Origin of the sequence: Streptomyces mesophilus, assembly GCF_040300965.1 — a bacterium.
Lineage (GTDB): Bacteria > Actinomycetota > Actinomycetes > Streptomycetales > Streptomycetaceae > Streptomyces > Streptomyces mesophilus_A.
Map to the genome: position 1 here is coordinate 1 of NZ_JBEPEW010000037.1, position 57,671 is coordinate 57,671.

43 protein-coding genes, 1 tRNA gene and 1 pseudogene (1 of these 45 running past the window's edge) are annotated in these 57,671 nt (G+C 70.5%); 16 read left to right on the forward strand and 29 right to left on the reverse strand.

All coding sequences use genetic code 11. From position 1 onward, the window contains the following. Positions 1-742, forward strand: a 742-nt coding sequence (locus ABT367_RS15945; protein WP_352253650.1) for an ATP-dependent helicase C-terminal domain-containing protein, incomplete at its 5' end; no start/stop codon positions are given. On the opposite strand, the gene ABT367_RS15950 is transcribed toward ABT367_RS15945, so the two are convergent. The 3 genes from ABT367_RS15950 to ABT367_RS15960 form a co-directional block, all read right to left on the reverse strand. Further along, positions 743-1,747 carry a DUF3068 domain-containing protein gene (locus ABT367_RS15950; protein ID WP_352253652.1) on the reverse strand — a complete coding sequence of 335 codons (1,005 nt, stop codon included), beginning with the start codon at positions 1,745-1,747 and terminating at the stop codon, positions 743-745. 14 nt (positions 1,748-1,761) lie between these two features. Then, the gene (locus ABT367_RS15955; RefSeq protein WP_107407016.1) at positions 1,762-1,896 is read right to left on the reverse strand and encodes an SPW_0924 family protein; all 135 of its coding nucleotides are present in this window, start codon (positions 1,894-1,896) and stop codon (positions 1,762-1,764) included. Between the two features lie 168 nt (positions 1,897-2,064). Then, a complete protein-coding gene (locus ABT367_RS15960; protein WP_352253654.1) occupies positions 2,065-3,723 on the reverse strand; it encodes a lytic transglycosylase domain-containing protein in 1,659 nt (552 codons plus the stop codon). A 425-nt stretch (positions 3,724-4,148) separates the two neighbouring features. Here ABT367_RS15960 and ABT367_RS15965 point away from each other — a divergent pair, with 425 nt between their 5' ends. Beyond that, positions 4,149-5,099 carry a DUF4184 family protein gene (locus tag ABT367_RS15965; protein ID WP_352253656.1) on the forward strand — a complete coding sequence of 317 codons (951 nt, stop codon included), beginning with the start codon at positions 4,149-4,151 and terminating at the stop codon, positions 5,097-5,099. Positions 5,100-5,232: 133 nt separating this feature from the next. Here ABT367_RS15965 and ABT367_RS15970 read toward each other — a convergent pair. Continuing rightward, a pseudogene (locus ABT367_RS15970) lies at positions 5,233-6,051 on the reverse strand (serine hydrolase); the annotation flags it as partial. Between the two features lie 2,368 nt (positions 6,052-8,419). Further along, positions 8,420-11,083, reverse strand: coding sequence for a DNA polymerase I (gene polA / locus ABT367_RS15975; protein ID WP_352253726.1), 2,664 nt, complete (start codon positions 11,081-11,083; stop codon positions 8,420-8,422). A 181-nt stretch (positions 11,084-11,264) separates the two neighbouring features. On the opposite strand from polA, the gene ABT367_RS15980 reads away from it, so the two are divergent. Beyond that, complete coding sequence (locus tag ABT367_RS15980) at positions 11,265-13,535, forward strand: FdhF/YdeP family oxidoreductase (RefSeq protein WP_352253658.1); 2,271 nt, start codon at positions 11,265-11,267, stop codon at positions 13,533-13,535. Positions 13,536-13,556: 21 nt separating this feature from the next. On the opposite strand, the gene ABT367_RS15985 is transcribed toward ABT367_RS15980, so the two are convergent. Both ABT367_RS15985 and ABT367_RS15990 read right to left on the reverse strand, forming a co-directional pair. After that, positions 13,557-14,342 (reverse strand): helix-turn-helix domain-containing protein, encoded by a 786-nt coding sequence (locus ABT367_RS15985; protein ID WP_352253660.1) that lies wholly within the window; start codon positions 14,340-14,342, stop codon positions 13,557-13,559. A 79-nt stretch (positions 14,343-14,421) separates the two neighbouring features. Then, positions 14,422-14,507: transfer RNA gene (locus ABT367_RS15990), tRNA-Leu, on the reverse strand. Positions 14,508-14,608: 101 nt separating this feature from the next. Between ABT367_RS15990 and ABT367_RS15995 the strand changes: the two genes are divergently transcribed. Continuing rightward, positions 14,609-15,262, forward strand: a complete 654-nt coding sequence (locus ABT367_RS15995) for an ANTAR domain-containing response regulator (protein ID WP_352253662.1) — start codon at positions 14,609-14,611, stop codon at positions 15,260-15,262. A gap of 70 nt (positions 15,263-15,332) precedes the next feature. Here ABT367_RS15995 and ABT367_RS16000 read toward each other — a convergent pair whose 3' ends face one another. The 10 genes from ABT367_RS16000 to ABT367_RS16045 all read right to left on the reverse strand — a co-directional run bounded on the left by ABT367_RS16000 (position 15,333) and on the right by ABT367_RS16045 (position 25,580). After that, on the reverse strand, positions 15,333-16,049 hold the full coding sequence (locus ABT367_RS16000; protein ID WP_352253664.1) for an ABC transporter ATP-binding protein: 717 nt from the start codon (positions 16,047-16,049) through the stop codon (positions 15,333-15,335). Beyond that, positions 16,046-16,912, reverse strand: coding sequence for an ABC transporter ATP-binding protein (locus ABT367_RS16005; protein ID WP_352253666.1), 867 nt, complete (start codon positions 16,910-16,912; stop codon positions 16,046-16,048). Before ABT367_RS16005 ends, ABT367_RS16000 begins: the two co-directional genes overlap by 4 nt. 4 nt (positions 16,913-16,916) lie before the next feature. Then, positions 16,917-18,740, reverse strand: a complete 1,824-nt coding sequence (locus ABT367_RS16010) for a branched-chain amino acid ABC transporter permease (protein WP_352253668.1) — start codon at positions 18,738-18,740, stop codon at positions 16,917-16,919. 5 nt (positions 18,741-18,745) lie between these two features. Further along, positions 18,746-19,672: a branched-chain amino acid ABC transporter permease gene (locus ABT367_RS16015; protein ID WP_352253670.1), complete on the reverse strand. Its 927-nt coding sequence runs from the start codon at positions 19,670-19,672 to the stop codon at positions 18,746-18,748. A gap of 96 nt (positions 19,673-19,768) precedes the next feature. Then, a complete protein-coding gene (locus ABT367_RS16020; RefSeq protein ID WP_352253728.1) occupies positions 19,769-20,986 on the reverse strand; it encodes a branched-chain amino acid ABC transporter substrate-binding protein in 1,218 nt (405 codons plus the stop codon). Positions 20,987-21,406: 420 nt separating this feature from the next. Continuing rightward, positions 21,407-21,847: a hypothetical protein gene (locus ABT367_RS16025; RefSeq protein WP_352253672.1), complete on the reverse strand. Its 441-nt coding sequence runs from the start codon at positions 21,845-21,847 to the stop codon at positions 21,407-21,409. Between the two features lie 146 nt (positions 21,848-21,993). Beyond that, positions 21,994-22,476, reverse strand: a complete 483-nt coding sequence (locus ABT367_RS16030) for a hotdog fold thioesterase (protein ID WP_352253674.1) — start codon at positions 22,474-22,476, stop codon at positions 21,994-21,996. A 157-nt stretch (positions 22,477-22,633) separates the two neighbouring features. After that, positions 22,634-24,070, reverse strand: coding sequence for a pyruvate kinase (pyk, locus tag ABT367_RS16035; protein ID WP_352253676.1), 1,437 nt, complete (start codon positions 24,068-24,070; stop codon positions 22,634-22,636). A 207-nt stretch (positions 24,071-24,277) separates the two neighbouring features. Continuing rightward, positions 24,278-24,787 carry a cupin domain-containing protein gene (locus tag ABT367_RS16040; protein WP_352253678.1) on the reverse strand — a complete coding sequence of 170 codons (510 nt, stop codon included), beginning with the start codon at positions 24,785-24,787 and terminating at the stop codon, positions 24,278-24,280. Between the two features lie 88 nt (positions 24,788-24,875). Further along, positions 24,876-25,580 carry an SIMPL domain-containing protein gene (locus ABT367_RS16045; protein ID WP_352253680.1) on the reverse strand — a complete coding sequence of 235 codons (705 nt, stop codon included), beginning with the start codon at positions 25,578-25,580 and terminating at the stop codon, positions 24,876-24,878. A gap of 204 nt (positions 25,581-25,784) precedes the next feature. Between ABT367_RS16045 and ABT367_RS16050 the strand changes: the two genes are divergently transcribed. Further along, positions 25,785-27,590, forward strand: coding sequence for a bifunctional metallophosphatase/5'-nucleotidase (locus ABT367_RS16050; protein WP_352253682.1), 1,806 nt, complete (start codon positions 25,785-25,787; stop codon positions 27,588-27,590). A 91-nt stretch (positions 27,591-27,681) separates the two neighbouring features. Here ABT367_RS16050 and ABT367_RS16055 read toward each other — a convergent pair whose 3' ends face one another. From ABT367_RS16055 to pepN, 4 genes are all read right to left on the reverse strand, one after another. Then, a complete protein-coding gene (locus ABT367_RS16055) occupies positions 27,682-29,097 on the reverse strand; it encodes a lysine N(6)-hydroxylase/L-ornithine N(5)-oxygenase family protein (protein WP_352253684.1) in 1,416 nt (471 codons plus the stop codon). Further along, complete coding sequence (locus tag ABT367_RS16060) at positions 29,094-30,485, reverse strand: pyridoxal phosphate-dependent decarboxylase family protein (protein ID WP_352253686.1); 1,392 nt, start codon at positions 30,483-30,485, stop codon at positions 29,094-29,096. Before ABT367_RS16060 ends, ABT367_RS16055 begins: the two co-directional genes overlap by 4 nt. Next, positions 30,482-31,879: an RNA-guided endonuclease InsQ/TnpB family protein gene (locus ABT367_RS16065; RefSeq protein WP_352253688.1), complete on the reverse strand. Its 1,398-nt coding sequence runs from the start codon at positions 31,877-31,879 to the stop codon at positions 30,482-30,484. The genes ABT367_RS16060 and ABT367_RS16065 overlap by 4 nt, the downstream gene beginning before the upstream one ends. 191 nt (positions 31,880-32,070) lie before the next feature. Beyond that, on the reverse strand, positions 32,071-34,569 hold the full coding sequence (gene pepN, locus ABT367_RS16070) for an aminopeptidase N (protein WP_352253689.1): 2,499 nt from the start codon (positions 34,567-34,569) through the stop codon (positions 32,071-32,073). Positions 34,570-34,733: 164 nt separating this feature from the next. On the opposite strand from pepN, the gene ABT367_RS16075 reads away from it, so the two are divergent. After that, positions 34,734-35,057 (forward strand): chorismate mutase, encoded by a 324-nt coding sequence (locus ABT367_RS16075; protein WP_165334321.1) that lies wholly within the window; start codon positions 34,734-34,736, stop codon positions 35,055-35,057. A 23-nt stretch (positions 35,058-35,080) separates the two neighbouring features. On the opposite strand, the gene ABT367_RS16080 is transcribed toward ABT367_RS16075, so the two are convergent. Then, a complete protein-coding gene (locus ABT367_RS16080; RefSeq protein WP_352253691.1) occupies positions 35,081-36,001 on the reverse strand; it encodes a helix-turn-helix domain-containing protein in 921 nt (306 codons plus the stop codon). 132 nt (positions 36,002-36,133) lie between these two features. Between ABT367_RS16080 and ABT367_RS16085 the strand changes: the two genes are divergently transcribed. Further along, positions 36,134-37,909 carry a glycoside hydrolase family 35 protein gene (locus ABT367_RS16085; RefSeq protein ID WP_352253693.1) on the forward strand — a complete coding sequence of 592 codons (1,776 nt, stop codon included), beginning with the start codon at positions 36,134-36,136 and terminating at the stop codon, positions 37,907-37,909. 55 nt (positions 37,910-37,964) lie between these two features. Here the strand turns inward: ABT367_RS16085 and ABT367_RS16090 are convergent, their stop codons facing one another. The 3 genes from ABT367_RS16090 to ABT367_RS16100 form a co-directional block, all read right to left on the reverse strand. After that, entirely contained in the window at positions 37,965-41,063 is a 3,099-nt protein-coding gene (locus tag ABT367_RS16090; RefSeq protein ID WP_352253695.1) for an endo-alpha-N-acetylgalactosaminidase family protein, read from the reverse strand. A 161-nt stretch (positions 41,064-41,224) separates the two neighbouring features. Beyond that, the gene (locus ABT367_RS16095) at positions 41,225-42,427 is read right to left on the reverse strand and encodes a sensor histidine kinase (protein ID WP_352253697.1); all 1,203 of its coding nucleotides are present in this window, start codon (positions 42,425-42,427) and stop codon (positions 41,225-41,227) included. Then, positions 42,388-43,047, reverse strand: a complete 660-nt coding sequence (locus ABT367_RS16100) for a response regulator transcription factor (RefSeq protein WP_352253698.1) — start codon at positions 43,045-43,047, stop codon at positions 42,388-42,390. The genes ABT367_RS16095 and ABT367_RS16100 overlap by 40 nt, the downstream gene beginning before the upstream one ends. Before the next feature lie 269 nt (positions 43,048-43,316). Between ABT367_RS16100 and ABT367_RS16105 the strand changes: the two genes are divergently transcribed. The 4 genes from ABT367_RS16105 to ABT367_RS16120 all read left to right on the forward strand — a co-directional run bounded on the left by ABT367_RS16105 (position 43,317) and on the right by ABT367_RS16120 (position 47,872). Further along, positions 43,317-44,204 carry a hypothetical protein gene (locus tag ABT367_RS16105; RefSeq protein ID WP_352253700.1) on the forward strand — a complete coding sequence of 296 codons (888 nt, stop codon included), beginning with the start codon at positions 43,317-43,319 and terminating at the stop codon, positions 44,202-44,204. Between the two features lie 93 nt (positions 44,205-44,297). Next, positions 44,298-45,869: an ankyrin repeat domain-containing protein gene (locus tag ABT367_RS16110; RefSeq protein WP_352253702.1), complete on the forward strand. Its 1,572-nt coding sequence runs from the start codon at positions 44,298-44,300 to the stop codon at positions 45,867-45,869. A 35-nt stretch (positions 45,870-45,904) separates the two neighbouring features. After that, positions 45,905-46,240, forward strand: a complete 336-nt coding sequence (locus ABT367_RS16115) for a YnfA family protein (protein ID WP_352253704.1) — start codon at positions 45,905-45,907, stop codon at positions 46,238-46,240. A 99-nt stretch (positions 46,241-46,339) separates the two neighbouring features. After that, the gene (locus ABT367_RS16120; RefSeq protein WP_352253706.1) at positions 46,340-47,872 is read left to right on the forward strand and encodes a PH domain-containing protein; all 1,533 of its coding nucleotides are present in this window, start codon (positions 46,340-46,342) and stop codon (positions 47,870-47,872) included. Between the two features lie 102 nt (positions 47,873-47,974). Here ABT367_RS16120 and ABT367_RS16125 read toward each other — a convergent pair whose 3' ends face one another. The 4 genes from ABT367_RS16125 to ABT367_RS16140 form a co-directional block, all read right to left on the reverse strand. Then, positions 47,975-49,027 carry a hypothetical protein gene (locus ABT367_RS16125; RefSeq protein WP_352253708.1) on the reverse strand — a complete coding sequence of 351 codons (1,053 nt, stop codon included), beginning with the start codon at positions 49,025-49,027 and terminating at the stop codon, positions 47,975-47,977. 130 nt (positions 49,028-49,157) lie between these two features. Then, the gene (locus tag ABT367_RS16130) at positions 49,158-51,947 is read right to left on the reverse strand and encodes a helix-turn-helix transcriptional regulator (protein WP_352253710.1); all 2,790 of its coding nucleotides are present in this window, start codon (positions 51,945-51,947) and stop codon (positions 49,158-49,160) included. A 167-nt stretch (positions 51,948-52,114) separates the two neighbouring features. Continuing rightward, positions 52,115-53,041: an SDR family oxidoreductase gene (locus ABT367_RS16135; RefSeq protein ID WP_352253712.1), complete on the reverse strand. Its 927-nt coding sequence runs from the start codon at positions 53,039-53,041 to the stop codon at positions 52,115-52,117. Between the two features lies 1 nt (position 53,042). Further along, positions 53,043-53,807: an SDR family oxidoreductase gene (locus ABT367_RS16140; RefSeq protein WP_352253714.1), complete on the reverse strand. Its 765-nt coding sequence runs from the start codon at positions 53,805-53,807 to the stop codon at positions 53,043-53,045. 56 nt (positions 53,808-53,863) lie between these two features. Between ABT367_RS16140 and ABT367_RS16145 the strand changes: the two genes are divergently transcribed. The 5 genes in view from ABT367_RS16145 to ABT367_RS16165 are tightly spaced (at most 28 nt apart) and all read left to right on the forward strand, a layout consistent with a single transcriptional unit that may run on beyond the window. Beyond that, positions 53,864-54,619 (forward strand): enoyl-CoA hydratase family protein, encoded by a 756-nt coding sequence (locus ABT367_RS16145; protein WP_352253716.1) that lies wholly within the window; start codon positions 53,864-53,866, stop codon positions 54,617-54,619. Continuing rightward, the gene (locus ABT367_RS16150; RefSeq protein WP_352253718.1) at positions 54,616-55,464 is read left to right on the forward strand and encodes a CoA transferase subunit A; all 849 of its coding nucleotides are present in this window, start codon (positions 54,616-54,618) and stop codon (positions 55,462-55,464) included. The genes ABT367_RS16145 and ABT367_RS16150 overlap by 4 nt, the downstream gene beginning before the upstream one ends. A 5-nt stretch (positions 55,465-55,469) precedes the next feature. Further along, complete coding sequence (locus ABT367_RS16155; protein WP_352253730.1) at positions 55,470-56,204, forward strand: CoA-transferase subunit beta; 735 nt, start codon at positions 55,470-55,472, stop codon at positions 56,202-56,204. Between the two features lie 14 nt (positions 56,205-56,218). Then, positions 56,219-57,316, forward strand: coding sequence for an NAD(P)H-dependent flavin oxidoreductase (locus tag ABT367_RS16160; RefSeq protein WP_352253731.1), 1,098 nt, complete (start codon positions 56,219-56,221; stop codon positions 57,314-57,316). A gap of 28 nt (positions 57,317-57,344) precedes the next feature. Then, positions 57,345-57,671: the 5' portion of a tyrosine-protein phosphatase gene (locus ABT367_RS16165; protein ID WP_352253720.1), read on the forward strand. Its footprint extends 558 nt past the window's final position; only the first 327 of its 885 coding nucleotides appear in the window; its start codon is at positions 57,345-57,347; its stop codon lies beyond the right edge, outside the window.

Genomic DNA, 57,671 nt, shown 5'->3' on the forward strand with positions numbered 1-57,671 from the left:
GCCGCTCCACAGCAGCGGCGCCGAGGTCGGCTGGGCGGACGGTGACGTGGTCGCCCGGCGGGTGGAGCGGCTCGGCGCGATCGAGCTGCGGGTGCGCCCGCTCGACGCCCCGGACCCCGCCCTCGTGCGGGAGGCGCTGCTCCAAGGGCTGGCCGAGGAGGGCACCGTACTTCTGAAGTGGTCGCAGAAGGCCGGGGAGTTGAGACGGCGGCTGGCCTTTCTGCACCGGCGCCTCGGCGCACCGTGGCCCGGCATGGACGAGGCGGCCCTGCTGGCGCGCGCGGACGAGTGGCTCGAGCCCGAGCTGTCCAAGGCGCGGCGCCGGGCGGACCTCGCCCGGATCGACGCCGGGCAGGCGCTCAACCGGCTGCTGCCCTGGGCGACGGGGGACGCCGCCCGGCTCGACGAGCTGGCGCCCGAGCGGCTGACGGTGCCGAGCGGGTCGTCCGTACGGATCGACTACACGGATCCCGAACAGCCCGTACTGGCGGTGAAGGTGCAGGAGATGTTCGGTCTCGCCGCGACCCCGGAGATCGCGGGTGTGCCGGTGCTCGTGCATCTCCTGTCACCCGCGGGACGGCCCGCCGCCGTGACGGCCGACCTGGCCTCGTTCTGGCGGACCGGCTACCAGGCGGTGCGGACCGAGCTGCGCGGGCGCTACCCCAAGCATCCGTGGCCCGAGGACCCGGCGGGCGCGGAACCGACCCGGTTCACCAACGCCCGCCTGCGCAGGGACCGTTGATCAGACCCCGGCGGGCTCCGGCTCGGGTGCGCGGTCGTCGGTCGCTTCCGGATCGTCGCCGGGGCGGCGGCTGCGGGCCTCGAGCCACAGGGACAGGGAGAGCAGCACGAGGGCGAGGAAGCCGAAGCCCCAAGGGATGTACGTGGTCATCGCGAGCACGAGCTGACGCTGGGACTTGACCAGTTCAACGGTGTCCTTGATGAAGTCCTCGCGCATCTTGACGTGTCCGTCGAAGACGGTGAGCCGGTCCTTGCCCGGGGCGAGGCCCTCCACGAGCGAGCCGCCCCGCATCTCCTCCTTGTGGATCTCCTCGCCGTACACCGGAGCGCCACTGGTGGGGTCGACCCAGAACTTGCGGACCGTGGTGTACCACATCTCGGTACCGGTCCCCTTCATCTGCTCCGGCGGGATACCGCCGGGCATCGTGCTGGGGAAGTCCACCTTCTGCCACGGGATGGTCTGCTCGAAGTAGTAGACGTCGACGCCGCGGAAGTTCTGCTCACCCTTGTAGTGGATGGGGTTGGTCGTGCGGCTGCGTGCGTCGAAGTACTCGTAGTCCCGCTTCTCCGTCAGGAACGGCCACTTGAACTCGATGCCCTCGCGCTTGACCGGCTTCTTGTCGGCCATCTCGCCCGTCGCGTGGACCGGTTCCGAGGAGTGCGCGTCGAAGATGTAACGCTCGGGGATCATCGTGACCATCTTGCCGTCGGAGTCCTGCGCGTAGGACAGGCCGTCCCACACCACGACATCACGGCCGGCCGTCTCCTCGATCTTCTCGGACTCCTCCACATTGCCCTTGAGGGTCTGCACGATCGAGAGGTCGGTCTTCTTCACCCCTTTCCCCATGTCGAAGATCGTCGCGCCCTTCGCCTCGAGCACCATGATCTGGTACTGGTTCGCCGGCACCTTCGCCAGCCGGGGGAACGCGTAGAAACGGATCAGCGGCGAGAGGGCCGCGAAGAAGACGGCGAAGCCGAGAAGTATGAGGCTGGCCTTGCGGCGCATCGCGGCAGCCCTCCCTACGGGTGCTTGGGGACGGTGGTGAGCAGAGGCTTCGGCGAGGTCTTGCCGGGCGGCGCCTCCATCGAGGAAATGGTGAGAACCAGCGCGAGCGCTACGGCGAGACCGATCCCCGCTGCTATCAGAGCGCGCATATCCGGCCCCCTCCCAGGAATCTGATACGGCGTCAGGGTCGGGGCACCGTAGCAACGCGGGGGCGAGATGAGAACACGTCACACCGCCCCTGATCCGGGTTTCGGTCCAGGGGCGGTGCGGTGACGGGTGTGAAGTTGTGTGGTGCCGCTACGAGTTGTCCGCGGGGCTCACGGAGAGGGGCTCGGCGAGGGCGACTCGGCGACCGCGACCTTCAGCTCGATGTCGAGCTTGCCGCCGCCGGGCGCGAGGAGCCGCAGCGTGTACGTACCGGCCGTGTCGTCCGCGTAGATGGCCGGCAGCTTCAGCGTGCCGTCGGCTCCCGTGCTGAGCGTCAGGGTGCGGACGGCCTTGCCGTCGGCGTCCTTGAAGTAGGGGCCGACGTCATTGAGGTCGCCCTCCGGGTTCTTGATCATCTTGGCGGTGACCTCGACACCCGCCGCGGCGGCGCCGTCCAGCGTGGCCTTCACCTCGACGGTCTCGGCGAACTGGGCGCCCGGCGCACCGGTCAGCGCGGCGGTGGCGCTGGTGAGCGCGTCGGCCTGGCGGGCCGTGACGGTCGCGGTGAAGTCGGCGGTGAGGACGCGCAGGCCCACCTTGGTGGTGGCACGGATGCTGAACTCGCCGGTCTTCTCGCCCGCTTGGATCGCGGGGGCGCTCGCCTGGCCGTTGACACCCGTCCTGACCTCGGCGACCTTGCTGCCGCTGAACGACGCATCGGTGTCACCGACGATCTCGAACCGCACGAGAACCTTGCCGACCCCCGTACCGGACGCCGTGGCCGCCTTGACGGTCGGGGTGTCCGCGAAGGCGGTGCCTTCGGTGGCGGTGAAGGTGGTGCTGCCCGACTCGTCGAGCTTCGCCACCGGCTCGGGGGTGGGGTCCGGGTCGGGGTCGGGCGAGGGGGTCGGGTCGGGGGACTCACCGGGGTCGGGGGTCTCGCCGGGCTTGGGAGGCTTGCTGGGGTCGGGGGTGTTGTTCCCGCCCCCGCCGCCTCCCGGCGTCGGGTTGGACGTCGAGCCCGGGGTCGGATCCGGGTCCGGCAGGTCGTCATCGCTGCGGTTGTCCGGCACGTGGCCCGTACCGTCCTCGACCTCGCCCGCGCCCTTGCGGTAGCGCTCCATCCACGACTTGACCGTGTTGTAGTAGTCCGTCGAGCGGTTGTAGCTCAGGATCGCCTGGCGCAGACCGGCGCTCGTGGACAGGTCACGGTTGTTGGCGCAGAGGTACTTGCCGGCCGCGAGCGCCGCGTCGTAGACGTTGTTGGGGTCTTCCTTGCCGTCCCCGTTGCCGTCCTGGCGCCAGGTCTCCCAGGTCTGCGGGATGAACTGCATCGGGCCCACCGCACGGTCGTGCAGGGTGTCCCCGTCGTAGAGACCGCCGTCGGTGTCGGTGATGTTGGCAAAGCCGTTGCCGTTGAGCTGGGGGCCGAGGATCGGCGAGGGCGTGGTGCCGTCGGCACCGACCTTGCCGCCGCGGGCGTGGCCCGACTCGACCTGGCCGATGGCGGCGAGGAGTTCCCAGGGCAGATTGCAGCCGGGATTGTCGGCCTGCAGCGCGTTCGCGGCCCTCTTATAAGCGTCGAGGGGCGTCTTGGGTATGCCGACCTCGTCGCTTTCGGGCGCATCGGGGTCGTTCGGTTCGGGCGTCGCGAGCGGCGGCAGCTCCGTGAAGTACGAGTCGTCACCACTCGCCGAGTCGGGCACCTCGGCCGTGCCGGTGGACTGACGCCCGCCCGACGGGACGTCCGTGACGCCGGGCGCCTGGGAGGCGGACAGCGCGGCGAAGGCCGCCGCGGCCACCGCGGCCGCTGCCGTTGTCTTGCGCATCCGCTTACCGAAGAGCGCTCGCATGCCTACGGTTCCCCTCCCGTGTTCCCACCCGGCGCGCGCTCCCACGCGCCAACGCACGCGACCCTACGACAACTTCCTTTGCGCAGAAACAGGTTCCTGTCCGGTTTGTTGCCGGATGACTACGTGTGCGCACTCGGAAAGTTCGTTCCTACGGTGCCCGAGGTCGCGCTGAGCGGACGCCGAGCGGACACGGTCCGCGGGAACCGGGGGGCGCCGCGGTTCGTCGTCGATCACGATGTAGTCGTATGCCTTCTTGGTCTGCCTTCTTGGTTTGCCTTCTTGGTTTGCCTTCTTGGTCTGCTTTCTTGGTCTGCTTTCTTGGTCTGCTTTCTTGGTCTGCTTTCTTGGTCTGCCTTCCTGGTCTGCTTTCTTGGTCCGCTGTCCCCGTCCTAGGAGCCCCGTTGCCGTTCACGCTCAGCCATGCCGCCGCCGTACTGCCGCTGGTACGCAGGGACGGGACCGGACGCGGGGCGCTGCTGCCGTCGGTGATGATCGCGGGCTCGTTCGCGCCGGACCTCACGTACTTCGCGGCGAGCGGGGTGCCCGGCGGGATGGAGTTCGGCTCCTTCACGCACTCCTGGGCCGGGGTGCTCACCGTGGATGCCGTGCTTGCGGCGCTGCTCGTCGGGGTGTGGCTGCTGCTGCGCGAACCCGTCGTCGCGCTGCTCCCGCGCACCTGGCAGGGACGGATCCTCGGCCTCGTCCGGGGACGCGGATGGCGTGAACGCCCGCGCGGCCCGCTGCTGTTGTGGGGGTACGTCTCCGCGGTGCTGGGTGCGGCGACGCACACGGTGTGGGATGCGTTCACCCACCACGACCGTTGGGGCAGCGAGCTGCTGCCGGTGCTCGACGAGGAGTTCGGCGGCCAGCCGCTCTTCTGGTATCTCCAGTACGGCGGTTCGGCGCTGGCGCTGCTCGCCGTGGCCTGCTTCGTCGTCTCGGCGCTGCGCAGGGGCACCGACACCGGCACAGCCGGCCTGCCCCGGCTCACCCGCCGCGCGCAGATCGGCGGGCTCGCCCTCATCGGCGGGTGCGTACTGCTCGGGGCGGCGCACCGCACGGCGCGCTGGCTGGAGTACTGGGGCGGCTTCCCCGAGAAGCCCTGGGAGATCATCCCGACGCTGTGCTTCGGCGCCGGGGCGGGCCTCGTGGTGGGGCTGCTCGGGTACGCGGCGGTGGTCAGGGCGCGCTCGGGCCAGGGGGATCCGTCCACGGCGGCGAGCCGTCGTTCCGGTCCTGGGTCGGACCATCCGTCCACGGCAGTGAGCCGTCGTTCCGGCCTAGAGTCGGACCTTCCGTCCGGCTCCCCGGATCCGCACCGGGCGGAACAGAACCGTCCGGCCGCTCGCTGATCTCGCTCTGCGGCGTGTAGCCCTGCCCGGCCGCGCGCCCCTTGTTCAGCGCGCGGTGCACCGCGTGGGCGACCCGCTCGATGGTCCGCACGCCGTACGCCATCGTCGGGTTGTCATGGCTGAGCACCACGATGCGATACGTGCGGCCGCTCCCGGTGAACGCTCCGATGCTGTGCACCCGCCACCCATGCGTGCTCCGGGGCAGCCAGCCGTTCTTGAGATGTGCCGTGACGCCCTTGGCCATGCCCGCCGGGACGCCCCAGCGCTGGTCCGCCCTGACCTGCCGCAGCTGCTTCAGTCCGTACGCGCGCGAGCGCAGGAACGAGCGGGCCTCGGTGAGCACACCGAGCAGCCGCATCTGGTCGAGGGCGGTGGTGCGGGTCAGGCCCCACAGACCGTTGGGGCCGGGGGTGGTGGCCGTGGCCCGGGCCTTGGCGAGGAAGCGCTCGACGCGGCTGGGGCCGAGGTCCTGCCAGAGCTGCCAGGCGGAGCCGTTGTCGGAGACCTGGATCATCGGTGGGATACGGCGGGCCTCGAACCGCGTGAGTTTGCGGCGCAGTTGCTCGGCCCGCCACAGCACGGTCTCCATGATCAGCACCTTGGCGACGCTCGCCGAGTCGTAGTGCCGATTCGCGTCGACGGCGCACCACAGGTCGCTCGCGTCGTCGTGCACCGCCACAGAGACGGTGCCCGTCCGGGACGACAAAGCCGCCCGGATGTCCTTGGACATCCGGGCGGCTAGTCCGGGATCACGGGCGGAGCGGCAGGCAGGGGCTATGGCCGCGCCCCGGCGCACGGCGTTGGCATCGGCCGCGGCGGCTATCGGGGCGATCAGCGCGGAGGCCACGGCCGCGGCAACAGCCGGCCGCCAGTGCCGTGCGGCCGCTGCGCTGTGGCGGCGGCGGATGGCCTGGCGAGTGAGGGTGCGGCGGGTGCGTATGTGAAGACCCATGAGGGCCACGATGCCGGGGCGTGCGGGGTGGGGCCTGGTTGCGGGGGCCGTCTGAGTGAGGGCTGTTCGGGGGGTGCTTCGGGGTCCGGTTTCAGGGGTGCCTTGGGGTCCGGTTCGGGAGGGCCTCGAGGGCCGGTTCGGGGGCCCCGAGGTCCCGTTCGGGAGGGCCTGGAGGTCCCGTTCGGGAGGGCCTGGAGGTCCGGTACGGGGTGTCTCGAGGTCCGGTTCGGGAGGGCCCCGAGGGCCGGTTCGGGTGGGCCTGGAGGGCCGGTTCGGGGTGTCTCGAGGTCCGGTTTCGGGGGTGCCTTGATCCGGTTCGGGGGCCCCGAGGTCCCGTTCGGGGTGTCTCGATCCAGTACGTGGGGGTGCCTCGAGGCCCGGTTCTGGGTGTCTCGATCCGGTACGGGGGGTGCCTCAAGGTCCGGCTCCGGGCGCGCCCCAGGGGTGTTGCGGGGGCGTTCGGGGTGGGTTCGGCTGCCGTTGCCGGGGGGTGCCTTGCGGTTCGGCTGCCGTTGCGGGGGGCTTACGGAGGGGGGTGGGGTGGGGTCTCGTTGCTAGGTGCGGGTGCATGGGGGTGCGGGTGGGCGCCTGCGGCGAGCGGACTCCCCTACCCGCCCCTTCCCGAAACCGGGGCTCCGCCCCGGACCCCTTGGGTGGCGGGGGCAGGCGGGGCGGAGGCGGGGTTCGGTGGGCGCTCCATCGGGGGACCTGGTGTTCGCGCCGCGGGCGCTTTTGTCCGGTATGCGGTGAACATTTGGTCCCCCGATGGGGGTTGGGGGGCTTGGCGGCGTTGGGGGGTGCGGGTGCGTAAGGGGTGCGGTTGGGACGTATGAAGGGTGGCTGGGGTGCGTGGGTGGTTGCGCGGACCTCGCGCGGGTTCGTTGTCGGCTGTCCCTCCATCGGACTTCCTTTCACCTATTGCTGTGAGAGATGGGGGATGGCAGTTGCCGTGAGAGGTGGGAAGTGACCGTTGCCGTGAGGGGTGAGGAGTGGCCGTTGCCGTGAGGGGGTGGGGGTGGCCGTTGTCGTGCGGGGTGAGGGATGGCCGTTGCTGTGAGGGGTGGGAAGTGGCCGTTGCCGTGAGGAATGAGGGATGGCCGTTGCCCTGGGAAGTAGGGGGATTGTCGTTGCCGTGAGCGGTGGGGGGTGACGGGTACCGCGGGAGTTGGGGGTGTCTTACGGGGCGGGCCGTAGGGCCTCTTTAGCCCCGAAGGTCAGGGGGCGGCGGCCGAGACGGCTCCCCTCGAACGCAATCGCCGGTCTTTGTGATCCCTGAGAGCAATAGGGGAAAGGAAGTCCGACGGCGGGTTGGCCGACGACGGCGCCGCGCGAGGTCCGCGCAACCACCCACGAACCCCAGCCACCCTTCATACGTCCCGACCCCAGGCACGACGATGGCGCGGCCGCCGACGCAGCCAAGGGGGCATACGCCGCCAGGCATCCATGGACGCAGCCGAGGAGGCACACGCCGCCAAGCACCCATGGACGCAGCCGAGGAGGCACACGCCGCCAAGCACCCATGGACGCAGCCGAGGAGGCAGAACCGGGCCGGACCGGACCGGGGCTTCGCCCCTCACCCGCACCGGCGGCAGCGCCCAGAACCCCGTGGGTGGGCACCCGGCGGGGGGGCGCCCCCCTGCACTCCTGGGGCTTCGCCGCTCACCCCCACCGGCGGCAGCGCTCAGAACCCCGTGGGTGGGCACCCGGCGGGGGGTTCGCCCCCTGCACTCCTGGGGCTTCGCCGCTCACCCCCACCGGCGGCAGCGCTCAGGCCCCCATGAGTGGGCACTCCCGCGGGGCTCCGCCGCCTGCACCCCCTGGGGCCGCCTTGCCCTTCACCCCCACCAGGGCTCCCCCGGACCCCAGAGACCCCCGGCACGGGCCCCGACATGAACCCGGCCCCCGCAGACAGCCTCAAACGGCCCCCGAGGGCTCCGGCGCGGCACCCCGTAGGCGGGCGCTCCGGCGAGGGCTCCGCCGCAACACCCCACAGGCAGGCACTCCGGCGAGGGCTCCACCGCAGCACCTCACAAGCAGGCACCCCCCGAGGGCTCCGCCCCCTGCGCCCCACACCCCCGAGGCTCCGCTCCCTGCGCCCCACACCCCCCGAGGCTCCGCTCCCTGCGCCCCAGGCAGGCACCCCCCGAGGCTCCGCCGCAACACCCCCCCAGGCAGGCGCCCGGCGGGGCTTCGCCCCCTGCACCCCCCTTGGGGCTCCGCCCCTCACCCCCACCGGGGGCTCCACCCGGACCCCAGCACCCTCGGACCCCGGGCGCCCCCGGCCCAAGCCCCGGCCGGACCGGCCCCGAGCAAACACCAGCCGGGCCGAGGATGCTCCGTCCACCCCCGACCCGGCCGTCCCATGTACTCAGTGCGCCGCCGACTCCCAGTCAGCCCCCACGCCCACCGACACATCCAGCGGCGCCCGCAAGCTCACCGCCGAGGACATCTCGCGGCGGACCAGGTTCTCGACGCGGTCGCGCTCGCCGGGGGCGATTTCCAGGACGACTTCGTCGTGGACCTGGAGGAGGAGGCGGGACGTGAGCTGCTCCGCCTGGAGGGCCTTGTCGACGTTGAGCATCGCGATCTTGACGATGTCCGCCGCCGTGCCCTGGATCGGCGCGTTCAGCGCCATCCGCTCCGCGGCCTCGCGGCGCTGGCGGTTGTCGCTGTTGAGGTCCGGGAGGTAGCGGCGGCGGCCGAGCATCGTGGCCGTGTAACCCGTCGCGCGGGCCTCGTCGACAGCGCGGCGCAGATAGTCCCGTACGCCGCCGAACCGCTCGAAGTAGGTGTCCATCAGGGCCCGGGCCTCGCCCGCCTCGATGTTCAGCTGCTGCGAGAGCCCGAACGCCGACAGGCCATAGGCCAGGCCGTACGACATCGCCTTGATCTTGCGGCGCATCTCGGCGTCGACATCCGCCTTGGCCACGGAGAAGACCTGCGAGGCCACCGTGGTGTGCAGGTCCTCGCCCGAGGTGAAGGCCTCGATCAGACCCTCGTCCTCGGACAGATGGGCCATCACGCGCAGCTCGATCTGGCTGTAGTCGGCCGTCATCAGCGACTCATAGCCCTCACCGACGACAAAGCCCCGGCGGATGGCCCGGCCCTCGTCGGTACGCACCGGCACGTTCTGCAGGTTCGGGTCCGTGGACGAGAGACGGCCGGTCGCGGCGACCGTCTGGCTGAACGAGGTGTGGATCCGGCCGTCGCCCGCGATCGTCTTGATCAGGCCCTCGACCGTGACCCGCAGCTTCGCCTGCTCGCGGTGGCGGAGCATGATGACCGGCAGCTCGTTGTCGGTCTGGGCGGCGAGCCAGGCGAGCGCGTCGGCGTCCGTCGTATAGCCCGTCTTGGTCTTCTTCGTCTTGGGCAGACCGAGCTCGGCGAAGAGGACTTCCTGAAGCTGCTTGGGCGAGCCCAGGTTGAACTCGTGCCCCGCGGCCTCGTGCGCTTCCTTGACCGCCTGCTGCACGGCGCCCGCGAACTGCTGCTCCATCGCCTCGAGATGGGGCCGGTCGGCGGCGATGCCGGACCGCTCCATCCGGGCCAGGAGGATCGACGTCGGCAGCTCGACATCGGTGAGGAGCTCGGCCGCGCCGACCTCCTTGAGCTTCTCGGTGAACGTCGTGCCCAGGTCGAGGATCGTGCGCGCCTGGTGCATCAGGGCATCGGCCTCGGCGCTGTCCTCCGCGCCGAACGCCAGCTGGCCCTCGGCCGCCGAGGCGGGGGCGAGCTCACGTCCCAGGTACTCGAGGGAGAGCGCGTCGAGCGCGAAGGACCGGCGGCCCGGCTTCACGAGATACGCGGCCAGCGCGCTGTCCATCGTGATGCCCTCGATCACCCAGCCGTGCTCGGCGAAGACACGGATCGCGTTCTTCGCGTTGTGCAGGACCTTCGGCTTCTCGGCGTCCGCGAGCCACGCGGCGAAGGCCTTCTCGTCGGCCTCGTCCAGCTCGGACGGATCGAACCAGGCCGCCGCACCATCGGCGGACGCGAGCGCAACCTCCGCGACCGAACCCGTGCCCAGCGCCCACGCGTCGACGCTCGCCAGACCCAGGACCTGCTCGCCGTGCTCATCGAGCCACGGCTTCAGCTCACCCGTGGACAGGACCTGTCCGTCGACCTCCACACCGGGCGCCACCGGCGTCTCATCGGCCTCCTCGGAACCCGGGTCCACGGCAAGCAGCCGCTCACGCAGCGACGGGTTACGGATCTCCAGCGTGTCGAGAATCATCGCAAGCGCCTTGCGGTCGTACGGCCGGCGCTCCAACTCCGTGGCGGACTTGGGCAGTTCGACGTCACGGACCATCTCGGTGAGCCGGCGGTTGGTCTTCACCGCCTCGAGATGCTCGCGCAGATTCGCGCCCGCCTTGCCCTTCACCTCTTCGGCCCGCTCGACGAGCTCGGCGAAGGAACCGAACTGATTGATCCACTTCGCGGCGGTCTTCTCGCCGACGCCCGGGATACCCGGCAGGTTGTCCGACGGGTCGCCGCGCAGCGCCGCGAAGTCCGGGTACTGGGACGGCGTCAGCCCGTACTTCTCCTGGACCTTCTCCGGCGTGAAGCGCGTGAGCTCCGAGACGCCCTTGGTCGGGTAGAGCACCGTCACGTTCTCGGACACCAACTGGAACGAGTCGCGGTCGCCCGTGACGATCAGGACCTCGAAGCCCGCCGCCTCGGCCTGGCTCGTGAGCGTGGCGATGACATCGTCGGCCTCGAAGCCGTCCACCGCGAACCGGTCCACGTCCATCGCATCGAGGACCTCACCGATCAGCTCGACCTGCCCCTTGAACTCATCCGGGGTCTTCGACCTGTTCGCCTTGTACTCGGGGAACTCCGTCGACCGCCACGTCTTGCGCGATACGTCGAACGCCACCGCGAAGTGCGTGGGCTCCTCGTCACGCAGGGTGTTCGCCAGCATCGACGCGAACCCGTAGATCGCGTTGGTGGGCTGCCCCGTCGCCGTCGTGAAGTTCTCCGCGGGCAGCGCGAAGAACGCCCGGTAGGCGAGCGAGTGCCCGTCCATGAGCATCAGGCGCGGTCGGGACTGTGTCTGCTGCGATTTCGGTGTCTTCTCTGCCACGTCCCCGATCCTCCCACGCCCCACTGACAGTCGGGCCCGGCCGCACCGCACCCGGCCCGAGGGTGAGCCCCGTCACTCCTGCGTGGCAGGATCGGAACGTACGACAGAGACCGCTCGAAGGAGAACGGCCATGGCAGGCAAGCCCCCCGCCGGCGATCCCGTCCAGGACGCACCCGAGGTGGCGCCGCCGCAGCACGCTGCCGCCGGACTGCCCGCCATCGGCCATACGCTGCGGATGGCGCAGCAGCAGATGGGCGTCAAGCGCACCGCCCTCACCCTCCTTCGCGTCAACCAGAAGGACGGCTTCGACTGCCCCGGCTGCGCCTGGCCCGAGCCCGAACACCGCCACAAGGCGGAGTTCTGCGAGAACGGCGCGAAAGCCGTCGCCGAAGAGGCCACACTGCGCCGCGTCACCCCCGACTTCTTCGCCGCGCACCCCGTGAGCGACCTCGCCCGCCGCAGCGGCTACTGGCTCGGGCAGCAGGGCCGGCTCACCCAGCCCATGTATCTCGCCGAAGGCGCCGACCGCTACGAGGCCGTCACCTGGGAACGCGCCTTCGACATCGTCGCCGAGGAACTCGACGCCCTCTCCTCACCCGACGAGGCCGTCTTCTACACATCGGGCCGCACCAGCAACGAAGCGGCATTCCTCTACCAGCTCTTCGCCCGCGAGTTCGGCACCAACAACCTGCCGGACTGCTCCAACATGTGCCACGAGTCCTCCGGTTCGGCCCTCGTCGAAACCATCGGCATCGGCAAGGGCAGCGTGCTGCTCGAAGACCTCTACAAAGCCGACCTGATCATCGTCGCCGGCCAGAACCCGGGCACCAACCACCCCCGGATGCTCTCCGCCCTCGAGAAGGCCAAGGCCGGCGGCGCAAAGATCATCACGGTCAACCCGCTGCCCGAAGCCGGGATGGAGCGGTTCAAAAACCCGCAGACCCCGCAGGGCATGCTCAAGGGCACCGCCCTCACCGACCTCTTCCTGCAGATCCGCCTGGGCGGCGACCAAGCCCTCTTCCGGCTCCTCAACAAGCTGATCCTCGAAACCGAAGACGCCGTCGACGAAGAGTTCATCCGCGAACACACCCATGGATACGAGGAGTTCGCCACCGCCGCGCGCGAAGCAGACTGGGACGAGACCCTCACCGCCACCGGCCTGACCCGCGAAAAGATCGACGAAGCGCTGCGCATGATCCTCGCCTCCAAGCGCACCATCGTGTGCTGGGCCATGGGCCTCACCCAGCACAAGCACGCCGTCCCCACCATCCGCGAAGTCGTCAACTTCCTGCTGCTTCGCGGCAACATCGGCCGCCCCGGCGCCGGCGTCTGCCCCGTACGCGGCCACTCCAACGTCCAGGGCGACCGCACCATGGGCATCTTCGAACGGCCCGCACCCGCGTTCCTCGACGCCCTCGAGAAGGAGTTCGGCTTCGCACCCCCGCGCCACCACGGCCTCGACGTCGTACGCGCCATCCGCGCACTCCGCGACGGCGAAGCCAAGGTCTTCTTCGCCATGGGCGGCAACTTCGTCGCAGCCAGCCCCGACACCGAAGTCACCGAGGCGGCCATGCGACGCGCCCGCCTCACCGTCCACGTATCGACGAAACTCAACCGCTCCCACGCCGTCACCGGCGCCCGCGCCCTGATCCTGCCCACACTCGGCCGCACCGAGAAGGACCTCCAAGGCAGCGGCGAACAGTTCGTCACCGTCGAGGACTCCATGGGCATGGTGCACGCCTCACGCGGCCGCCTCCAGCCCGCGAGCCCGCACCTGCTCTCCGAACCCGCCATCGTCGCCCGCCTCGCCCAGCGGGTCCTCGGCTCCGCAACCCGCACACCCTGGGCGGAGTTCGAGAAGGACTACGCGACGATCCGGGACCGTATCGCCGCAGTGATCCCCGGCTTCGAGGACTTCAACGCACGCGTCGCCGAGCCCGGCGGCTTCACACTCCCCCACGCCCCGCGCGACGAACGCCGCTTCCCCACCGCGACCGGCAAGGCCAACTTCACCGCCGCACCCGTCGAACACCCCGAACTCCCCGCAGGCCGCCTCCTGTTGCAGACCCTGCGCTCGCACGACCAGTACAACACCACCATCTACGGACTCGACGACCGCTACCGCGGCATCAAGAACGGCCGCCGCGTCGTCCTCGTCAACCCCGAGGACGCGGCGTCGCTCGGACTCGCGGACGGCTCCTACGTGGACCTGGTGAGCGAATGGCGCGACGGCGTCGAACGCCGCGCCCCCGGCTTCCGCGTCGTCCACTACCCGACGGCCGCGGGCTGCGCGGCCGCGTACTACCCGGAGACCAACGTCCTCATCCCCCTGGACTCCACGGCCGACACCAGCAATACGCCGGTGAGCAAGGCGGTCGTTGTGCGGCTGGAGCCGAAGTAGTCGGTCGGCTGAGCGTCGGGGTCAGTACTTGGGGCCTACGTGCTGGTCCATGAGGGCGACGTCGGCCTTGCGGGCGACGGAGATGTTGTACGGGTTTCCGTCGCGGGTGCAGTGGGTCCAGGTGATGCCCAGCTTGTCGAGCGTGTCGGTGAACAACTCCCTGATGTCATCGGACTTGTTGGTGAAGAAGTACCGGGGGTACTCGTAGCGCTTCTTCACGCCGGCGACTACTCGGGTGGTCCAATTCGTGAGTCGACAGCCGTCGGAGTGGATGAGCCCGCGGATGAAGTCCCACGGGTAGGCGTCGACGATCACCTGCTGCCAGTGAGCGAGTGCGATCTTGCGTTCGTGCTTCCTGCCTGCGCCGTGCTGCGGGAAGAGGCACCACAGGTGCTTCGAGTAGACCTTCACGTCAAAGCAGCCCTTGCGTCGGACTCGGCAGGGCGTGTTGCGCGGAAGGACAGCACGCATAGCCTTCTCGCACTCATCCATGAGGCCGGGCCATGCGGCCGAGCAGGTGATCGAAAGGCTCGGAGCCCGTAGCGCCTTGCTCTGGATGATGTGGCCATCACCGAGGTAGAGGCCCAGCAGGTAGGCATAGGCCTGTTCGTCCAGAACGTCGTCGCAGCGGGGGCATCTCGCATGGACCCGGCCGGGACACACGCCGCGTTTGGCACGGTCCTCGTGCTTCCAGTAGCCGATGGTTCCGTTGGGGACGTTGAGCTGCCGCGCAACGTCCGCGTTCTTGGCGCCGCCGCGCAACAGCGCGAGCGCTTTCTGTCGCACCTCTGTTCCATGAAAGTACATGCCGTCACTGTGTGCGACTGATCGCAACTCTGTGCAGCAAAAAGCGGATGTTCACGAGAACGTGGACATCCGCTTCCTTTGGTACCGGGTGCGGGATTCGAACCCGCAAGCCCTCTCGGGCAGAGGTGTTTGAGACCTCCGTGTATACCCTTCCACCAACCCGGCGTGATCGGCTGCCGGAAGTGTACCGGGTCACCGCAGCCCACCGCAGCTAGGTAGGCTGCAGGCAGCAGCACCTGCCAGGCCCGGCCCCAGAGGAGCCCCCCGTGACCGCCCCCGAGTCGCCCCAGCCCGTCGCCGACGACGATCAGTCGCACGTGCCCCCGCTGACGACCCGTGTCGTCATCGCCGAGGACGAAGCGCTCATCAGGCTCGACCTGAAAGAGATGCTCGAGGAGGAGGGCTACACCGTCGTCGGTGAGGCCGGGGACGGCGAGCAGGCCATCGAGCTGGCGCGTGAGCACAAGCCGGATCTTGTGATCCTCGATGTGAAGATGCCGAAGCTGGATGGCATCAGCGCCGCCGAGAAGATCACCGAGGAGAGCATCGCCCCTGTGCTGATGCTGACCGCGTTCTCGCAGCGTGACCTTGTCGAGCGGGCGCGGGACGCCGGTGCGATGGCGTATCTGGTGAAGCCCTTCAGCAAGGGCGATGTGGTGCCGGCGATCGAGATGGCCGTGTCGCGGTACACGGAGCTGAAGACGTTGGAGAAGGAGGTCGCGGACCTCACGCTGCGTCTGGAGACGCGGAAGCTGGTGGACCGGGCGAAGTCGATTCTGCAGACGGAGTACGGGCTGACCGAGCCGGCGGCGTTCCGTTGGATCCAGAAGACGTCGATGGACCGTCGGCTTTCGATGCAGCAGGTGGCGGAGGCCGTGATCGAGGACGCCGAGGAGAAGAAGGCGGCCAAGGGCCAGTAAGTACGACGGAAAGGGGCCCTGTATCTCGTACGTACGAGATACAGGGCCCTTTTTCGTTCGGGCGGGAGTGTCAGTCCTCGCCGAGGTACGCCTTGCGGACGGACTCGTCGTGGAGGAGGTCCTGGCCGGTGCCGGACAGGACGATGTTGCCGACCTCCATGACGTGGCCCTGGTCCGCGAGGGAGAGGGCTGCCTGGGCGTTCTGTTCGACCAGGAGGATCGTCGTGCCGCGGGACTTGAGCTCGACGATGGTCTCCATGATCTTCTGCATCATGATCGGCGAGAGGCCCATGGAGGGTTCGTCGAGCATGAGCAGCTTGGGCCGGCACATCATGGCGCGGCCCATGGCGAGCATCTGCTGCTCGCCTCCGGAGAGGGTTCCGGCGGCCTGCTTGCGGCGTTCCCCGAGGATGGGGAAGAGGTCGTAGGCGGCCTGGATGTCCTTGAGGATGCCCTCTTTGTCGTCGCGGAGGTACGCGCCGAGGCGGAGGTTGTCCTCGATGGTCATGCGGGGGAAGATGTGCCGGCCTTCGGGCGAGTGGGCGAGGCCCAGTGCCACGATCTGGTCGGCGCGGTACTTCCGCAGCGGTTTGCCGTCGAAGGTGACGCTGCCGGAGAGCGGCTTGAGCAGTCCGGACAGGGTGCGCAGGGTGGTGGTCTTGCCCGCACCGTTGGTGCCGATGAGGGTGACGACCTGGCCTGCTTCGACGCTGAAGGAGATGCCCTTGACGGCTTCGATCTTGCCGTAGGCGACCTTGAGGTCCTCGACCTCGAGCAGTGCGGTCACTGGGCGTCCTCCGTGCGGGAGTTGGTGCTGGGTGCTGCGGCCTCCGCTGCTTCGACTTCGGCGAGTTCGTCGGCGCCGGGTGCGCCTTCGAAGGGGGTGCCGAGGTAGGCGGCGATGACGCGTTCGTCGCTCTGGACGACCTCGGGGGTGCCCTCGACGAGCTTTTCGCCTTGGACTAGACAGGCGACGCGGTCGCAGAGGTTGAAGATGAACCGCATGTCGTGCTCGATGACGAGCACGGCCACGCCCTGGTCGCGGATGGCGAAGATGAGTTCTTCCGCGGCCCGGGTTTCCTGCGGGTTCATTCCGGCGGTGGGCTCGTCGAGGAGCAGGAGGCCGGGTTCGCTGGCGAGGGCGCGGGCGATCTCCAGCTTGCGCTGCTCACCGTAGGGCAGGTTGCGGGAGAGGTGGTCCGCCTTCTTCGCGAGGCCGGTGAACTCGAGGAGTTCCATGGCCCGTTCCTTGGATTCCTTCTCGGCCTTCTTGAAGCCGGGGCCTCGTACGAGGGCGGAGAAGAGTCCTTCTTTGGTACGGGTGTGCCGGCCGACGAGGACGTTTTCCAGAACGGTCATGTTGGCGAAGAGCCGGATGTTCTGGAAGGTACGGGCGATGCCTGCCTGGGTGACGAGGTGGGGCTTGGGCGGCAGGGTGGTGCCCTTGTACTGGACCTTGCCCTCGGTGGGGACGTACAGGCCGGTGAGGCAGTTGAAGAAGGTGGTCTTGCCGGCGCCGTTGGGGCCGATGAGACCGACGATCTCGCCGCTGTTGACGGTGAGGTCGACGCTGCGGACGGCGGTGAGGCCGCCGAAGCGCATGGTGACGCCGCTCGCGTCGAGGACGGGGCTGGATCCGTTGCTGGTCATGTGGTCACGCCCCTGCCTTTGTGGCACTGACGCCGCCTTCAGGTGGCAATCGTTGTTCTGGTACGTCGAGTTGGCCGGTGTCGTGGAATTCCAGCTTCTTGCGGCGGTCCGCGATGATGCCCTCGGGGCGGAAGCGCATGAGGATGATCAGGGCGAGGCCGAAGGCGAGGAGCTGGTAGTTCTCCATGAAGCCGAGCTTGGCCGGGATGAGGAAGAGCAGCGCGCCGCCGATGAGCGGTCCGCTGACGGTTCCCATGCCGCCGAGGATGACGGCGGCGAGCAGGAAGGCCGAGTTGGGCGGCGACGTACTGGCGAACTTGTACGAGTCCGGTGTCACGGAGTACGAGACGTGGGCCTGCACGGCGCCGGCGAGGCCGGCGAGCGTGGCGCCGAGGGCGAAGGCGATCAGCTTGACGCGGAAGCCGTTGATGCCCATGGCGGTGGCGGCGGTCTCGTCCTCGCGGATGGCGACCCAGGCGCGGCCGATGCGGGATTCACCGGAGCGTCGGAACACCGTGACGACGATGGCGGTGAAGAACAGCATGAGCAGGAAGTAGTTGGCGTTCCTGCCGAGTTCGAAGCCGAGGATTTCGGTGGGCTGTCCGAGGTCCCAGCCGAAGATCTGGACGTCGGGGATCTGGGTGATGCCCTGGGCGCCGTTGGTGAGGTCGGGTCCGGCCTGGCCGTTGAGGTTGTTGACGGTGATGCGGAAGATCTCGCCGAAGCCGAGGGTGACGATGGCGAGGTAGTCGCCGCGCAGCCGCAGGGTGGGGGCGCCGATGAGGACGCCGAAGACGAGTGAGGCTGCGGCGCCGGTGAGGACGGCGGCCCAGAAGGGGAACTGCACGTCGAACACGGAGGAGCTGGTGCCGGAGACGAGGGCCGCGGTGTAGGCGCCGACGCCGAGGAAGGCCACGTATCCGAGGTCGAGGAGGCCGGCGAGGCCGACGACGACGTTGAGGCCGAGGGCTACGGTCGCGAAGATCAGGATGTTGGTCCCGACGAGTGCGAAGTAGTCGCTGTCCTGGGTGAAGGGGAAGCAGAGCGCGGCGGCGAACGCGGCGGTCAGTGCGACCGTGCGGTGCTTGTGGGTGAGTGCGGTGAGGCGGCTTACGAGGCCGGAGCGGTTGGCGGCGGTGAAGCAGAAGCCGACGGTGATGAGGAACCCGATGAAGGGTTCTGCTTCTTTGGTGTCGGCGCCGACGCCGTAGGTGAAGACCATCAGGGCGAGGGCGAAGCCCGCGACGATGATCAGGATTTCGGCCCAGGAGGGCAGGGTGCCCTTGGCCCGCGGCGCCGGGGGCGCGGTGAGGCTGTGCCGGAAGCGTGCCCATGCGCCGGTGTCGGGGTCGTCGGACGGGTAGGGCTGGTCGAAGGGCAGGGCGAGGGCGCCGACGGCGGCGACGAGTGCGCCGATGCCGGTGACCCAGGCTCCGGGTTCGAGGTTGACGACGCCGCCGAGTTCGGCCGCGATGGCGCCCATGGTGTAGCCGATGGTGCCCAGGGTGCCGAGGGCGGTGAGCCGGGTGGCTGCGTTGGCGCCGCCGGGGGTGAGCCAGCCGAGGCCTCGGATGCCCTGGCCGGAGAGGGCGAAGAGCAGGGTGAGTGCGGCGCCGACGAGGACGAGCATCTGGAGTCCGGCCGGGTATCCGGTGACGGTGAGGTCGCCGGGGAACTCGGAGGTCCAGGTCCACGCCATGAAGGTGCCGGCGAGGGCGATGACGGAGCCCGCGATGGTGACGAGCCGGGCGCCGCCTGCGGGCAGTTTGACGAGGGGGCCCGCGGTGTTGCCGGTGTCGGCCGCGGTGTTCTTGGTGATGGTTGCCATGGTTCTCACGCCCTGTCCGCGACTCGTTCGCCGAGCAGGCCCTGGGGCCGCACGAGCAGGACGACGATCAGGAGCACGAAGGCCCAGACGTCCTTCCAGGCGCCGCCGCCGAAGAGTTCCATGCCGGGAACGTCGGCCATGTAGCCGGTGGCGAGGGCTTCGGCGAGGCCGAGGACGATGCCGCCGAGCATGGCGCCGTAGATGTTGCCGATGCCGCCGAGCACGGCCGCGGTGAAGGCCTTGAGGCCCATGATGAGGCCCATGAGGTAGCCGACTTGGCCCTGGTGGAGGCCGTAGCCGACGGCGGCGATCGCGGCGAACGCGGCACCGATGGCGAAGGCCATGACGATGATGCGGTCGGTGTTGACGCCCATGAGCTTGGCGGTGTCGGGGTCCTGCGCGGTGGCCTGCATGCCGCGGCCGGCGCGGGTCTTGTTGACGAAGTAGCCGAGGGCGATCATGCAGATCGGGGCGGCGATCAGGATGAACAGGGAGTTCACCTTGATGTCGGCGCCGAGGAAGGAGAGGGGGTCGCCCTCGAACTGCGGGAAGGGCTGGTCCTTCGTCGCGTCGGGGTACCACTTCCAGATGGCCTGCTGGAGGACGAGCGAGAGGCCGATGGCGGTGATGAGCGGGGCCAGCCTCGGCGCGCCTCGCAGCGGCCGGTAGGCGAAGCGTTCGGCGGCGGCGCCGACTGCGACCGAGCAGATCACCGCGAAGACGATCATCAGCGGGATGAGCGCGAGCAGGGGGGCGTCGGGGAACCAGAGGTGGATGGTCAGGGCGCCGAAGCCCCCGATCATGAATATCTCGCCATGGGCGAAGTTGATGAGCTGGACAATGCCGTAGACCATCGTGTAGCCGACTGCGATGAGACCGTACATCGCGCCGAGGATGAGTCCATTGGCCAGCTGCTGCGGCAGTTCGTTCACCGCAAGGCCTCCGTGGAGTGGTTCGGATATGGCACCGCGCGGGAGCGCTGGTAGCGCTCCCGCGCGGTCTGGGTCAATGAGTCGGGGAGAGCGGGACTACGACTGCGGCTTGACCGCCTCGCTGAACTTCGGGGCCCAAGCGCCCTTCTCGACCTGGTAGGCGGTCATCATGGTGTTGGTGGTGTCGCCGAACTCGTCGAACGAGACCTCACCGGTGACGCCGGAGAACTTGACCTTGGACATGGCCTCGAGGACCTTGGCGCGGGCGTCCTCGGGGAGCTTGCCGTCGTTGCCCTCGACCGCGATCTTGACGGCCTCGATGATCGCCCAGGTGGCGTCGTAGGTGGAGCCGCCGTAGGCCTCGTAGGCGTCCTTGTAGCCGGCCGCCTTGTAGTCCGCGATGAACTTCTTGGCGGAGTCGAGCTGCTCGACGGGCTTGCCGACGGAGGTCGAGAGGTCACCCTCGGCCTTCTTGTTCAGCTTGATGAAGTCGGCGCTGTAGATGCCGTCGCCGCCCATGAGCGGGATCTTGTTGCCGGCGTCCTTGAGCTGCTGGCTCAGCGGACCGGCCGCGGGGTACTCGCCGCCGTAGTAGACCGCCTTGGCGCCGGTCTTCTTGACCTGGGTGACGACCGCGTTGAAGTCACGGTCCTCGGGGTTGACGTGGTCGCTGCCCACGATCTTGCCGCCGAGCTTGGTGAAGTTCTCCTTGAACGACGCGGCGAGGCCGGCGCCGTAGGTCTTCTGGTCGTCGATCAGGTAGACGTCCTTGATCTTCGCCGTGTTGTACAGGTAGTTCGCGGCGAACGCGCCCTGGACCTCGTCCGTGGTGGCGGTGCGGAAGAACGTCTTGAACTGGCGCTTGCTGTCGCCGGTCTTCCAGCCGTCGCCCTGGGTCAGCTCGGTGCCGGTGTTGGCCGGGGAGACCTGGGTGAGGCCGGCGTCGTTGAACGGCTTCTGCATCGACTGCGAGACGCTGGAGTTCAGCGGGCCGACGACGCCGACGACGTCGTCCATGCCGATGAACTCGGCGGCGTTCTGCTGGCCGACGTTCGGCTGGGCCTGGTCGTCCTTGGCCTCGATCTTGAACTCGATGCCCTTGACGTACTCCTCCTTGTTCGCGGTCTTGGCCGCGAGGTCGGCGGAGTTCTTGATGCCCAGACCCAGGGCGGACAGGTCGCCGGAGGTCGGCGAGTCGACGCCGATGACAACGGTGGTCTTGTCGCCGCCCTTGTCGCCGTTGCCGTCGTCGCGCGAACCACAAGCGGTGAGGGTGAGAGCTCCGGTGGTCAACACCGAAGTGAGTATGAGCAAGGAACGGTTACGCACGATGGGTCCTTTCCCTGGCGCCGGCTTCCTCGACGTGAGGGCCGTACTGATCGCCGGGCCGTACTGGTGGTGGTACAAGGCCGTGCTCTTCAGTTCGCGCCCGGCGGCGCGGTGACTGGCCGTGACTCTAAGCGCAGGTGACGGGCCTGGGGACCTGGGAAGGGCAGATGTGACTCTCTTGTTATGAGCTTTGAATTCCCGGCGGAACAGTGCGGGCCAAACGGACTTCTCGGCCGTGTTTCTGGTGTTCACATAGTGAGAAGTGGCTGTTCCGCTAAGGGGCTTGAGGGGATCTTGCTCCTGACACCTGCCGGGAATCCTCCAGCCTGAATAAGGGATTCCGGAAAATGCGGAGTTTGATTACCGGCATGAACGGAATGTGCCCGTCCCCACTGCGGTGACTACTCAGGGTGAGGGTGATGCGGGGCCGCCCCCGGGCGGGGTCGAGCTCGGTTCGCGCCAGATGCCCTCGGTGGGCTTTCCGTTCCGGTAGCGCTCCACGCATCCCTTTTCCACGTATGCGTCGAGCACCTTCAGGGCGGCATCGGTATCGGTCCGTTTGCGCTCTTTCTGTGCCGCGTCGACGGCGCCGAGCAGGATCTCGTTCTGTCCGTTGGAGAGGCCTTTCTGCATGAAATCCCGGCCCGAGGTGGGACGTTCGAGAAAGACCTCTTTCGACCAGTAGCCGACGAGCGCGATACAGATCTCCGTATCGGAACTGGTGCGCGGGGACGGGTCCGGCCGGGCACGGTCGTCGTCCGGGCCCGAACACCCGGCCAGGGAAGCTGCGATGGCATACGCGGCCGCGAGGGTGAGGAGTGCTCGGCTGCGGGCGGCGGGCCTCATGCCGGTGAAGCTAATGAGCGGTGGGTGCAGGGGGCAAGGGTCGTGCGGACCAAGGATGCGCAAACCGGCGGCCGGCTCGGCAGGCGTATACGAAAGGGGCACCCCGTAGCAATCGGGGTGCCCCTCAAGGAAGTTGGTGCCGGGTGTCAGTCGCGCACCCGCGCCGCGTCGCTCGGGTTCACGTCCCGCAGCAGACACGTCAGCCTCGCCGTGCACACCCGCCGGTCCTGCTCGTCGGAGATGACGATCTCGTACGTGGCGGTCGTACGCCCCCGGTGCACGGGCGTCGCCACCCCGGTGACGAGGCCCGAGCGGGCACCGCGGTGGTGGGTGCAGTTGAGGTCGACGCCGACGGCGATCTTGCCGGAGCCGCCGTGCAGCATGGCTCCTACCGAGCCGAGGGTCTCGGCGAGCACGGCGGAGGCGCCGCCGTGCAGCAGTCCGTACGGCTGGGTGTTGCCCTCGACCGGCATGGTGCCCACGACGCGGTCGGCCGCGGCCTCCTTGATCTCGACGCCCATGCGGGTGCCGAGATGGCCGGCCGAGAACAGGGCGGGCAGGTCCACGCCGAGCGCCGCGTACTCGTCGATGACTTCCTGCGGGAACCTGACTTCGTTCTTCTCGCCCATGGGGGTCTCGCTCCAGTTCTGGTCGGACTGCGCTCACGGCGGTGCGTGCCGTGTGCACCGTCCTATCAGGATGACTGAGCGAACGCTTAGGCGGTACCCCTGGCGGTGGTGACGTTCGCCGGGCCGGGGGCCTGATCCACAAGACGGGCCCCGGGTCTCAGCGCGGTGCGTCGTCCTCGCCGATGTGGTGGACGCGGACCAGGTTGGTCGAGCCCGCGACGCCGGGCGGGGAGCCCGCCGTGATCACGACCACGTCGCCCTTGGCGCAGTGCCCGTACTTCAGGAGCAGCTCGTCGACCTGGGCGACCATCGCGTCCGTGGAGTCCACGTGCGGGCCGAGGAAGGTCTCCACGCCCCAGGTGAGGTTGAGCTGGGAGCGGGTGGCCGGGTCCGGCGTGAAGGCGAGCAGCGGGATCGGGGAGCGGTAGCGCGACAGGCGCCGGACCGTGTCACCGGACTGTGTGAAGGCGACCAGGTACTTGGCGCCCAGGAAGTCGCCCATCTCGGCGGCGGCCCGGGCGACGGCTCCGCCCTGCGTACGGGGCTTGTTGCGCTCGGTCAGCGGCGGCAGGCCCTTGGCGAGGATGTCCTCCTCGGCGGCCTCCACGATGCGGCCCATCGTCTTGACCGTCTCGATGGGGTACTTGCCGACGCTGGTCTCGCCGGAGAGCATCACCGCGTCGGTTCCGTCGATCACCGCGTTCGCCACGTCGGAGGCCTCGGCGCGCGTGGGGCGGGAGTTATCGATCATCGAGTCCAGCATCTGCGTGGCGACGATGACCGGCTTCGCATTGCGCTTGGCCAGCTTGATGGCGCGCTTCTGGACGATCGGCACCTGCTCGAGCGGCATCTCCACACCGAGGTCGCCGCGGGCGACCATGATGCCGTCGAAGGCGGCGACGATGTCGTCGATGTTCTCGACGGCCTGGGGCTTTTCGACCTTGGCGATGACGGGGAGGCGGCGGCCCTCCTCGCGCATGATGCGGTGCACGTCCTCGATGTCGCGGCCGCTGCGCACGAAGGACAGGGCGATCACGTCGGCGCCGATGCGCAGCGCCCAGCGGAGGTCCTCCTGGTCCTTCTCGGAGAGCGCGGGCACGGACACCGCGACGCCCGGGAGGTTGAGGCCCTTGTGGTCGGAGACCATGCCGCCTTCGACGACGCGGGTGCGGACACGGGGGCCGTCGACCTCGGTGACCTCGAGACACACCTTGCCGTCGTCGACGAGGATGCGCTCGCCGGCGGTCACGTCGGAGGCGAGTCCGCCGTAGGTGGTGCCGCAGGTCTGGCGGTCGCCCTCGACGCCCTCTTCGACGGTGATGGTGAACTCGTCGTCGCGTTCGAGGAGTACGGGACCTTCGCTGAAGCGGCCGAGGCGGATCTTCGGGCCTTGAAGGTCCGCGAGGATGCCGACGCTGCGGCCGGTCTCGTCGGAGGCCTTCCGCACGCGCTGGTAGCGCTCCTCGTGCTCGGCGTAGGTGCCGTGGCTGAGGTTGAAGCGGGCCACGTCCATTCCGGCTTCGACCAGTGCCTTGATCTGGTCGTACGAGTCGGTGGCGGGCCCCAGGGTACAGACGATCTTTGCTCGGCGCATGGTTCGAGCCTAGGGCTTACCGGCGGGTAGAGAATTGGCTGGGCATGACTACTCAACAACCTTTACGTGAAAGGTTATTGACAAGTGTTGAATTGTGCGCGGGGGCGCTCCGATGAGCATTTCCCTTACGCCGAAGGCCCGTTGCCTGCTCGATTGTGCGGGCTTTCCTTCACTTGTTGATCGCGCTTCCTCCGATGCGCATCGGCGTCAGCTTCCGATACGCATCGGCGTCAGCTGATGGAGGTCATGCCGGGCGCGCAGCTCCCGAAGGGCATCCGGGTCGGGGACGCCGCCCGCACTCATGAGGCCGGCGACCTCGTCGAGGTAGTCCTCATGCCCGGAGGGCGCCACGTGCAGCAGGAGCCGGGCGGGCGTGGTGCCGGGGTTGGCGAAGGCGTGCGGGCAGGCCGACGGGACGAACATGAGGCTGCCGGGTCCGCCGCGTGCGACCTTCCTGCCGTCGGCGGACTCCCACAGCTGCCAGTCGCCCTCGGTGCGGAGGCGCGGCTCGAAGGCGAGCAGATCGAGTTCGCCGTCGAGGATGTAGAACAGCTCCTCGGCCGCGTAGTGGAGATGGGCGCCGACGTCGAAGCCGGGCGGTATGACGGCTTCGAAGACGGACCAGCGCGGGGACTGTTCCGCGCCGATCTTGAGTTTCATGCCTGAGTTGCCGATCAGCTGTCCCGTACCCGGTTCGAGGACCAGTCCGTCGGTCATGAGAACTCCCCCTGGAATCAGCGATGTCGATGCCTGGGAAGCATGCTCGCGCCACACACCGGCGGCGGACCACAGCGCGCCGGGATGGTTAAAGCTGCGGCGGATGCATGGTGAAGCGGGCGTTGACGGTGGCGTAGACGGTCTGGCGCTGGGGTTCGAGGTCCAGGGGCGGTGCGGAGGCGTCCTCGGCGACGGCGGAGTCGTAGGACGCGACCTGCATGCCGCGCATGGACTGGCGGTAGGGCATGGGCGGTTCGGCGCCCACGTCCGCGAGTTCGACCAGGGCGTCGAGACGGGTGCCGAGGGCGTCGGCATAGGCACGGGCGCGCTGGACCGCCTCGTGCACGGCCATACGGCGCGCCTCGCTGTAGGCGGGCGAGTCGGGGCGCAGCTCCCACCAGGGCCCGTCGACGCTCGTGAGCTCGAGGTCGGCGAGGCGGGTGGTGAGCTCGCCGAGCGCCGTGAAGTCGGTGAGCTCGGCGGTGAGATGGACCCGCCCGTGATACGCGCGGACGCGCTCGGAGCGTCCGTGGCGCCCCAGTTCGGGGCTGATGGACAGGGCGCCGGTCTCCAGCTTCTCGACGGCGTCCCCGTACCCCTTGATGAGGTCGAGCACGGCGGCGTTGCGCCGGGTCAGGTCGTCGAGAGCGCTGCGCCGGTCGGTGCCGCGGGCGAGGACGGTGACGCTGATCCGCGCGAGTTCGGGCTCGACCTCGAGCCGGGCCTCGCCGCTGACGGCTACGCGGGGCGACTCGGGGGTGCCGTAGGGCGTGAAGGCAGTGGTCTCGTCCACGGGGTTCCTCTCCGGTGGTTGCGGGCGTGTTCGTCACTGTTGCACCCGCTTCCGACATCGGGGAGACATCGGATCGCAACGCGCTGAGGGTGTTGCCCGGTGGGGTCGGCGGTGCAGAATCTACGCGCGTTACAGATGTGGAAATCTACGCGCGTTGCACAGGGCTGCGTCGCAAGCAGAACCGCTTCACAAGGGAGAGACGAAATGCCGCTCGATCGAAGGACGTTCCTCGGTACGTCGGCCGCGACGGGAGTCGCGCTGGCCGCGGGCGCCTCGGCTCAGGCCGCCGCCGAACCGGCCGCTGCGCCCGCCGCAGGCAAGGGGCGCGTCAAGCGGTACTCGTTCACGGTGATGGGCACGACGGATCTGCACGGAAACGTCTTCAACTGGGACTACTTCACGGACAAGGAGTTCGACGACAAGGCGCACAACGATGTGGGCCTTGCGAAGATCTCCACCCTGGTGAACCAGGTGCGCGAGGAGAAGGGCCGGCGCAACACGCTGCTCATCGACGCGGGCGACACGATCCAGGGCACGCAGCTGTCGTACTACTACGCGAAGGTCGACCCGATCACGGCGGCGCGTGGTCCGGTGCACCCGATGGCGCAGGCGATGAACCGCATCGGTTATGACGCGGCGGCGCTCGGGAATCACGAGTTCAATTACGGAATTCCGGTGCTTCGGAAGTTCGAGGAGCAGTGCGACTTCCCGCTGCTCGGCGCCAACGCGCTGGACGCGAAGACGCAGCGCCCGGCTTTCGCGCCGTACAGCATGCACCGCCTGCGGACCCCGCACGGGCGCGATGTGAAGGTCGCGGTCCTCGGTCTGACGAACCCCGGCATCGCGATCTGGGACAAGGCCAACGTGCAGGGGAAGATGACCTTCCCGGGCCTCGAGGAGCAGGCGGCGAAGTGGGTGCCGAAGCTGCGGTCCATGGGCGCGGACGTGGTGATCGTCTCGGCGCACAGCGGTTCGTCGGGCACGTCCTCGTACGGTGATCAGCTGCCGTACATCGAGAACGCGGCGGGTCTGGTGGCCGAGCAGGTGCCGGGCATCGACGCGATCCTGGTGGGCCACGCGCACACCGAGATCCCGGAGTACTTCGTCACGAACAAGGAGACGGGCGCGCAGGTCGTCCTCTCCGAACCCCTCAAGTGGGGCCAGCGCCTGACCCTGTTCGACTTCGATCTCGTGTGGGCGAAGGGCCGCTGGACGGTCGAGAAGGTCGCGGCCAAGGTGCTCAACTCGAACACGGTGGAGGAGGACCCGGCGATCACGGGGCTGCTCGGGGACGAGCACGAGAAGGTCGTGGCGTATGTGAACCAGGTCATCGGCACGTCCCTCGCGGCGATGTCGACGGCCGAGGGCCCCTACAAGGACGTGCCGATCATCGACCTGATCAGCCATGTGCAGGCCGAGACGGTCAAGGCGGCGCTCGCGGGCGGCAGTTACGCCGCGCTGCCGGTGATCTCGCAGGCCTCGTGCTTCTCGCGGACCGCCGCGATCCCGGCGGGCGAGGTGACCATCCGTGACGCGGCCGGCCTGTACCCGTTCGAGAACACCCTTGAAGCGCGAGTCATCACGGGTGCGCAGCTGAAGGAGTACCTGGAGTACTCGGCGCGCTATTACGTGCAGACCCCGGCCGGCGGCGCGGTGGACCCGGCGAAGCTGACGAACGCCGAGAACATCCCGGACTACAACTACGACGCGGTGTACGGCGTGACGTACGAGATCGACATCGCCAAGCCGGTCGGCTCCCGCATCGTGAACCTGCAGTTCCAGGGCAAGGCGCTCGACCCCGCCGCCGAGTTCGTGCTCGCGGTGAACAACTACCGGGCGAGCGGCGGCGGCAACTTCCCGCACGTCCCCGGCGCCAAGCAGGTGTGGTCGAACTCGGAGGAGATCCGCAACACGATCATCCAGTGGGTGACCGCGAAGGGCACGGTCGATCCCGCCGCGTTCGCCTCCGTGGACTGGAAGCTGACGCGCGACGGCGTGCCGGTCTTCTGACGGGCCCGTACAAGGAAGGGCTCGTACGAGGAAGGGCCCGCACGAAAGCGAGGGGGCCGGTCCGCGAAGGACCTGCCCCCTCCTCGCGCAATCAGCCCTTGAGCGGTACGAGCGTCCCCTTGCGCTCCGGCTCGCGGCGTTCCAGTGCCGCAGGGTCGAGACCGAAGGTGGTGAACGCGGTCCGCTTGGGCAGCACATACGGCTGGTTGCCGGTGAGGGTGTTGAGGATCGACGCGCTGCGCCACGCCATCAGACCGAGGTCCGGAGCGCCCACCCCGTGCGTGTGCCGCTCCGCGTTCTGCACGTACACCGACCCGGTGACGGACGGGTCGAGGAGCAGCCGGTGGTCCTCGCTGATCCGCGGCCGTGCGGAACCGTCCCTGCGCATGTACGAGTCCAGGCCCGCGAGCATCTGGTCGAGCGGCCGCTCCCGGTAGCCGGTCGCCAGCACCACGGCGTCGGTGGTGAGCCGGGACCGGGTGCCCTGCTGGGCGTGTTCGAGGTGCAGCTCGACCTTGGTGGCGCCGACCCGTCCCGCGGTGCGGACGGTGACGCCGGGAGTGAGGGTCGCGTCCGGCCAGCCGCCGCCCAGGGTGCGCCGGTAGAGCTCCTCGTGGATGGCGGCGATGGTGTCGGTGTCGATGCCCTTGTGCAGCTGCCACTGGGCGGGCACGAGCCGGTCGCGTACGGCTTCGGGCAGGGCGTGGAAGTAGCCGGTGTAGTCCGGGGTGAAGTGTTCGAGCCCGAGCTTGGAGTACTCCATGGGCGCGAACGCCTCGGTGCGGGCCAGCCAGTGGATCTTCTCGGCGCCGGCGGGCCGGGCCTTGAGCAGATCGAGGAAGATCTCGGCCCCCGACTGTCCCGAGCCGATGACGGTGACGTGCTCGGCGGCCAGGAGGGTGTCGCGCGCGGCGAGGTAGTCGGCCGCGTGGATCACCGGCACGCCCGGCACCTCGACGAGCGGCCGCAGCGTCTGCGGCACATACGGGGCGGTGCCCACGCCGAGGACGACGTTGCGGGTGTACGTGCGGCCTAGGGCCTCGGCCTCACCCTCGGCGTCGAGCTGGGTGAAGTCGACCTCGAACAGGGAGCGTTCGGGGTTCCAGCGCACCGCGTCGACCTGGTGGCCGAAGTGCAGCCCGGGCAGCTGCCCGCTGACCCAGCGGCAGTACGCGTCGTACTCGGAGCGCTGGATGTGGAACTTCTCGGCGAAGTAGAACGGGAAGAGCCGTTCCTGCTCGCGCTGGTAGTTGAGGAAGCTCCAGGGGCTGGTGGGGTCGGCGAGGGTCACCAGGTCGGCGAGGAAGGGCACTTGGAGCGTGGCGCCTTCGATGAGCAGACCGGGGTGCCAGTGGAAGCCGGGCCGCTGCTCGTAGAACGCGGTGCGCAGTTCGGTCAGCGGGTGCGCGAGGGCGGCGAGCGACAGATTGGACGGCCCGATGCCGATGCCCACCAGGTCCTGGGGCTCTTCGGGGGCCGGGGCACCGCTGTTCATCGGCAGGGTCATCGGGGCGTGTGTCCTTCCACAGGTTCTACGAGGTGGCGTTCCACCAGGTGCAGCAGTGCGGCCAGTTCGCCGCTCGAGGTGTACGGATTGAGCAGGGTGGCCTTGAGCCAGAGCCGCCCGTCGAGGCGGGCGCGGCCGAGTACGGCGCGCCCTTCGGTGAGCAGCTCTCTTCGTACGGACGCCAGGTCGTCGTCCGTGGCCGCGCGGGGCCTGAACAGGACGGTGCTGAGGGCGGGCCGGTCGTACAGCTCGAAACCGTCGTGCGCCTCGATCGCGGCGGCGAACTCCTGCGCGAGGGCGCAGACTTGGTCGACCAGCTCGCCGAGACCCTGCCGGCCGAGCGCCCGCCAGGTGACGGCCGTCTTGAGGATGTCGGGGCGGCGGGTGGTGCGCAGGGAGCGGCCGAGGAGGTCGGGCAGGCCCGCTTCGGTGTCGTCCTCGGCGTTGAGGTAGTCGGCGCGGTGGCCGAGCGGCTCGAGGTCGCCGCTGTCCCGTACGGCGAGGAAGCCGGCGGCCACGGGCTGCCAGCCCAGCTTGTGCAGGTCGAGCGTGACGGTGTGGGCTCGCTCGAGACCGCGGAGCTTTCCCCGGTGCGTGCGGCTGAACAGGAGCCCGCCGCCGTACGCGGCGTCGACGTGCAGCCGGGCCCCGTGGGCGGCGCACAGGTCGGCGATCTCGTCCAGGGGGTCGATGAGCCCGGCGTCGGTGGTGCCGGCGGTGGCGATGACGAGTTTCGGGCCGGGCAGTTCGGTGAGGGCTTCGTCGAGCGCGGCGGGGTCGAGGAGCCCCGCGGGGGCGGGGACGGTGACGGGTTCGGGCAGGCCGAGGAGCCAGGCGGCGCGGTGCAGGGAGTGGTGGGCGTTGGCGCCCGCCAACACCTGGAGGGGGCCGAGGAGTTCACGGGCGAGCAGCAGGGCGAGCTGGTTGGATTCGGTGCCGCCGGTGGTGGTGAGGGCGTCCCCACCCGAGTCGTACACCTCGGCCGCGAGCGCCCGGGTCACCAGTCCTTCCAGGACGGAGGCGGCCGGTGCCTGGTCCCAGGAGTCCATCGAGGGGTTGAGCGCACTGGCCGCGAGATCCGCGGCGGCGGCCACCGCGAGCGGTGGCGCGTGCAGATGCGCGGCGCACAGCGGCTCTGCGGGGTCCGCGGCGCCTGCCGCCATCAGCGCGACGAGGGTGTGCAGGGCCTCTTCGGCGCCCTGCCCCTGCTCCGGGAGCACATCGTCGACCGCTTTCCGTACCCGCTGCTCGACGGCTTCCGGTCCCCCGTCGGGCAGCGGGCCGCCACGCGTGGCGGCGCCTTCGGCGAGGGCGTCGAGGACGGTGGCAAGCAGCGGCCGCAGGCCGTCGTGGCCGGTGACGCCTCCGGCCAGGGGTGGGCTGCTCATGCTGGTTGTCCTTCGAACGGGGGCGTTCCGTGTGCGGGACCTCCAGCGTGGTGTGCGGTGGCGCCCGCGGGGATAAACGAGCGCAACTCGAAATTGACATCCTCTCCCTCTTGACGGGGAGATTTCAGCCCAGACGGGTTGAGGTTCACGGGCGTTCGAACGGCGGGTTGCCGTTGCCGCCCCTCCGGCACCGGCTGTGCGCCGGGGGCGGGGATACCGCCCTGTCCTGCCGCGACGTTGATGCTTGCGTTTGTGTCCGCGTTGCAGGTGAAGCCGCAGGAGGAGCAGACGAACTCGGCTTGGCTCTTGCGCGAGTTCTTGTCGATCCAACCGCAGGCGCTGCACCGCAGACTGGTGTACGGGGCAGGGACGTCCTCTACCCGTCCGGGGGCCTTTTGTTCAGTGCGTTGGCGGAGCAGGCCCCACCCCTGGGCGAGGATGGCCCGGTTCAATCCGGCCTTCTGCGCGACTTGTCGTCCTGGCCGCTCAGCCGTCCCTTTTGCCGAGCGGGTCATGGTCTTTACGTTCAACTTCTCGAATCGCACCAGGTCACAGCTTCGGGCCAGCATCGTCGAGGTCTTCTCACCCCAATCCTTGCGCCGGTTCGCCTCCCTGGCCTTGAGCTTGGCGACCGCCGCGTATTCGGTCCTCCGTTGCTCGCTGCACTTGGGGGCGCGGGCCGCACGGCGCTGGTGTTTACGGATCTGCGCCCGCTCCTTCGTCGTGAGCTGCGGGCAGTTCAACCTGCGGCCGTCGGAGAGAGCCGCGGTGATGATCACGCCCCGGTCGATGCCGATGACCCGGCCCGTGCCGGGCGCGGGGATCGGTTCCGGGATGATCGCGAAAGCCACGTGCCATTGGCCGTGGCGAGAGGTGACGCGGAACGTCTTCGCGTCCGGTAGTTCCGGACGGGTAAGGCGGAAGCGGACCCAGCCGCAACCCGGAACCTTCACCCGAGCCCACCTCCGGTTCAGCCGCTGGACCACGACTGAGCGACCCATCACCTGCTTTCCCTTGGCATTCAGCTTGCGGCTGCCGTCCGGCTCGAACTCCGGCACCCGGTCGGTGCCGATGACCCGGAAGCCCTCGTGTACATGCTTCTTACGCCAGGTCGGCTCACCGAACCCGGATCTGAAGCGGGCCTGCTTGGCTCTCGCGAAGTCCTTCAGCGCCTGTTGCTGCACATCCGCGTTCCCAGCCCCGAGCCACTCGTTCTCGCGCCGCGCCTCCGTCAGTTGACGACACTGCTGCACGAAACCCGGAGCCGGTCCCCGGCCCGGCGTCCAGTGCGCGTGCTGCTCCACAGCCAGGTTCCAGACATACCTCGCGTGCGCACAATGCAGCAGCATCTGCTGCGCCTGCGCAGGCGTCGGATACATCCGAAAACGTGACATGCCGCCAACGTAGCCACGTGATCAAGTTCACGTTGTGTAAGCGCGGCAACTCACCCGAACGACTGAACAGACGCGCGAACTAGCCGGGGTCAGAGATGCCAACTCCTTAGACTCCACCCTTGTTTGAGGCCCACCGCAACGCCGCAGAGGGGGCGTCGGCACATGGTCGACGCCCCCTCACCTCGTACGACTTAAGCCCCGCGCACCCGCAGCGCCCGGGCCAGATCGTCCATGTGGTCGGCCAGGCGGCGGCGCAGGGGCGGCGGTACGTCGCTGCCCTCGGCGAGGCACCGCTCCCCCAGCTCCAGCGTGGCCGGCTCGACCACGGCGATCGGCACGGCGTGGCGGCCGATGCCGTCGGCGAGGGCCGGGCCCCGGCGCTTGGCGGTGGCGACCGCGTCGGTGAAGAAGCGGGTCACGTACGGGCGGACGAGGTCGAGGTGTTCGGGCTGCCAGAAGCCCTGGGCCGTGGCCACGAACAGGTAGTTGGACAGGGCGTCCGCGCCGCCGAACATCGCCTCCCACGCTGCTTCCTTCGCGACCGGGTCGGGCAGCGCGGCGCGGCAGCGGGCGGCGCCTTCCTGGCCGGTGGCGCTGGGGTCGTGCAGCAGCTCGGCCTCGATCACGTCGTCGTCGATCGCGCCGAGCACCGCGAGCCGGGTGAGCAGCCGCCAGCGCAGCTCCGGGTCGAGTTCGGGGCCGCCGGGGACGGTGCCCTCGTCGAACCAGGCACGGATGACGTCGGCGCGCTGGGCGTGGTCGATGAAGTGGCGTACGGCGGTCAGGCGCGCACCCGGCGAGGAGCCGTCCTCGGTGAGCCGGATGATGTCCTCGCACAGGTCGGACAGGAGGGTCAGTCCGGCCGGCCGGTCCTCGGGGGCGAGATAGCGGTCGGCGATCTGGCCCCCGGCGAACGCGAGGACGCCCTGCACGATCGCGAGATCGCGCTCCTTGGGGAGGTGGGCGCGGGCCGCCTCCAGGTAGGCGGCCGGGGCGAGTTCACCGTCGCGGACCATGTCGCGCAGGGCGTTCCACAGGACCGTGCGGTTGAGCGTCTCGGGGATGCCGGAGAGCTGGCTCAGGGCGGTCCGCTGCGACTGCTCGTCGAGGCGGATCTTCGTGTACGTCAGGTCCTGGTCGTTGAGGACGAGGAGCGCGGGCCTGCGGCCGGGGCGGGTCGTCTCCGTCCGCTCGGCGGCGATGTCGAGCTCGAAGCGCTCGCGGAGCACGAGGGCGCCGTCGTCCTGCAGGTCGGGCTCGTAGGCGGCGACCTGGATGCGGTGCGGGCGGCTGCCTTCGCGGGTGACGGTGAGCTGCCAGGAGTTGCCGGTCTCGGTGACCGCCGGGGTCAGCTTGTCGACGCCCGTGGTGCCGAGCCAGACGCGGGCCCATGCGTGGACGTCGCGGTCCGTGACGGAGGCGAGGTTGTCGATGAAGTCGGCGAGGGTGGCGTTGTCGAACTTGTGGCGGGCGAAGTGCGCGTTGATGCCCGCGGAGAAGTCCTTGTCGCCGAGCCAGGCGACGAGTTGGCGCAGTGCGGAGGCGCCCTTCGCGTACGAGATGCCGTCGAAGTTGGCCTGCGCGGCGCCGGTGTCGGGGACGAGCTCGGGCTTCGGGGCGACGGGGTGGGTGCTGCCGCGCTGGTCGGAGTCGTAACCCCAGGTCTTGCGGGCGATCCCGAAGTCGGTCCAGGTGTCGCTGAAGCGGGTGACCTCGGAGGTGACCTGGTAGCCCATGTACTCGGCGAAGGACTCGTTCAGCCAGATGTCGTCCCACCAGCGCAGCGTGACCAGGTCGCCGAACCACATGTGGGCCATCTCGTGGGCGATGACCATGATGCGGGTCTGGCGCTCGGTGTCGGTGACGGCGGAGCGGTAGATGAACTCGTCGCGGAACGTGACCAGGCCCGGGTTCTCCATCGCGCCCGCGTTGAACTCGGGCACGAAGGCCTGGTCGTACGAGTCGAACGGGTAGGGCTCGTCGAACTTCTCGTGGTAGCGGTCGAAGAGCGCCTTGGTGGCGTCGAGGATTTCGTCGGCGTCCACGTCCAGGTGGGGCGCGAGCGAGCGGCGGCAGTGGATGCCGAAGGGCAGGCCGCGGTGCTCGGTGCGCACCGAGTGGTACGGGCCCGCGGCGAGCGCGGCGAGGTAGGTGGAGATCCGCGGGGTCTCCGCGACGGTCCAGCGGCCCTGGCCCTCGTCCTTGGCGATGCCGTTGCCGAGGACGGTCCAGCCTTCGGGCGCGGTGACGGTGAACGCGAAGACGGCCTTGAGGTCGGGCTGGTCGAAGGCCGCGAAGACCCGCTGGGCGTCGTCCATGCACAGCTGTGTGTAGAGGTATGTCTCGCCGTCGGCGGGGTCGGTGAAGCGGTGCATGCCCTCGCCGGTGCGCGAGTAGCGCATCTCGGCGTCGACGGTCAGCTCGTGCGCGCCTGCGGTGAGGTGCTTCAGGGGCAGCCGGCCGTCGGCGTACGACTCGGGGTCGAGCGGTTGTCCGTCCAGGGCGGCCTCGCGCAGCGCGACGGCCTTGAGGTCGACGAAGGTGTCACCGGCCTCGCGGACGGTGAAGCGGATCACGGTACGGGAGTCGAACGTCTCCTCGCCGCGCGTGAGGTCGAGGGTGACCTCGTAACGCTGCACTTCGAGGAGTCGGGCTCGGGTCTGCGCTTCGTCGCGCGTCAGTACGGACATGGGGACATGCTGCCTGATGTGCCGATCCGAGCACAGAGGGGGCCGGGGGCGGGGGATCTTCGGGGGCGGTCGAGCGCTGCCTCCGCGTGCGGGCGGGCCCTGAAGATCGGCAGAGTGTGGACAGCCGGGCGGCCCGGTGCCCCTTCGACGTAGGCTCCGGTCCCATGACCACGCGTGACACCTCCCCGATCGACCCCGCCGTACAGGCCGAGCTGGCCCGGCTGCGCGACAGCATCGACAACATCGACGCGGCCGTCGTGCACATGCTCGCCGAGCGCTTCAAGTGCACCCAGCAGGTCGGCCACCTCAAGGCCGCCCACCAGCTCCCGCCGGCCGACCCGGCCCGCGAGTCGCACCAGATCGCCCGCCTGCGCGCGCTCGCCGAGAACGCCAAGCTCGACCCGGCGTTCGCGGAGAAGCTCCTGAACTTCATCATCAGCGAGGTGATCCGCCACCACGAGCAGATCGCGGGCGCCGCGGAGAACTGATCCCGAGCCCCGGCCGCACCGCGCTACCGCACCCCGGCCTCCTCGACGTCTCCTTCGCACGCGCCCAGCATCGGCGGGTCCGACGGGTCCGGGATCTGCTGTGACCAGCCGCCGGGGACCGTACGGGACTGCTGTTCGCGGAAGCGGATCGGGGCCAGGCCGACGCGGCGGGTGAACAGGCGGGAGAAGTACGCGGGGTCGTCGTAGCCGACACGGCGGGCGACGGCGGCGACCGGGAGTTCGGTCGCGGCGAGGAGTTCCTTGGCGCGGCCGAGGCGTATCGAGAGCAGGTAGTCCTTCGGGCTGCAGCCCGATCCGCGGCGTACGGCGGTGCGCAGTTCGGTGGGTGTCATGCCCAGGCGCGCCGCGTGTTCGGCGACGGACAGCGGCAGATACGCGTCGCGGGCGAGCGCCTGGAGCACGGGGTCGCCGTCGGGGGCGAGGTCGGCGCGGGAGCGGCGCAGCGCGACCAGGAGTTCATGGACGGCGGCGCCGGTCTCGACCTCGAGCAGCGGGTTGCCGACGCGGGCGGCGCGTGCGATCCGGGTGACGACGGCGCGGGCGGGTGCGCTGTCGCCGAGGGGGACGACGGGCCGGTCCGGTTCGATGTACCCGAGTTCGGTGTACGTGGCGGTCGCCGGGCCTGTGAAGTCGACGAAGGCCTCGTCCCAGCCGGTGTCGGGGTCGGCTCCGTACTGGTGGGGCACTCCCGGCAGCAGCCACACGAGGGCGGGCGCGGTGACGGTGTGGCGCCGCCCGTCGGGCAGCTGGTACCAGCCGCCGCCGGAGCAGATGACCATCGCGACATGGTGGTCGAGGGTGCGCGGCCCGACGGGCGGCAGCGCCCCGTACTGGAGCCCCACGCCGAGGCAGACCAGGCCGAGGCGGTGGTGCACGGGACCGGGGGTGAAGTACCGCATCCACGTGTGATACGTGTGGTTCATGGGGGGTTGCCCCTTCTAGGCCGCTTTCGTTCGTGCCTGCAGTGCAAGCACACCCGATCTTTGTCCATGGACCGGCGCCCCGCCAGGGGGTGAATCTGGCGCTGTACCAGCACAAACCAAGGGGCGGGCGGCATGACTACTTCCCAGGCAGCCGAATTCAGGGTCGGCGACGAGCACTTCGAGCTGGACGGGCGGCCGGTCCGGCTGCTTTCCGGTGCGCTGCACTACTTCCGGGTCCACGAGGAGCAGTGGGACCACCGGCTCGGGATGCTGCGGGCGATGGGGCTCAACTGTGTGGAGACGTACGTCCCGTGGAATCTGCACGAGCCCTCCCCCGGCGCCTACCACGACGTCGAGGCCCTGGGGCGGTTCCTGGACGCGGCGGCCCGCGCCGGTCTGTGGGCGATCGTCCGCCCGGGCCCGTACATCTGCGCCGAGTGGGAGAACGGCGGGCTCCCGCACTGGGTGACCGGTCCGCTCGGCGTCCGGGCGCGCACCTGCGACCCCGGGTATCTGCGGCTGGTGGACCGCTGGTTCGAGGCCCTCATGCCGCAGGTCGTGGCCCGTGAGATCCACCGCGGCGGCCCTGTGATCATGGTGCAGGTCGAGAACGAGTACGGCTCCTACGGGAGCGACGCGACGTATCTGCGCCATGTCACCGACGTGCTGCGCGATCTGGGCGTGGAGGTCCCGCTGTTCACCTCGGACGGGCCCGAGGACCATATGCTCACGGGCGGCTCGGTCCCTGGCGTGCTCGCCACCGTCAACTTCGGCTCCGACGCCCGCACCGCCTTCGAGACGCTGCGCCGCCATCAGCCGGCCGGGCCGCTGATGTGCATGGAGTACTGGTGCGGCTGGTTCTCGCACTGGGGCGGCAAGGAGGCCGCGCGCACTCCTGAGGACGCGGCGGCGACGCTGCGGGAGATCCTCGAATGCGGTGCCTCGGTGAACATCTACATGGCGCACGGCGGCACCAACTTCGCCGGCTGGTCGGGCGCGAACCGCAGCGGGCGCCTGCACGACGGCGAGTTGCAGCCGGACGTCACCTCGTACGACTACGACGCCCCGATCGACGAGCAGGGCCGGCCGACCGCGAAGTTCTGGGCTTTCCGCGAGGTCCTCGCCGAGTACGCACAGGGGCCGCTGCCCGAACTCCCTGCCCGGCCCGCCGAGTTGGGCGCGTCCGTGAGCGCTTCCCTGGACTCGTGGGCCCCGCTCGACGACGTGCTGTCCGCGCTCGGCGGCCCGGAGACGGTCACCGGGGCGCCGCCCGCCTTCGAGGACCTGGACGTCGACCGGGGCCTGGTCCGCTACCGCTTCGAGGTGCCGGGGCCGCGCAAGGCGTATCCGCTGAGCGTGCGCGGCCTGCGGGACCGCGCGGTCGTGTACGTGGACGGGGAGCGGGCCGGCGTTCTCACGGAGGCGGCCCCGGTCCTGGAGACCGAGGTCCCGGGCCCCGCGGTGGTCGAGCTGTGGGTGGAGTCCCTCGGCCGGGTCAACTACGGCCCGCTGGTGGGCGAATCGAAGGGCATCACGCAAGGGGTGCTGCACGAACGGCAGTATCTGCACGGCGTACGGTCCCGGGGGCTGCGGCTCGACGCGTTCGACGAAGGCATCGGCACAGTGGCGCTGCGCCCTGCAGAGGAGCCGCCCGCCGGGGAGCCGGGTGCGCGCGGCCTGTACAGCGGCACGTTCGAGGTCGACGGCCCGGGTGACGCCCACCTCGAACTCCCCGGCTGGACAAGGGGGTTCGTATGGGTCAACGGGTTCAACCTGGGGCGCTACTGGTCGGTGGGTCCGCAGGACGCGTTGTACGTTCCCGGGCCGGTGCTGCGCGAGGGGGGCAATGAGGTGTGGGTGCTCGAGCTGGAGGGGGCGGCGGCCGAGCGGGCGGTGCGGCTGAGCTGAGCCGTAAGCGACAGGGGGGGCGGGCCCGATGCGGACCCGCCCCCTTTGCGCGTTCCTACACCTCCCGCACCTCGAACGAATCCAGCACGAACTCCGCGACCCCGTCGCTCCCGACCTTGCGCAGGCCGACCCAGGCCTCGCCGTCGGACGGGGCGGTGAACTCGTAGGTGAACTCGGTGGGTTCGGTCGCGACCGGCAGGTCGGCGCGGGTCAGCTCGCGGGCCGCCGGGGCGTCCACCGCGGTGATCCAGGCGTACTGGCCGGCCGTCTCGTTCTCGTACCGGAAGGTCACCCGGTAGCGCCTGCCGGCGGCGAAGCGCACCGTGTGCGGGACGGTCCGGTAGACCAGGCCGTCGTTCTCGCCGCGGGACTTGAGCGACTCGGTGCCGTCGATGACGTCGTCGATCGCCTTCCCGTTCCAGCCGCGCTGGGTGAACGGGGCGTGCCGCTGGGCGATATGGGTGCGCGGGTCGGTGGCGCCGCCCGAGTCGCCCTTCACGAACGGGCCCCAGCCCTGCGGTACGTGCTCGAAGTCCTCGAAGGCCAGGGTCCCTTCGCGTACGGAGCGGGTGCCGCGCACGATCCGTACGTTGTCGAACCGCACCCGCGCCTTGCCGGCCTCCGCCCGCAGCGTCAGGTCGACGGGCCCGCCGCCCTCCGGGACCGTGAACCAGGTGAACATCCGCTGGAAGCGGGTGCCGTGCTTGCGGTCGGCGGCCACGTAGTTGCCGGCGGTGGAGGTGCTGGTCCAGTTGGCGGCGGTGAGGCCGTCGGCGGTGCGTACCTCCAAGGTGGCCTTGCGGGTCTCGCCGGCCTTCTCCCCCACCTCTACCTGCACGGAGGCGGCGTATGTGCCGGGTGCGAGGCGCTGCACCCGCTGGCCCACGGCCGCAGCGCCGCCCGCGCCGATCACCAGCTCGTAGTCGCCGAGTGCGCTGAGCTCGACGGATGCGGGTCCGGAGACCGTCCAGCCGCGCAGGGAGCCGGAGTTGAAGCCGGGGTCGTGCAGCGGGGTGGCCTGGCCCCAGTCGGGGTCGGCCTGCGCACGGACGCGCTCACGGTAGATCACGTACGGCTGTCCGGCGGCCGCCCGCAGGGTGACCCTTCCTGAGCGGACCGGTACGTCCTCCACGTACACGCGTCCCTGGTCCGTGAGCCGGTAGACCACGACCTTGCCGAGGCCCGCCCAGCCGCGCGGCAGCTGCCAGGTGCTGGAGCCGGCCTTCGGCGCGTAGTGGTAGAGCTTCGCCGGGTCGGTGGCCTTGCGCGGCTCCCACGGCAGCAGATAGCGCCCGCCGTCGTAGACCACGCGCCCGTCCGTGGTGATGACCCGCTTGCCGCCCTCGTCGCTCACGCTGGTCGCGGTCGGCCCGAAGAAGGTGATGCGGTGCTCGCCCCAGGTCTTGATCGGGCACGCCTGGAGGTACTTGGCGGGCAGCGACTCGGTCCAGATCAGGTCGTAGAACGTCTGCCAATCGGTCTTGCCGACCCAGCCCTCGAAGTTGCCGGTGCGCGGAATGCCGAGCAGGGTCGGCCACTTGTCGGCGAAGACGTCCTTGTGGTGGTTGCGGATGAAGCGGATCAGCTGGGAGTTGATGCCGCGCGAGGTGTCCGGGCCGTAGTCGGTCTCGGTGGCCCAGTGCGCCCAGAGCGCGGACCGTTCCAGGCCGTGTCCCCATTCGGTGGTCACGAGCCAGCCCTGGTCGCGCAGCGCGCGCTGGAGGCGGTCGGAGGTCCAGCCGGACTCGCGGAACACGTCGATGTAGAGCATGTTCAGGGCCGGGTCGGCGTCCGCGCGCAGATCGGCGAAGCGCTTGATGATGTCCCCGGACACGAGGTCGCGGCGCTGGTCGATCCGGTAGCTCTGGTCGAGCCAGTCCCACTGCTCGTTCGCCTTGTCGACGAGCGTCTCGGAGAAGGCGTTGGCGACGGGGTACGACTCGGTGGCGTTCACATGCACACCGAACTCGGAGTGCCACTTCCTGCCTTCCCTGACCAGGGTGTTGAGGTCGTCGAGGCCACCTGCGCGCTTGTTGTAGTTCCCGGCGTAGTCGGGGTGCGCGGAGTCGTGGCCCTCGGACTGGTAGCCCTTGAGCAGCGTGTACTGGCGCAGCCCGTCCGTGGCGAGTGAGATCCGCTTGACGTGGTCGAGGGTCGCGAGGAACGGATTGGTGGCCTGCGAGGCGAAGTTGAACGGGATATGCGGCACCACCCGCAGATGCTGCTGGTCCGCGCCGAGCGGGGTGACCATGACGTCCCGGAACGCGATCGCCGCGTCCTGCCAGTCGGCCTTGCCGTCCCCGTTGCGGTCCCGGGTGACGATCACGGTGGCGTACGGCAGCGGCTCGGTGGCGTCCACCGGCGCCGTCGCGGCGCGGTGCGTCCACTGCCCGCACGTCAGGCGCGCCTCGACATACCCGTCCTTGCGTACGGTGCTGCGCCACAGCCGCCCGTTCTCCCAGGTGGTTCCGGCGGCCGAATCGGGCTTGTCGTAGACGGTGTTGGTCTCCACGGCCCCGCCAAGCCGGTCGTGCGCGACCACCGCGTACGCGCAGCCGACGGGCGCCTCGGCGGGCGTGTCCGCGGTGGGCCGCACGAGCGTGTCCCCGCTCTTCGCCTTGTCCAGCTGGATGCGTGCGCCCAGCAGCGCGGCGCCCGGCTGATCACTGCGTACGGCGAGGAAGGCGAGACCCGGGAGCTCGAGCGTGCCCACGCGCAGCGCTTCGGTGTCCCGTACCGCCGTGACCCGCCAGTCCACCTGCCACCCGTCGACCTCGATCCGGACGTCGATCTCGGTGCCGCCGTCGAAGGCCAGGGTGTACGTGATCCGGTCGGCCCCGGGCGTGGACGTGACCTCCGGGGTGCGCGCCGTCCCGTCGATCCGCACCTCGGTGACGGGTTCGTACTGGCCGTGGAGCACGGCGCCTGTGCCGCGGTCCTCGTACCGCACGATCCGAGGGAAGGCCGCGTCCACGGTGACCGCCAACTCCCCCGAGCTCACCACCACTTCGCCCTGGGCCGCGGCGGCCGCGAGCTGGGGCACCCCGAGCGCCGCCCCCACCCCGGCCACGGCCCCGGCGGCGACGACCGCCCGCCGACTGGGCCCCTGGGCTACGGACGGCGTGCTCTGCACGGACTGCGCTGTCGACTGCACTGTGCACCCTCCTCGAACCGGCCTTGTCCGGTCACCTTGGGGCGCTCGGGGCTGATGGGCCCATGGACAAACGCGGGGCAGGTGTTGGACTGACCAACCGCTGCCCTCGGTATCGGACCGGCCGACCGCTTCCCTGCGCGGCGGACCGGCCAACCACTCCCCTACGTAAGCGAGTTGCCCCGCCCGCCGTCGTACGGCACCACCGCCCGCACCTCCCAGCCGCCCTCGGCGCTGGGCCCCGCGCTCAGCTCCCCGCCGAGCGCCGTGACGCGTTCCGTCAGTCCGGCCAGGCCGAAGCCCCCGCCCCTGGCCTGTTCGTTCAGGGGCGCGGGCTTCGTACCGTCGTCGGCGATGCGGACCTCGAGGCCGGCGGGGACCATGCGGAGGCCGATGCGTACCGCCGTGGCGTCGGCCGCGTGCTTGCGGATGTTCGTGAGGCTTTCCCGGACGACGCGGTGGGCCACGGCCGCGAGGTCGGCGGGCAGGTTCTCGTCGAGACCGGGCTCTACGTAGAGGATCGCGGGCGGGCCGGTGCGCGAGAAGCGTTCGGTCAGATCGCGCAGTTCGGCGAGGCCCGCGACCGGCGCGGTCTCGGGGGCGCCTTCGCGCAGCACCTTGACCAGGCGGCGCATCGCGCCCAGCGCCTCCTCGCCCGCCTTCTCGATGCGCTCGAAGGTCGCGGCGGCCTGTTCGGCGGAGACCGCGGTGAAGCGAGCGGCGCCCGCCTGCACGACGATGCCGGTGACGTGGTGGGCGACCAAGTCGTGCAGTTCCCGGGCGAGCTCGATGCGCTCGGCGGACCGTACGGCCTGCAGATCGCGGGTGCGCTGCACGGACTGGTCGCGAAGGAGCAGGGAGTACGCGGCGACCACCACGGTCAGGACCGCGAACAGGGTGGTGAAGCGGCCGGGGTGCTCGTCCCGTACCGGAGCGGCCATCGCGGCGAGGCCGAGGAGCGGGCCGAGGACCGCGGCCATCCGGGTCGGGGCGCGCTGGAGGACAGCGCTGAGCAGGATGAGCAGGGCGATGGCCTCGGCCAGGCCCCAGACCTTCAGCGGGTGGTCCCCCGCGAACAGCGTCAGCGTCACTGCCCAGGACACGGCCGCCGCGGGCCAGGCCCGCCACGGCAGCAGCACGCCCGTCCACGGCACCGCGCACAGGCAGACGAACACGCCGGAGAAGGCGACCAGCGCGTGCGGGTAGGTGGGCTGGCGGGCGAGCGCGACGCCCTCGAAGGCGACCAGGGCGATGAGCACCGCGGCGAAGAGCACCTTGGCGGCCGCGATCCGCAGTCGGCTGCGCCCGAACCAGGCGAGCAGCCCGTTCACTTCTCGCCCGAGGCCAGTCCGCTCTCCCAGGCCCATGCGGCGATCTCCACGCGGTTACGGGCGTCGAGTTTGGCCTGCACGTTGGCCAGGTGGGTCTTGACCGTGGAGAGCGAGACGAACAGGGCGGAGGCGATCTCGGCGTTGGTCATCCCGCGGGCCAGACAGTGCACGACCTCGATCTCGCGTTCGGTGAGGGGTTCCGCGGGCTCGCGGACCTCGCGGCGTGCGGAGATCGGAGCCATCTCGCGAAGCAGCCGCACGGTGATCGCGGGTGAGACCAGGGAGTCGCCGACGGCCGCGGCGCGGACCGCTTCGACGAGCATCGCGGGGCTCGCGTCCTTGAGCAGGAAGCCGCTGGCGCCGCCGTGCAGCGCGGAGTGCACGTATTCGTCGAGGTCGAAGGTGGTGACGATGACGATCCGGGGGCGTTCGCTGCCGCTCGCGGCAAGGCGCCGGGTCACTTCGAGGCCGTCGAGCTTGGGCATCCGGATGTCGAGCAGAAGCACATCGGGGTCGTGCCGCCGTACGGCTTCGAGCGCGGCCTCGCCGTCCACGACGTCCTCGACGACCCGGATGTCGGACTGGCTCTCCAGGATCATGCGGAAGCCGGTGCGGACCATCTCCTGGTCGTCCGCGATGACCACCGTGATCGCCATATGCCGCCGCCTGCCCGCCGGGTTCCTGACATGTGCCTTCCATGGGACCGGCGCCCTGCGCGGTGCGCAACCGGGGGCGGGTCTCCGAAAGGAGGCCGCAGGGCCGGAGCGGCGCTGATCCAGCCCTGCGATGCCAGGTACGACGCTACGCCGCCGGGGTCCGCGCGGCCTCGGGCACATGGCCGACTCCGGGCGGACCCCGATCGGCCGGAAGAACCAGCGGCGGCTCGACTTACAGTGGGAAGCGACCTACGCGAGGGGGTGCGGGCGTGGCGAACGGCGGACCCGTGGAGCACGGCTACCCGCATCTGGAGACGGTGCGCTCGGCGCTCACCGCGCTCTACAAGCGGCTCTCCTACGACACCGTGCACTCCTTCGACACCAGCGTCGCCCCGGCCGACGTGGCCTTCTGCGATGTCGACGATCTCCACCTGGGCGCCCAGCGGGTGGCCCGGGTCATGGTGCAGCATCTGCGGCTCCCCGACGCCCGGATGATCGTGTCCTTCCGCGAGATGGAGCACGCGGCCAATGTCGAACTGGCCGCGGGACCCGAGTACTTCATCGAGCTCAACGACCGCTTCCGCACCCACCGCCGCGATATCGGCGCCGCGCTCGCGCACGAGGCCATGCACGTCTACCTGCACCGCCTCGGCCTCTCCTTCCCCGGCACCCGCGACAACGAGATCCTCACCGACACCGCGACGACCTATCTCGGCGCGGGCTGGCTGCTGCTCGACGCCTTCCGCGAGGACGGCGCCAGTTCGCAGAAGCTCGGCTATCTCACGCCCGAGGAGTTCGGCTACGTGCTCGCCAAACGTGCGCTCACGTTCGGTGAGGACCCGGCGATCTGGTTCACCAGCCCGCAGGCGTACACGGCGTATACGAAGGGTCTGCAGCTGGCCCGCCAGGACGAGCGGCAGCCGCCGCTGACGGCCGCCGGCTGGGCGGGTCGCAGGCGCTACGCCAAGGACCGGCGCTATGCCCAGGACCACGGTCCGGGCGGGGCGTGCGGCGGACCGTACGCCTTCGACGCCGGAAACCCGCTGCGGGTCTCGTTCCCCTGCCCGACCTGCCGGCAGCGGATCAGGGTGCCGGTACGCGGCCGGGTGCGGGCACGGTGCACGCTGTGCGGGTCGGTCCTGGACTGCGACACATGAGCCCGGGACGCCTGCCCGCAGATACGTGATCTTGAGAACAGGGGCGGAAAAACTTTGCGTCCGGCGGCCTTCCCGAGTGAAGGTAGTCGAACCATGCATAACCCTCACGCCACGGACCAAAGCACCGAATCGGCCCTCTTCTCGGCGGTGTTCGACGGAGACGAGAACGCCGCGGTGCGTCTGCTGCGCGCCGGCGCCGATCCGGGCGCGGTGGACGAGGACGGCGAGAGCCTGCTGTATCTGGCGGCGATGAACAACCGTCCGGGCCTTGTGCGGCTGCTGCTCGCCGCGGGCGCCGACCCCACCCGGCTGAGTTCGGGCGCGGATCTGCCGCTGTGCGGTGCGGCCTGTGCGGGGCATCACGAGGTCGTACGGGCGCTGCTCGCCGCGGGCGCCGAGCCGGACCAGGTGGAGCAGGGCGGGTTCACCGCGCTCGCCTGGGCCGTGCAGCTGGGCCACGCCGACACCGCCGAGGCCCTGCTCGCGGCCGGCGCGGACCCCGAGCGGCCGGGGCCCGACGGGGTGCCGCCGCTGGTCTCGGCGGTACGGCGCGGCTCGTTCGGGACCGTACGGGCGCTGCTCTTCCATGGCGCGCGGCCCACGCACGAGGCGCTGACCGAGGCGCGGCGGTGGCTGGCCACGGACATCGAGGCCGAGCTGAGGCGCGAGGTGGCCGGCGGGGCCGATCCGGCCGCCGTGGTCGTGCGCCGCTTTCCGGAGTACGCGGGGGTCACGGTGAGCGTGGAGGTGCTGCGGCCCGACGGCGGCGGCCACGGGCGCGAGCAGCAGACGGGGCACGGCGCGATAGCGACCGTCCTGGAGCACGAGCTCGGGGTGCGCGCGCCGTTCGGTGAACTCCTCGACCGCGCCCTGCCGTTCGCGGACCCCGGCAACGAGAACTGGCGCGAGGCCGCGAGCGAACTCGCCTCGCGCGGCGACGAGGTGACGTATCGGACGGCGGCCGCCCTCAGCCGTGACGCGTCCGCGCTGCGCCGGGCGTTCGCGGCGGAGGTGCTCGGCCGGCTCGCGCACACCGCGCCGGCCTTCGCGGGGCGGGTGCTGCCGCTCCTTGTGAGCGCCGCGGAACGGGTGCGGGCGGACAGGACCGGGGACGGGTCCGCGGTGGGCGGTACCGAGGGCGGGTCCGCGGTGGGCGGTTCCGAGGGCGGGTCCACGGTGCTCGCGCGCACCCTCGTACGCGCCCTGAGCGAGCCGGGCGACCCCTCCGCCCTGTCCGCCGTGCTGCCCTTCGCCGGGCACCCGGACGCCGGGGTGCGGTCCGCGGCGGCGGCCTCGCTGCACTCGCTCGGCCCGGACGCCGACGAGTCGGCCGTGCGGACGCTGGCCCGTCTGACGAACGACCCCGACCCGGTGGTCCGCAACCGGGCGGCCATCGCGCTCTCCTGGTGCGACAGCGACTCCATGGAGGTGCGCGAGAGCCTGGCCGCGCTCCTGGAGGACCACGATCCCGCGACGGCCGCCGAGGCGGCGCGCGGTCTGGCCCGGCGAGGGGACCCCCGCGCGGTCGACGCCCTCGCACGGCTCCTGACGCACGAGGAGCCGGGCAGCGCCGCGTACGACACGGCGACCGAGGCGGTCGACGAGGTCGGGGACGAACGGGCGCGGGCTGTGCTGCGGGGGACGTTTCCGCGGCTGGGGACCTGAGTCCCGCGAGCGGCCCCGCTGGCTAGCATGACCGGGTGATCGTCGCCCGTTCCGTCGCCCTGTTCGCCGTCGCCGCGCTCTTCGAGATCGGGGGTGCCTGGCTGGTGTGGCAGGGCGTCCGTGAACACAAGGGCTGGATCTGGATCGGCGCCGGGGTGATCGCGCTCGGTCTGTACGGCGTGGTCGCGACCTTCCAGAGCGACGACGACTTCGGGCGCATCCTCGCCGCGTACGGCGGGATCTTCGTGGCCGGTTCGATCGTCTGGGGCATGGTGGCCGACGGGTACCGGCCCGACCGGTTCGATGTGCTCGGGGCGTTGATCTGCCTGGCCGGGATGGCCGTGATCATGTACGCGCCGCGGGGGCAGTGAGCCGCACGGGCCACGGCAGATCCCGGCAATGTACGGGCCGGTGAGACTGCCGGTACCCCCCCGGCGCGCACGCCGCCCCGCTCGGCGACACTTCCTGCCATGAACGACGCCCTGGTCATCCGTCTGCCACGCCACGTGAGTACGTGGATCCTCGTCGGCCTCGGCGCGCTCGCCGCGCTGGTGGCGACGGCGTCCTGGGCGTATCGCGTGGTGGGGCTCGGCATGGACGCGCCGTTCAAGCCCACGGACGCCGCGGCGCTGATCGCGCTGCCGTTCGTCCTGTTCGCCGTGTACGTGCTGCGGATGGCCACGATCTCCGTGCGCGCCGACGCGCACGGCGTGCACATCGCCACCTGGCTGCGGCGGCGCACGGTCGCATGGGATGACCTCGCGGACGTCCAGCAGCTGGTCAAGGTCTATCGCTCGACCCCGGTCCAGCGGGTGGTGCTGCGGCTGCGCAACGGCCGCCAGGTGACGCTTCCACTGCCCTACGGCGCCGATCACCCGCGGTTCCGGGCACGCTTCGACGCCGAGCTCGAGTCCCTGCGAGCGCTGCACCGCCGGTACGGCACACCCGCCACGGACTATCTCGTGGTGATCAACTCCCGTACGGCGGGACGCTCCTGGAAGGCCCTGCTCGCGCTGTGCGTGGGACTGCTCGCCTGCGGTGCGCTCGCCGCGTCCTTCGTACCGGCCGCGTCGGCTCATCTGCGGGCGTGGAACTCGGCTGTCGCCTGTCCGGCCGGCCAGGTCGAGCGCGACTGTCTGAGCACGGTCCGGGCGGTCGTCGAGCACACGAATCCGAACTCCGGCAGGAGCCAGAGCTGGGTGTATTTCACCGACGACCGGCCTCTCGACCGGAAGTCGGTGCCCGAGGACACGGCCCGCGCCTTCCGGCCCGGCGACCGGGTCACGCTGACGCTGTGGCACGGCGGCGTCTACCGGATCACCGGCGAGCACCACAGGTGGACCGAGCACTTCGCCACGGGCGGTGAAGTGGCGGTGCTCTCGGCGCTGTTGGCGCTGGGTGCGGGTGTACCGGCGGCCCAGCTGGCGATCCGCCGGCGCGGCCGCCGCCTGCCCGCCGACGAGGTCCTGCCGTCGGTGTGGCCGTTCCTCGTGGCCCTCCTGTGCACGGGCGTCTGGCTGCTGCCGTACGCCCATACGCTGACGACGGATTCCTTCCTGTCGCGCGCCGCGTACCTGTGGCTCGTCCCGGGCGCGGTGGCTTCGGTGGCGCTGTTCGCCTGGGCCTGGCGGGCGACCCGGATCCGCCGCCCGCAAGCGGCGGCCGCGGCGGCTCCGGTCACGGGCGAGACGTTCGTGCCGGCCCGCTTCCTGGACGCGACCGAGTACAACCCGCACGGCTTCGGCACGCACATCGTGCTGGGCGACGGGCTGCCCGCGGTGGTCCCGCATGCGGGTCCTGGCCGGTTCGCGGCGAAGGAGATCCCGGCGCAGCGCCTTTCCGTACGGGCGATACGCCGCGCTCGTGGTGAGGAGGCAGAGTCGGTGCCCCGTGCCTGGCATATCGCCGAGCTCGACGACGGAGGGCGCTGGGTGCGGCTCGCTGCCTCGCCGAAGGATCTCGCGCTCGTGCTGCGGGAGTTGGGGCTGAGCGTGCCGGTGTGAGGGCACGGGGGCTGAGGGCGTGAGGGCACGAGGGGCTGAGCGTGCGGGCACGGGTGGGCGCCGCCCGTCTCTTCCGCAGACGGACGGCGCCTTGTCACCGGATCAGTTGAACATCCGCCAGTCGTACGTGAGCCGGTAGCGGCCCCCGTGCCCCGCGTACTCGACCGACCGGTCGCTGCTGTTGTCCTGGCCGGTCCAGCGGCTGGTCAGGGACGGGATCACGGTGCTGACGGTGATCGGCTTGAACACCTCGTCGCCCCAAAGGTTCTTGAGGAACTCGAAGATCTGGGTGACGGCGTAACCCACGGCGATCCCGATGGCGATGCCCACCGGCCCGCCGGGAGAACCGATGGCCCCGCCGATGGCGGCCGCGACCGCCGCGACGACCTTCGCCTTGACCTTCTCGAGCAGCCCGTTCAGGAAGTCGGCGAGGCCGCCCCAGTCGACCTCGGCGAGCACGAGGGTGACGAAGTAGGACTTGGGGAACGTCACCGTGGACTCGGTGAGCGAGAAGAACGTGAACCGCTTCGGCGGCGTGTACGTCTGCACGTCACCGGTGTTGAAGCTGCGCACCTTGAACGCCGAGACCTTTTTCGTGTCGCCGCTCTCGTCGATGCTCGTGCCGCCCAGATGGATCTCGTCCTTGCCGAGTTCGCTGGTCTCGTCCAGGCACTGGACCTTGTGGATACGCAGTTCGAGCTGCCTGAGCGAGGCGACGGCCGAAGCCGCGGCCAGCTGCGCGCTCTCTTCGGCGCCGGTCAGGGAGGTCCCCGGCATCTTGCGCAGATCGTCCGCGGGGAACTTCAGCTTGTCCGGGAACGGCAGCGCCTTGACCTGCGCCTCCACCGACGCCGGCGAACGCAGATCGACCTTCGCGAGGTCGCCGAGGCGGCCGGCGCGTGCGGGGCTCTTCAGCTCGGCGGCCACCTTGTCGGCCGCCTTCTTGCGCTGCCCTTCCGGCAGGCTCTTGAACCGCGCCGCGAACAGCTGCTCCACGGCCGACTTCGTCGTCGGCATCGGGTACTTGGTGGGCTCGGCGTGGTGGCAGGCGACCTTCTCCGCGGCCAGCTGCATCTCGCGTACGACACGGTCCGTGACCGCTTTGAACTTGGCGTTCGGCAGCGCGGTCACCACGCTGTCCTTGTTGTCGGCCATGACGGCTACTCCCCCGATCGGTTCCCTCCGCGGCATTCCGCGGAGGTGTCAACGACGTTAGGGAGCAGGGCAGTTGCCCGCCCCGGGGAACGGCCCAGGGGAATCCCCAGGGGTGGGCGGCAGCGGCCTCCTACTGCTCGGCGGCGAGCACCGCCGCGAGGCGCGTACGGGAGTCCACGCCCAGCTTGGAGAAGATCCGGCCCAGGTGGTACTCGACGGTCTTCACACTGATCACCAGCTCCCGTGCCACCTGCCGGTTGGTGAGCCCCCGCACCACCTGACGGGCCACGGCCAGCTCCTGGGGTGTCAGTCGCGCCGACTCCCTGGCCCGGCGCTCGGCCGGCTGGAGGCCGCAGGCCGCCAACTCCCGTTCGCAGCGCTCCAGATCGGGCCGGGCGTCGAGGCGTCCGAGCAGCTCGCGGGCCTTGCCGAGCTGTGCTCCCGCCCGTTTGCGCTGCCCCGTACGGCGCAGGAACTGCCCGTACGCGAGATGCAGCAGCGCACGGTCGAAGGGGATCTCGACGTGCTCGGCGTGCTTCAGGGCGAGCCGGAAGGAGCGTTCGGCCGCGCCCGGGTCGCCGCGGGCCGCCTCCAGTTGGCCACGGGCGCGGGCGGCAAGCAGCAGCGCACCGTGGTGGCCGCGCTGCGCGGCCGCCGTCTCGCAGGGCGCAAGGGCGGACGCGGCGCGCTTGTGGTCGTCGAGGGCCGTCCAGGCGTCGGCGAGTACATCGGCCCACGGCAGCGACCCGGGCTCGGCGAAATCGCCCCGGCCGTCGAGCGCGAGCAGCGGGTCGAGGGCGGCGGCGACCTCCTCGTGGCGGCCTTGGGCACGGGCCAGATGCGCTTCGGCGAGGGACGCCCACACGACCGGGTTGAGATGGCCGAAGGCGGCGTACTCGCGGACGACCCTGGCGTGCGCCGCGGCCTTGGCGAAGGAGCCGCGGGCGCTGTGCAGGAGCGCGGCGATGGTGCGGCAGTACAGGGCGATGTGCGGCTGATCGGTGTCCGCGGCCAGGGTCAGCGCGAACTCGCAGTGCACCAGGGCGTCGTCCCAGCGGCCCGCGCGGTACTCGGCCGAGGCGAGCGCGGTGGCGGTCAGCACCCGGAAGGAGGCGGCCCGGCCCTGGCAGTGCGCGAACACACCGGTCAGGTCGGCCACCGCGCCCCGTACGTCACCGGCGATCTCGCGCAGCCCCCCGCGCGCGAGCAGTTCCTCGAGCTCGGCGGGCGAGGCGAGCGCGGGGTCGGGGAGCTTCGGCAGTGCGGCGAGCGCGCCCGCCGCATCGCCGCTCATCGCCCGCCCGATCAGGGCGAGGTAGCGGATCATGTCGGTGGCCGTGTCGTCCGGTGCGGTGCGCAGGGCGAGCCCGGCCCACTCCGCCATCTCCGCGCCGCGTGCCATGCTCCCGTACAGCGCGGCGAACTGGCCGGCGATCCGGGCCGCGAGCACCGGTTCGCCCTGCGGGTCGCACTGTCGCCAGGCGTCCCTGAGCAGCCGCTCGGCCCGGTCGATGTCGAACAGGCTGAGCCTGCCGAGCAGATAGCTGCGCCAGCCCGTGGCGGCGAACGTACCGAGCTCGCGTGCCGCCTCCGCCACGTCCGGTACATCGCCCGCGAGGATGCGGCACTCCACTTCCTCCAGGGTGTAGCGCTCGTACGCGGTCCTGTCCTTGACCAGCCGTGCGGCGGCGCCCAGTTGGGCCGCGGCGCTGACCCATGCGCCCTCGGCCGCGAGCCGGCGGCCGAGCGCGGCGAGGTCGGTGGCAAGGGCCGGGTCGGGGCCGGTCGCGGCCGCCGCGCGGTGCCGCAGGGCGCCCGCGGGATCGGCCGTGTGCAAGGCGGCGGCGCGCAGATGCAGCGTGGTGCGGCGGGACGGGCCGAGCTGGTGGTAGACGGCGGCGTGGACCAGGGGGTGCGGAAAACGGATCAGTTGATCGCCGGGGCGTTCCGTCAGGAGCCCGGCCCGTACGGCCTCTTCGAGCGCCTGGGAGGCCTCGGCCGGACACGGCCGCGGTGGTGTGCCGTCGGCGAGGGCGGCCGCGTCGTCGAGGGTGCACTGCATGCCGAGCACACTGGCCGCGCTGACCAACGCCTCGGCGCCCGGTGAGCAGGCGCGGAGCCGGGCGAGGACGAGTGCGGTGAAGGACTTCGGCGCGGGGGGTGCCGTGTCGCTGCGTTCCAGGGCGAGGAGGAGTTCCGGGCCTTCCTGCTCGAGCAGGGCGAGGGTGTGCAGCGGGTTGCCCGCGGTGTGGGCGCGCAGCCGGGTCGCGGCGCGTGCGGTGAGGCCGCCGCCGGTCAACTCCCGCAGTTCCAGGGTGTCCAGGCCGTCCAGGTCGATACGGGTCGTGGTGTCGGCGGTGAAGAGGCGGCGCAGGCCGTCCGGGAGCCGGGCGTCGTCGATATCGCGTACGACGAGGACGGTGAGGACCCGGTCGGCGCGGAGTCTGCGGACGGCGAACGCGAGTGCCTGCAAGGAGGCGGGGTCCGCCCACTGGGCGTCGTCGACGACGAGCGCGACCACGTGCCCGTCCGCCGCGCCGGCCTCCGGGTTCTCGGTGGCCCGGGCCTCGTCAGGGGCGACCGCGCGCTCGTCGGGCTCCGGGGTCTCTGCGGCGCCCTCGTGGTCCTGCGCCTCGTCGAGCGCCTCCAGGAGCGCGGCGCCCGCCGCCGGCGGGTCGACCCAGCGGGTGCGCCGCCCGTCGAGCAGCCGCTCGATCAGCCCGAAGGCCAGCTGGGCCTCGGCCTCGTCGCCGTCGACGAGCAGGGCCCGGTCCACGGTGGTCAGGAACTCCCGTACGAGAGCGGTCTTGCCGATACCGGCGGGGCCCTGCACGAGCACGCTCTGCGGGCGGCCCGTACTCGCCAGGCTCCTCGCGTGGGCGAGGGTGGCGAGTGCTGTCCTTCGTCCTACGAAGTCCACCCCGCACCTCCGCGCGACGGCCCGTGGCTCGCATCCTCGCGCGGAGGTGCGGGGCGGTACAGGCGTCATCCGGCCAGGGAGGCGATGGGCCGGAAGTGCACATCGCACCGGCCGGCCCGGGGCCCTCACCGGGCTCCGTACACCGCTCCTCCCCCTCCCCGCCCCCTTCACCCAGCTCCGTACACCGCCCCCGGTGCCTCGGCCGACGCCAGCAACTTCAGTGCCACATCGCCCACTTCGGCGGGCGCCCAGCGCGCCCCCTTGTCCGCGGACGGGCCCCGGCGCCAGCCCTCCATGACCGTCACCTTGCCGGCCTCCACCTCGAAGACCCGGCCGGTGACGCCCTCGGAAGCGGACGAGCCGAGCCAGACCACGAGGGGCGAGACGTTCTCGGGGGCCATCGCGTCGAAGTCCCCCTCTCCCGGGGCGGCCATGGTCGCGGCGAAGGTCTCCTCCGTCATACGGGTGCGCGCCGCCGGGGCGATCGCGTTGACCTGGACGCCGTAGCGGCCCATCTCGGCGGCGGCCACCGAGGTCAGGCCGAGGATGCCGGCCTTCGCGGCGGAGTAGTTGCCCTGGCCGACGGAACCCAACAGACCAGCCCCTGAGCTGGTGTTGACGACCCGGGCGGCGACCGTGCGGCCCGCCTTGGCCTCCGCACGCCACCAGGCCGCCGCGTGCTTCAGCGGCAGGAAGTGGCCCTTGAGATGCACCCGCATCACCGCGTCCCAGTCGTCCTCGTCGAGGTTGACCAGCATCCGGTCCCGCAGGAAGCCCGCGTTGTTCACCAAGGTGTCCACGCGGCCGTACGCTTCGAGGGCCGTACGGATCAGCGAAGACGCCCCCTCGGACGTCGCCATGTCGCCGCCGTGCGCGACCGCCGAGCCTCCCGCCGCCTCGATCTCGGCGACCACGCGGGCGGCGGGGCTGTCCGCCCCTGCGGCCGTTCCGTCGAGGCCGACGCCGAGGTCGTTGACGACCACCCGCGCGCCCTCCGCGGCGAAGGCCAGGGCGTGCGCCCGGCCGAGGCCGCGGCCCGCTCCCGTCACGACGACCACGCGCTCCGCACACAGACCCGTTGTCTCAACCGGCATATCAACTCTCCTTGTTGGCATTCGCAGCGTCCAGAAAGGCGGGCCGCTCCCCGCCCCCGTGCAGCAGCAGACTCGCCCCGCTGACATACGCGGCGCGCGAGGAGGCCAGGAACACCGCCGCCTCTCCCACATCCGAGGGTTCCGCGAGCCGCCCCAGCGGTACGGTCGCCGCGACCGCCGCCACCCCGGCCTCGTCCCCGTAGTGCAGTTCGCTGAGTTCGGTGCGCACCATCCCGAGCACCAGCGTGTTCACGCGTACCTCGGGCGCCCACTCCACCGCCATCGACGCGGCCAGATTCGCCAGGCCCGCCTTCGCCGCCCCGTACGCCGCACTGCCCGGCGAGGGCCGCTGGCCGCTGACGCTGCCGATCATCACGACCGAGCCGCGGCTCTCCCGCAGCAGGGGGTACGCCGCGACGGAGACGGCCATCGGGACGGTCAGGTTGAGTTCGACGACGCGTGCGTGGCGGGCCGCCTCGCTCTCGGCGAGCAAGCGGTACGGCGTGCCTCCGGCGTTGTTGACCAGCACGTCCAACCGGCCGTATCTGCCGGACACTTCGGCGAACATCGCCTCGACGGCGGCCGGGTCCCGCAGATCCGCGGCCACGAACTCCGCCTTGCGGCCCGCCTCTTCGACCGGTGCGTCGGGCGGTCTGCGGGCGCAGATCACCACCTGAGCACCGGCCGCGAGAAAGGCCCGGGCGATTCCGGCGCCGACGCCACGGGTGCCGCCCGTGACGACCGCGACCCTCCCATCCATCTCCATTCGCTGCTACCTTCCCCACCTAACAAATGTTTGGTGGAAAGGTAGCTGATCCTCACATGGGTGTCTCCACCTCGAGCCCGGACAAGGGCATCGCACTGGTCACAGTCGACTTCCCGCCCGTCAACGCCCTGCCCGTACAGGGTTGGTACGACCTGGCCGACGCGCTGCTCGCGGCGGGACGCGATCCCGGGACCCGGGTCGTGGTCCTCAACTCCGCGGGCCGGGGCTTCAACGCGGGCGTCGACATCAAGGAGATGCAGCGCGACTCCGGGCACGGCGCGCTCATCGGCGCCAACCGCGGCTGCGCCGCCGCGTTTTCGGCGGTGTACGACTGCGAGGTGCCGGTCATCGCCGCGGTGCACGGGTTCTGTCTGGGCGGCGGGATCGGGCTCGTCGGCAACGCGGACGCCATCGTGGCCAGCGAGGACGCGACCTTCGGTCTGCCGGAGCTCGACCGCGGCGCGCTCGGCGCCGCCACCCACCTGTCGCGCCTGGTGCCGCAGCATCTGATGCGCGCCCTGTACTACACCTCGCGCACCGCGACCGCCGCCGAGCTGTACCAGCACGGCTCGGTCTGGAAGGTGGTGCCGCGCGAGCAACTCCTGGACGAAGCACTCGACTTGGCGCGTGAGATCGCACAGAAGGACGGCTATCTGCTGCGGCTCGCGAAGGCCGCGATCAACGGCATCGACCCGGTGGACGTCCACCGCAGCTACCGCTTCGAGCAGGGCTTCACCTTCGAGGCCAACCTCAGCGGGGTGGCCGACCGCGTACGGGACACCTTCGGCTCCAATGGAGGGGGAGACAAGTGACCGACAAGACCATGACCGTCGAGGCCGTGATCGGCCGCCTGGAGAGCGGGATGACCCTCGGCATCGGCGGCTGGGGTTCGCGCCGCAAGCCGATGGCGCTTGTCCGCGCCCTGCTGCGGTCCGAGGTCACCGATCTGACGGTGGTCTCGTACGGCGGCCCCGACGTGGGCCTGCTCGCCGCGGCCGGCCGGATCCGCAAGCTGGTCACACCGTTCACCACGCTCGACTCCATCCCCCTCGAACCGCACTTCCGCGCCGCGCGCGAGAGCGGGGCCTTCGAGGTGATGGAGGTCGACGAGGCGATGTTCATGTGGGGACTGCACGCGGCTGTGAACCGGTTGCCGTTCCTGCCGGTGCGGGCCGGGATCGGCTCGGACGTCATGCGTGTCAACCCGGCGCTGCGGACCGTGACTTCACCGTACGCGGACGGTGAGACCTTCGTCGCGATGCCGGCGCTCGAGCTGGACGCGGCCTTCGTCCACCTCAACCGCGCCGACCGGCTGGGCAACGGCCAGTATCTGGGCCCGGACCCGTACTTCGACGACCTGTTCTGCGAGGCCGCCGACGCCGCGTACGTCTCCTGCGAGCGGATCGTGGAGACGGCCGAGCTCACCAAGGAGTCCGCACCGCAGACGCTCCTGGTGAAGCGGCACAGCGTGGCCGGGGTGATCGAGACGCCGAACGGCGCGCACTTCACGACCTGCGCGCCCGACTACGGACGCGACGAGCCCTTCCAGAAGCTGTACGCGACCACACCGTACGCCGAGTTCGCCGAGCGCTTCCTCGCCGGGGACGAGGCCGCCTACCAGTCGGCCGTGGAGGCCTGGCACGAGGAGCAGAAGTGACGACCATGACGGATGTGACGCGCGCCGAATACTGCGTGATCGCCTGCGCCGAGGCCTGGCGTGACAACGGCGAAGTGCTCGCCAGCCCCATGGGGCTGATCCCCGGTTTCGGCGCGCGCCTGGCCAAGCGCACCTTCGCTCCCGACCTGCTCCTGACCGACGGCGAGGCGATGCTCGTCGACCTGGACGGGACGGTGGAGGGCTGGCTGCCGTACCGCCAGCACCTCGCCATGGTCACGGGTGGCAAGCGGCACGTGATGATGGGCGCGAGCCAGATCGACCGCTACGGCAACCAGAACATCTCCTGCATCGGCGACTGGGAGCGGCCCAAGCGCCAGCTCCTCGGGGTGCGCGGCGCACCGGTCAACACGCTCAACAATCCGACGAGTTACTGGATCCCCAAGCACTCCAAGCGGGTCTTCGTCGAGCACGTCGACATGGTGTCCGGCGTCGGCTACCGGCGGGCCGCCGAGGCGGGCCCGAGCGCGACGCGCTACCACCGCCTCCCGCGCGTGGTCACCAACCTGGGGGTCTTCGACTTCGAGACCCCCGACCACGCGATGCGCCTGGCGTCCCTGCACCCCGGGGTCACGGTGGACGAGGTGGCCGAGGCCACCGGGTTCGCGCTGGTCGTCCCCGAGGACGTACCGCGGACGCGTGAACCTTCCGCGCACGAGCTGGAGTTGATCCGCGAGGTCATCGACCCGCGCGCGCTGCGGGACCGCGAGGTGCCCGCGTAATGGCTGTCACATCTCTGCAGACGGCTCTCACCCGCCTCGTCGGTGTCCGCCACCCCATCGTCCAGACCGGGATGGGCTGGGTGGCGGGCCCCCGTCTGGTGTCGGCCACGGCGAACGCGGGCGCGCTCGGCATCCTGGCCTCCGCGACGATGACGGTCGACCAACTGCGCACGGCGGTACGGGAGGTCAAGTCCCGTACGTCGGAGCCGTTCGGGGTGAACCTGCGCGCGGACGCCGGGGACGCGGGCGACCGGGTGCGGATCATCATCGACGAGGGCGTGAAGGTCGCGTCCTTCGCGCTCGCGCCGTCCAAGGAGCTGATCGCCGAGCTCAAGGAGGCGGGGGTGGTCGTCGTCCCGTCGATCGGGGCGCGGCGGCATGCCGAGAAGGTCGCGGCGTGGGGTGCGGACGCGGTGATCGTGCAGGGCGGTGAGGGCGGCGGGCACACCGGGGACGTGGCGACCACCGTGCTGCTGCCGCAGGTGGTGGACGCCGTGGACATCCCGGTCGTGGCGGCGGGCGGTTTCCACGACGGGCGGGGTCTGGTGGCCGCGCTCGCGTACGGGGCGGCCGGTATCGCGATGGGGACACGCTTTCTGCTCACCTCGGACTCGACCGTCCCGGAAGCGGTCAAAGCCCGCTATCTCGCCGCGACCGTCAAGGACGTCACGGTCACCAAGGCCGTGGACGGGCTCCCCCACCGCATGCTCCGCACCGATCTGGTGACCTCGCTGGAGAACGCGGGCCGCACCCGAACCCTCGCCCGCGCGGTGCGCCATGCGGCGGCCTTCCGCAAGCTGTCCGGGCTCAGCTGGCCGCAGATGGTCCGCGAGGGACTCGCGATGAAGCACGGCAAGGAGCTGACCTGGAGCCAGGTGCTGCTCGCCGCCAACACCCCCATGCTCCTCAAAGCGTCCATGGTCGAGGGCCGCACGGACCTCGGCGTCATGGCGTCGGGGCAGGTCGCCGGAGTGATCGAGGACCTGCCCTCCTGCAAGGAGCTGGTGGACCGCGTGCTGGCGGAGGCCGACGCGGTCCTCATGCGACTGCAAACGCAGTCACGTCCAGCCGCACCAGCGCAAGCGCAAGGCACCCTGCCGACACCAGGGTGATCCCTCTTCTCCGTAAGGGAGGAGCGTCATGCCCTTGACGAGACGCGCACTGCTGAGCACCACCGCCGCCACGGCCGCCCTCACTCTCACGGCGCCGCCTGCGAGGGCCCGCCAACAGCCGGGATCCGTACGCCACATCCCCCTCCAGGGCGCGGTCAACGTCCGCGATCTGGGCGGCTACCGCACCTACGACGGCGAACGGTTCCGGCACGGCCGCGTCTACCGCGCCGACGAACTCGGCAAGCTGACGGACGCGGACGTGACCACGCTCGCCGGGCTGCGTCTTGACCGGGCGATCGACTTCCGGGTCCCGTTCGAGATCCAGCAGAACGGCGCGGACCGGCTGCCGGCGGGG

Coding starts and splice junctions, on each gene's coding strand:
- ABT367_RS15950 (WP_352253652.1), bottom strand. CDS start 1,747: ATGCGCCGCAAGGCCAGCCTCATACTTCTCGGCTTCGCCGTCTTCTTC.
- ABT367_RS15955 (WP_107407016.1), bottom strand. CDS start 1,896: ATGCGCGCTCTGATAGCAGCGGGGATCGGTCTCGCCGTAGCGCTCGCG.
- ABT367_RS15960 (WP_352253654.1), bottom strand. CDS start 3,723: ATGCGCAAGACAACGGCAGCGGCCGCGGTGGCCGCGGCGGCCTTCGCC.
- polA (WP_352253726.1), bottom strand. CDS start 11,083: ATGCTCATGGACGGGCACTCGCTCGCCTACCGGGCGTTCTTCGCGCTG.
- ABT367_RS15980 (WP_352253658.1), top strand. CDS start 11,265: ATGGCAGGCAAGCCCCCCGCCGGCGATCCCGTCCAGGACGCACCCGAG.
- ABT367_RS15985 (WP_352253660.1), bottom strand. CDS start 14,342: ATGTACTTTCATGGAACAGAGGTGCGACAGAAAGCGCTCGCGCTGTTG.
- ABT367_RS16005 (WP_352253666.1), bottom strand. CDS start 16,912: ATGACCAGCAACGGATCCAGCCCCGTCCTCGACGCGAGCGGCGTCACC.
- ABT367_RS16010 (WP_352253668.1), bottom strand. CDS start 18,740: ATGGCAACCATCACCAAGAACACCGCGGCCGACACCGGCAACACCGCG.
- ABT367_RS16025 (WP_352253672.1), bottom strand. CDS start 21,847: ATGAGGCCCGCCGCCCGCAGCCGAGCACTCCTCACCCTCGCGGCCGCG.
- ABT367_RS16030 (WP_352253674.1), bottom strand. CDS start 22,476: ATGGGCGAGAAGAACGAAGTCAGGTTCCCGCAGGAAGTCATCGACGAG.
- pyk (WP_352253676.1), bottom strand. CDS start 24,070: ATGCGCCGAGCAAAGATCGTCTGTACCCTGGGGCCCGCCACCGACTCG.
- ABT367_RS16040 (WP_352253678.1), bottom strand. CDS start 24,787: ATGACCGACGGACTGGTCCTCGAACCGGGTACGGGACAGCTGATCGGC.
- ABT367_RS16050 (WP_352253682.1), top strand. CDS start 25,785: ATGCCGCTCGATCGAAGGACGTTCCTCGGTACGTCGGCCGCGACGGGA.
- ABT367_RS16055 (WP_352253684.1), bottom strand. CDS start 29,097: ATGACCCTGCCGATGAACAGCGGTGCCCCGGCCCCCGAAGAGCCCCAG.
- ABT367_RS16060 (WP_352253686.1), bottom strand. CDS start 30,485: ATGAGCAGCCCACCCCTGGCCGGAGGCGTCACCGGCCACGACGGCCTG.
- ABT367_RS16065 (WP_352253688.1), bottom strand. CDS start 31,879: ATGTCACGTTTTCGGATGTATCCGACGCCTGCGCAGGCGCAGCAGATG.
- pepN (WP_352253689.1), bottom strand. CDS start 34,569: ATGTCCGTACTGACGCGCGACGAAGCGCAGACCCGAGCCCGACTCCTC.
- ABT367_RS16075 (WP_165334321.1), top strand. CDS start 34,734: ATGACCACGCGTGACACCTCCCCGATCGACCCCGCCGTACAGGCCGAG.
- ABT367_RS16080 (WP_352253691.1), bottom strand. CDS start 36,001: ATGAACCACACGTATCACACGTGGATGCGGTACTTCACCCCCGGTCCC.
- ABT367_RS16085 (WP_352253693.1), top strand. CDS start 36,134: ATGACTACTTCCCAGGCAGCCGAATTCAGGGTCGGCGACGAGCACTTC.
- ABT367_RS16095 (WP_352253697.1), bottom strand. CDS start 42,427: ATGGGCCTGGGAGAGCGGACTGGCCTCGGGCGAGAAGTGAACGGGCTG.
- ABT367_RS16100 (WP_352253698.1), bottom strand. CDS start 43,047: ATGGCGATCACGGTGGTCATCGCGGACGACCAGGAGATGGTCCGCACC.
- ABT367_RS16110 (WP_352253702.1), top strand. CDS start 44,298: ATGCATAACCCTCACGCCACGGACCAAAGCACCGAATCGGCCCTCTTC.
- ABT367_RS16120 (WP_352253706.1), top strand. CDS start 46,340: ATGAACGACGCCCTGGTCATCCGTCTGCCACGCCACGTGAGTACGTGG.
- ABT367_RS16125 (WP_352253708.1), bottom strand. CDS start 49,027: ATGGCCGACAACAAGGACAGCGTGGTGACCGCGCTGCCGAACGCCAAG.
- ABT367_RS16135 (WP_352253712.1), bottom strand. CDS start 53,041: ATGCCGGTTGAGACAACGGGTCTGTGTGCGGAGCGCGTGGTCGTCGTG.
- ABT367_RS16140 (WP_352253714.1), bottom strand. CDS start 53,807: ATGGAGATGGATGGGAGGGTCGCGGTCGTCACGGGCGGCACCCGTGGC.
- ABT367_RS16145 (WP_352253716.1), top strand. CDS start 53,864: ATGGGTGTCTCCACCTCGAGCCCGGACAAGGGCATCGCACTGGTCACA.
- ABT367_RS16155 (WP_352253730.1), top strand. CDS start 55,470: ATGACGGATGTGACGCGCGCCGAATACTGCGTGATCGCCTGCGCCGAG.